We start from the raw sequence: 50299 nt of genomic DNA, 5'->3' as shown, positions 1-50299 counted from the left end.
CCAGCCCCGCCCCCGAGGCCCGTACCGCCACCCGGCAGTACGGGCCTCAGCCGCACCCCTCCCCGCACACCCGCCAGCGGACACTCACGTCCTGCCCGGCGCCGTGCCCAGTCCACGCCGCGCGCGGTCCTTTCCTGAGCTGGTTCCCGCCGTCCGTGCCGTTCCCGCCGCCCCGTCGCCCCGCTGCGTGCCGTGCGTGTTGTCGGTGTCCGGTCTGCTCTGGTCCGGCGGGTTTCCGGGGGTGACGGCTGCTACCCGGCTGGTGTTGCGCGGCTTACCGGCCGCGACTTCATGGTGTGCCCACCGGATCGGGCCACACCGGCCCGACCAGCCCGAACACCGGGTACAGCCGAAGGAGTTACCTGTCATGGCGCACATTGTTGATGCCGTCCTGCTCGCTGCTCTCGTATTCACCGCGTTGACTTGGGCGCTGGACCTGGGGAGCCGTATGACCCAGCTGATGACCGCGTCGGTCGTGGTCCTTGCGCTGAACGTCGCGGCCATCTGGCAGGAAAAGCCCTGGTACGTCGTCGCCTTCTACGGCGGCCTGATGGGCTTCGTCTTCCCGGCACTGCGCCGGGAGAGCATGCGCCGCAAGGCGGCCAAGCGCACGGTCTCGAAGTCGGCGACCTGACCCCTGGCACCCCCATACCAGCAACCACCGTGCGGTCTGCCCCGGAACACCCCCGGGGCAGACCGCACGTGCGTTTCCTCCGGCCTAAGGACCCTCGTCAGGGACGTCGGGGTTTGCCCTAACCGGTGACAGCCCCCAGGGGGGGTGCGGGTTGCAGGTCTAGGCCGCGTGCCGAACACGCTGCCCGCCAGCGGCCGGACATCTCCGCGCCGGACGCACCCCACCCCTCGGAGGGCAGCAGCCATGACCGCATCCGACACCACCACAACCGCCGAGCACGGCGGCCCGGCCGCCGGACACCCCGGCCCGGCAGAAGGGACACCCGTGCGGAACACGTGGGCCCCAAGCGCAGGGCACCGACGGCCCGTGCTGGCCGTCGCCGGCGGCACCGCCTCGGGCAAGTCGAGTCTCGCGCGGGCGTTGGCACGCCGCCGCCCCGAGGCCGTGGCACTCATCCACCTGGACGACTTCTACGTGCCCGCCAACGACCCGCAGCGCGGGATGCGCACCGTGAGCGCCACGGGTGCCGACATCCTGGATTGGAACCACCCCGGGTCCATCGACGAGACCGCCGCGGCCGCCGCGGTCGATGCGGCCGCCACCAGCGGCGACCACCGGCTGGTCGTGGTGGAGGGCCTGTTCGCTCTTGCCCTGCCCAAGATCGTCAGCCATGCCACCTGGCAGGTCTACGTCGACGCCCCCGACGACATCCGCCTGGCCCGCAAGCTGGTGCGCAAGATCGAGGTACAGCACCAGGACCCGCTGATCTCCCTGCGCAACTACCTGCTCAGCGGCCGCGAGCGCCACGCAGAACACGTCGCCCCCTCCCGGCACCGGGCCGGGCTCGTACTGGACGGGACGAAGCCGACAGCGGACCTGCTGGCCGCAGTTGACGACCTGATCGGTGCACATCTCACTCGCACTGACCGGCACGGCAACAACTCTGAGCAGACCCACGCCCCCACCAACTGACCGCCGCTCCGCGCCCGGCCGGTACCCCGTCGTACGCGCACCCGCCCCGCGCCTCCGCCGCGCCGGTCGAGGCGCCTGTTCGATATCACATCCGGGTTGCCGTTCTTGCCGGCCGCGCCCCGATGGTGAACCCGCCCGGCCACCACAGCGACCGGCACCCACCCCACCCGCCTGCGGGCCACCGCCCCCGCCCAGTTCCCCGGAGCCTCCCCATGACCGTGACCACGCTCGACGACCTGCGCGCGACCGCCCTCAAGAGCCTTACCACCGCCGGGTTCACCGACGTCACCACCACCGCCGCCCGCAACACGTTCGTCATCGCCACCGTCCCCGCCGCGCGCTCCACGTGGGCCGACTTCGCGCTCGCCTCCCACACGGCACTGCGCCTGACCGACCGGGCAGGCCGCGCCCGGTACGCGCTCTTCCCTGCCCCCGACGACAGCAAGCCCTACAGCCGCACCGTGTACTTCCGCGCCACCGGCCCCGGCCTCGCCGAGCAGCACGCCGGACAGGTCCTCCGCCGCACCGTCCGGATCGTCCCCGGCCACACCACCGAGGCGGACATCCCCAAGGCGCTCGCCACCGCTCTCTTCGACGACTCCCGGCGCGCGGGCGACATCACCGTCACCCGCCTCGCCTGACCCCCAACCCGGCCCCCTGCCTCTGCGAGAGGCAGGGGGCCGTTGTCCTGCCGCACACCCTGGCCCGGTCCCGCCCGCGCCCCCCGGCGCCCTGACCCCGCCGCACCGCGCGGGCGCCGACCGCGCCCGTGCCCGCGCCGACCGTGAGGCGGGCTGGGGCAGTTGGGGTCGGCCTGCCCGGCAGCCCCGCCCCACGCGGGCACAGCGAACCCCCGCCACGCCCGCCCGCGCCCGCCCGCGCCCGCCCCGCAGGGTTGCGGGTTGCCGCCCTTGCCCGGCCCCGGGCCATGGTCAGCACACCGGCCGGCCCGGGGAGCGGTGATCACCAACCCGCCCGCCGGGCCGCCATCAGCCAGCCGACCCGGCTGCACGCACCGCGCGTACGAAGAGCCCTCGCTGACCGAGGCGTCCGCGCACACAGCCAATTCCACGTCCTTTGAGGAGACCCGTCATGGGCTACGACATGTACATCCACGATCCGATGACCGCCAAGGAAGAGGCCGCCTACCAGACGGCACGTGCGGCGTTTGACGAAGCGGTGCGCGAGCGTGACGAACTCCCGCATGGTCTGGCCGAGTACCAGGCGGCCAGACAGCGCCTGGACGCTGCGAAGGCGCGGATGAAGCAGGAAGACCAGCCCGCCGCCCTGACCAAGATCATGATCGAGGCGGGCGAGGTGATGCGACACCTGGCGGTGTCGCACCCCGGATATCGGGCCGCTCAGCAGAAGGTCGACGAGGCGTACGAGGCGATGCAGACGGCTCACACCTCGTACTTCCGTCTCAACATCCACGGCATGGGCGCGTACCGGACCGTCATGGACGAGCTGGGCATGCTCGTCACCGGATACCAGAAGCCCCGCTTCCCTGATCTGCCGGACGGCGTGACATGGGAAGACGTCGACGCCGCCGAAGAGGAGACGAACCCCGAGGTGGCTGACGTACTCCCGATCAAGACGGCGGCTGCCACCTACGTCATGGAGCTCAATGCTCACCTCACCTGGTATCTGGAACCCGCGTCCGGGATCGCCGTGCACAAGCTCGGATCGAACGACGGGTGGCTCGTCACCCCGCAGGAGATCGAAGCGGCGCTCGCGGCCTACCGGACCCACGGCGCAGACCGGGTGAAGACCCTCCTCGCCGCCGAACTCGGTGACGAGGACGACTGCACCAGCTACTGGATCGAGTGGATCGCCTACCTGGAGCGCGCCAAGGCTCGTGGCGGCTTCAAGGTCTGCTGACCCCTCCGGCCCCGGCCTGTATCCGCACCGTCGCGAGCCCCGTCTTGCCCGGCTCCCGTCCTCTCGCGGGGATGGAAGCCGCCTGATCGCCGGACGCTCCGCCAGCTGACACACGCAGCACGCCGCCGACATGACCCGCCCCCTCACACGGGGGCGGGTCATGTCACGTCCGCCCCCACATCCCGCCGCCCCGCGCCTCCGCTGCCCCTCCGCCGCGCTGGTCGGGGCGCCCGCCCGGTATCCCGTCAGGGTTGCCGGTGTTGCCGGCTGCGCCCTGACAGTGTCACCACCCCGCCGCACAGCCCGCCCTCGGAGCCCCGCGGCCCCCACCTCTGGAAGGCAGCCCGGCATGTTCCTGCACCTGACGACCCTCCTCGACCTCGACCAGAACCCGATAGGCACCGTCGACGCCCAGTTCGTCGGCGGCGCCTTCACCAGCACGTTCATGATCGTGGCCACCGAACCCGACCGCACCGGTAGCCAGGTCGCCCTCCACCCCTACGGCCCGTTCACCACCCCCGACGACGCCCGCGCCTGGGCCGCCGCCCACCTCGCCCCGTACATGACGTACACGATCGCCCCCCTCACCGCCCCCCACACCAACGCCGAAGGCAACGCCGAACGCCGCACACCGATCCGCCACTCCACCACCGCCCGCCCCGCCCGCGCGAACACCATCGCCCGCTACTTCAAGCCGTTCGACCTGACCCGCCTGCGCCACACCACCCCGACCGACACCCCCCGCCACGGCTACACCGCCCGCGAAACCGAGCACCCCGAGCTCGGCCCGGTCGTCGAACTCACCGCCCTGGGCCCCGACGACTACCAGCGCGACCGCGACCACAGCCTCATGCAGACCGTCCTGCGCCACAACCACCCCCGCTACGAGGTCACCGACCAGGGCACCCACCTCCTGGTACGCCGCCTCTGCGACGCCGAACTCCACGCACGTGCCGACCAGGCCGCCGCCCGCGTCGCCCCGCACATCACCGCCCTCACCAACAGCACCCCGCCCCCGGCCCCCGGCGAGACCGCCGCCGACGCCGCGCACACCCTGTTCGACGCGATCCTGCGGGATGCGCGGGAAGTGGCATCCGACGACCCCGACGACTCCGACCTCATATACGAGATCCAGGACATGGCCCCGCACGACGCCCTCGCCGCCCTCAAGAAGGCGTTCCTGCCCTCGGACATGATCGAGCCCATCGCAGAAGTGCTTACCCTCCTGGCCCCGCACACCTACACCCCCCAGGCGGGCTGAACGCGCCGCCCGCCCTCGGCCAGCCCGCCGGCCCGGCCCGTGCGGGTTGCGGCTGTAAGGGCGCTCCCGGTCATGGTCAGCGCATCGGCCCCTGGGGGAGCGGTGACCACCAACCCGCCCCCCGGCCCGGTCCGCTTCCCGTCTTGCTCACCCCGTCTGGAGACGCCCATGCCCACGAGCACCCCTGCCCCCGCGCTCCCCGAGTGCGTGACCGTCATCATCTGCGCCGAGTGCGGCACCCACCCCTTCACCGCCGCTGCGGACCACACGTTCCGCTGCCCGTGCGGCAGCTGGATCACCGCCCGGGACATCGACCTGGACGGTGCGACCGTGTGGGCCGTGACCCGGACCGGACACCTGGCCTACCTGCCCGACCCCGCCGACGCATGGGAGCGGTACGTGGAGGCGCGCACCGTCATGGACGACCCGGGCCAGTGGGAACCCGGCCTGGACGACGCGCACCGCGCATTCCGCGAAGCGCTCGCCGAACTGGAGGCCGCGCAGCTCCTCGCAGCGCAGCTCCCCGACGGCGCAGACGTGCAGATCGGGCGCGTCTACCTCGCCTGTGTCCTCAACGCGGACGGCACGCTCAGCGGCTCGAACGCATCGGCCCTGGGGTGGCCGTGCGAGGCGTGCTCGCCCCGGGCGACCGACCCGTATTACCAGCAGCGCTACCCCTGCCGGAACCCGCGCGGCCACGCCTGGACGCAGGTCCGCGACTGGGAGCGCAACGTCAACACCCATCGCAACGACCGCTACGTCGTCCGCTCGCCGCTCGCCCCGGACCTCCCCACCGCCCGCCGCCTGGCCGCCGAGAAGTGCGCCGCCCGCGCCGCCGTTCTCACCGCGTAACCCCTCCCACCCGCCGGGGCGCGGCACCCTCGCCGCGCCCCGCTCGCGCCCGTCGCTTCCTGATGCGCCGACTCCCCGACGCCGAGCCCGCGCCATCAGGAGTTGCAGGTATTGGCGTACGCCCGGCCACAGTCAGCCCACCGGCCCCGGGGGAGCGGTGACCACCCTCCCGCCCCCTCTTCCGACCGGCCGCCCACCCCCGACCAAGGACGCCCACGGCCCGGCACGAAGCCCAGCCCCCGCGCAGGTCACACGCCACCCGAGGAAGCCAATGGCCATCACGCTTACCAAGACCACCGCCGGACGCACCCACCTCCACACGGCCATCGCCTACGACGCCCCCGGCAACAAGTTCATCAGCATCCAGCATGTCTGGAACGGCATCGAGACGGTCCACAGCACCGAGATCCTCTACGCCGGGGACGGCATGGTCCTCGCCGGTGACGCCGAAACCCAGCTCGCACCGATCATCCAGACCCTGGACACCGCCCTGCGGCACGGGACGGCCGTGCTGGAGGTCATCACCGACCACGTCGCGGCCTCACACCCCCTGACCATCCAGCGGTACTACAGCTACGCCGGCCGCCACCTCACCGACTCAGCGTTCAACCAGGCAATGTTCGGCCACGCCCCGGCACTGCTCGCCGCCACCGAGCGCACCCGGCAGGCCAGCTACACCACCTCCCTCCAACACGTGCAGAACGTGATCGACGAGCGCCGGGCGGAAGACGAGCGCTCCGCCGCCCGCATCGCCCAGGAGATGAAGACCCGCGCCTTCTGGATCCGCCGCCACCGTGAGCACCTCGCCATGGCCCGCGGCTCCCGCCGCGCAGGCGAACACAACTGGCACGCCTACGCCCTCAACGCCGCCGCGTTCGACCGCACCCAGGCCGCCGCCATCCCCACCTAGACACCGGCCCCACCCCGACCCCGCCCCTCACGGCCGAACCACTCCGGCCAGGACTGCCGACCCGCCCCCGCCGTCGACGTTCAGCACGCCGGTACTCCAGCCCCGAGCCCACGGGGGCGCCAGACCGCCGCCCGCCGCAGCTCCGACCGCGGCAGTCGGCGGCCTGGCCCGTCCGCAGCACGGTCCCGGCGGTACGCGACTAGGCCCCCGCGCGGCAACGTACCTCAGCGCACCCCGCCCAAATGAGAGGGAACCCGAGCATGCCGAACCCCGAGCTCGCAGCCCGTATCCGGACCGCGATCCTCACCCACCCCCACCACTACGACCCCACTGCCTGGCTTCGCGGGACCACCCTCCTACACCCCAACACCCCGCCCCACGAAGCCGACTCCCCGTGCAGGACGACCCTGGACGCCGCCGGATACGCCGCCCACTTCACCGGCCACACTCTCGAAGTCGCCGACGATCCCGCCGACTCCCACGGCAGCCGCGCCACCCGGACCCTCGCCCACACACCCGGCAGCCAGCCCCTGCCCGTCTGGATCGTCGCCCAGCGGGAACTGGACCTGACCGGCAATGACGCCGGACGGCTCTTCGCCTCCTGCACCAGGGCAAGCACAGTGCTCGCCGCGCTCGCCCAACTCGCGGGCGGCGCGCCCCGCATCGACTGGGACGCCATCCCGTAGTAACTACCCCCGCCGCCCAGTCACCCGCCGCTTCCTCCGCGCCCGCGCCGACCAGGCCGCCCCTCTCGTCGCCCCCCACTTCACCGGTCGGTCTCCCCGCCACCTGCCCCCCGGCGCTGCCCCCTGGCGGGACGGGTGCGCTGACAACTGTTCACCTGCTCCCGTCCACCGGACCTCCAGCCAACGACCTTGCGCCGCTAGCCCGCTGCGCCCTCAAGCTGACATCAGCCCGCCGCCAGTCACCACCCGCAACGGCCCGGCAGCCCCCAGCCCGAATCTTCACCCTGCGCCCCGCATCTGCGGGACGCACCGCCCAACAACGTACGGAGAGAATTCATGAACCTGTTCGGCAAGAACACCACCGCACCCACCACCCAGCTTCCGGCCCCCACTGGCCGGGGCCCGGCAATCAGCCTCGACAAGATCCCCGGCAGCCTCGTCAACCTCACCAAGGCCGCCGCCGTGTCCCTGGAAAAGGCTGGACTGACCGGGCAGCGCGCCGCCGTGTACCTGGTCCTCGACCACTCCGGAAGCATGAGCAACTTCTACGCCGACGGCAGTGTGCAGCGCCTCGCCGAGCAGGCTCTCGGACTGTCCGCGAACCTCGACGACGACGGCAACGTCCCCCTCATCTACTTCGCCTCCCAGGCCCACACCCCCATCACTACAGACCTCCACAACTACGCGGGAATCGTTGACCGCACTCACAGCAGGACCCCGTGGGGGACAACCGACTACGTCGCCGCGATGAATGCCGTCATCAGCGACTACCGCGCCAGCGGACAGGCCGGACCCGCGTTCGTCATCTTCCAGACCGACGGCGCACCCAACGACAGGCGAGCCACCGAGCGCGCTCTGAAGGACGCCTCCAAGCTCCCGATCTTCTGGGCGTTCGTCGGCTTCGGCGGGCGGGTCGAGTTCCTGGAGAAGCTCGACGGCCTCCGCCGCGGACGCAAGGTCGACAACGCATCGTTCTTCCACGCCGCGAACCCGCACACCGTCACCGACGATCAGCTCTACGACGGCCTCACCCACGAGTACGCGGGATGGCTCGCCGCAGCGACCGCTGCCGGAATCCTCACCTGACACCTCACTCTCCACCCCCGGCCCCGTCACCGCGTACTCCTGCGGAGGCGGGGCCATCCCCATGCCTCTCCCGCAACGGCCCCGCACCCGGCCCACGTCCCCGGGTGCGGGGCCGTTCCCGTTCCCGTACCCCGGCCGCCCGCCGCCCGCCGCCCGTTCGGCTGGCCGGGGGACGGGGCCACCGCCGCACCGCCGGCCCGGCGGCCGACCGTGCCCGAACAGCCGCCTGGTTGCGGCCCTTGCCCCACACCCGGCCATGGTCAGCACACCGGCCCGGGGGAGCGGTGCCCCCTCCCGCCCCCTCGGGCCGCCTCAAGCCCCCGCCCACAAAGAGCCCGTGGCCGTGACCTACACCCAGAAGCGGCAGCGCATGCTGCGCCGCGCCGCCGAGACCCCGTACCCCGCGATACGGCAGCACATCGAGCGCAACCTCGCCGAGCTCAAGCCGCCCACCCCTCGCCGGGTCGTCACCGAGTGGTCCGAATCCTGCGCGTGCGGCGGCAACTTCCTCGGCCACGAGGAAGAACCGTGCCTCCCGGACTGCACCGGCTACTACCCCGTGCGCGAGTGGATCGTCCTTGGCCACTCCGGAGGCGGTCCCCAGGCAGCCGGCCAGCCCGGCGACAGCTACGGCCCCACCCTCGCGGGCCCCTGCTACGACTGACTCCCTCTCCCACAACGGCCCCGTACCCGGACCCCACAGCCCGGGTACGGGGCCGCACCCATACCCCCTCGCCGTCCGTCCGTCGGTCCGCCACGGCTTGCCCGGCTAACCGGCCGCCACCGCACCGTCACCCCATCAACCAGCCCCACCCCGATGGGAGTACCACCCCCATGACGACCGCCGTGACTCGCCCTCTCACCGTCACCGCCCGCATCGACACCGTCGATGCCGCCCCCGTCGACACCGCCCCCGCCCCGGCCGCGTACACCGCCACCGTCTACATGAACACCGCGCCCCACAACTTCGACGGCTACCAGCTGGGCCACCCGCTCGCCGAGGCCACCCGCCGAGACGGCAGCCCCCTGCGCCTGGTCTTCCACGCCAGCGACCGCATCCGCACCCACGAGGGCGCCGCCGACGCCGCCTACACCGTCGGCAATCACCAGGGGCCCGACGACAACGGCCAGACCTGGCCCAACGACATCCGGTCCGTCTCCACCGGCGACGTCATCAAGGTCACCGGCCCCGACCACTGGATCGTCCACCTCAGCGTCGACCCGACCGGCTTCTCCGCCGTCCCGGAGCCCACCGCCCTGGTCAACCTCGCCGGAACCCGCGCCGCTCCTCGCCGCCGCTGACCCTCCCGCGCCACGGCCCCGTCCTGCACCCCGCCGCCGGGCGGGGCCACCCCGCGCACACGGCGGCGACACCTCACGCCGAGACGCCCAACTCGCCGTGACCCGCCCCTCGTGTCCGCCCGGCGCTCCCGCCCCCGCTCCGCCGCCCACGAATCCCGCAGCACCCGAACGGATAGGCCAACACCACATGCTCACCCTGAGGTTTGCCCTCAACGAGGTCCTCGACGTCGCCACCCATTCGATGCTCGCCCCACGCCACACGCTGCGCGCCACCTACGACCAGTGCCAGAACGAGGAAGACGTCCACGCCGCCCTGTGGTGGCTACGCGACAGGAGCGGCACGTACCTGACCGGGAACTCCACCCACCCAGGCGCACCCCGCGATGTGTTCGCCCAGGGGTACGGGCCCGGCGGTGACGACGCATCCGGCATTCTCGGCGCCGACGACCGCGTGATCGACGCATTCCCGCTGCACGACCCGAACACCAGGCAGTGCCTGCACTCCGATCTGATCCGCGCCCATCGCGACGGCCACAACACCCTGACGATCACCCTGGGCGACGACGCCACAGACCTGCACACCCTCCGCGCCGACGTTCCCATCGCCCCGCACGGGCTCACCACATACACGCAACGGATCGTCGACCTGGCCGCATCCAAGGAGCTACGCCTGACCTGGAAGACAGGCAAGGCCGTCCATCTGCTCCGCCTGGCCGCCCGCGGCCCGCACGGCGTGAACGGCCACGTCATCATCGGGGCCCGCTCCGGCAAGGTGCTGCGCGCCACGCTCACCTACCCGTCGGACCCCCTCACCACGAAGACGGCCAAGGGCACCAACGACGTCCGCGACCTCCTCACCAACCTGGCGCCGTCCCCCTGCCCGCCCCGCTGCACCGCTCCCAGCATCGACGCCTGCCTCAACCGCGCCCCCCACAAGTAACCCGCCCGCCCCAGAAGCGGCCCCGTGCCGGACACCTGTCCCCGGCCCGGGGCCGCCCGCATACCCCACCCCACAGTGCCGTGCCTTGCCCGGCTAACCCCCCGGCATCCCACCGTCACCCCTGCCGCGCCCGCCCCAGCACCACGCCACAGGCGGCCCCGCACACCTCCATCCAGCTCGACCGACAGGGACCCCGACATGAACCAGCACACCCCGACCACCGAAGCAGACCCGCAGCCCGGCACCCCCGAGTACTTCGACGCCCTGCTCCGCGAAGTCCTCGGCGACGCCTACCGGCCCACCGCCAAACAGGACTGCACCCTCACCTTCCCCCTCGACCAGGTCCTCTCCGCCGCCGAGCACGCCATCGCAGCACCCAAGCACGCCCTCGGCCCCGGCGACACCGACGCACACCCCCGCCTGTGGTGGATCAAGGGCGACGGCACCTTCCTCATGAGCAACGGCATCGACAACACCCCCAACGCCCGCGATGAGAAAGGCCACTGGCGCCACATCGCCTTCGCCGACACCTGGGGACCGGGCTCCGACCCCTCCACCGTCCTCGGCGGCGACGACCTCCACGAAACCCTCGACCTCACCACCACCCCCGGCGACGGCCCGGCCCTGATCGACATGCTGCGCACCGCCACCGCCGACAACGCCACCCACTTCCTGCTCCACATCGCCTACGACGACGAGGGCATGCAGCTCACCATGACCACCAAGTAACCCCCGCACCACCCTGCGGCCCCGCGCCGGACACCCGTCCGGCGCGGGGCCGCCCCCGTGTTTCCCGCCTGAGGCACCCGCCACCCCAACCCGTATCCCGCCTCCCGGCACCCATACCCCACCCGCGCCCCACACGCCCCCCAGGCCGCCTAGCGTCCGAACGAACCAGCAGGCCAGGCCACAACCAGAAGGGGGGAGCGCCGTGAAGCACGAGACCACCATCAACGAACTCGCCCAATACGCCGGACTCTTCAGCGCCGTCGACCACATCACGGTCCCCGAGACCAACCCGGACACCGACAACACCGAGGAGGTCACCCTCCCCCCGCCGCTCATCCGCCGCTCCCAGCGCCGCGACACCATCGTGTGGGTCCTCACCCCGCCCGGCATCCACGAACGCATCTTCGTCGCCGACCAGGCCACCGTCATCGTCTACCTCAAGGACATCGACCCCGGCCGCTTCACCGGCCACGTCCCCCAACAGCAGGCCCCCGCGCCCGGCACCTGGCAACAGCAGCAGCCCGCCGCGCCCACCGCCTATCCCACCCAGCAGCAGACCCCGGCGGCCCCCCAGCCGGCCGCGCCCCAGCGGCCAGCCGCCCCCTGGTCGAACCAGCCCAGCTGAACCCCGACCCCCGGCCCCGGCCACCGCCCCCGCGGTAGCCGGGGCCGCTCCATACCCGCACCCCGCCTCACCGCGACGACTCCGGCCACCCCGGCCGTGCCCCGCCCACACCTCCCGGCGCCCCCGAGGGCCCGGCCGGCGGAGTGGTCGGAAGAACATCCTGGGCAGGAGCGACCGGAGGAACCGCAGGAGCAGCCGGAGCAGTCACCGCAGGAGCGGCGGCCGCAGCCGCACCCTCGCCGCGCGACACCGCGCCCGCCTGCCCCGGCGCCCGCACACCATCAAGCTGCTGCTCCCCGCCCGGCCCGCCCGCCTTCGCCTTCTCCGGCACCCTCGCCCTCTCCGAGGCGTCCGCCTTCACCTTCCCCAGTGCCGTCTCCGAGCCCTCCCCGGCCGAGTCCTCACGCCCCAGCCGCCGCAGCTCCTTGATCCGCTCTGCCCCCACACCCAGCCGGTGCCCGCACCCGGCCACCGTCTCCCCGGCCTTGCCCATCGCCAGCACGACCCGCGCCGCCGCCACCTTCGCCGCGTCGATCCGCACCTGGCCGCGCTCACGCACCCGAGCCACCTCCTCCTCCACCTCGGAGGCCGCCACAGCCTCGTCCTCCACTGCCAACTCGAAGTCCGCCACCAGGTCATCGAACGCCGCCTCCTGGCGCAGCCGCTCGGCCTCCGCTTCCTCCGCCACCCGCCGCCGCTCGGCCATCCGCTCCGCAGCACGCTCCAACGCCGCCTTCCGGCGTGCCAGCAGCTCGCTGTTCTTCCCCTTGCCCTTGGTCCGGCTTGACGCCACCGCAGCCACCTCCCGGCCGACCGGCCCACCCCCGTGGCGGGCCGCGTCACGCCAGTCTCAGCCGCCCGCACACCTGCCAACCCGCTGGAGCCGTTCACGTCCCAGGCCGTAGCACACCCGTCGCTGCGCCCGGTCCTGCTCACGGGACGACGTCCGAACCCGGCGGGGGAGAGGGCTCCGGCCGGGGGCGGTCCTGGTGAGGGGGCTGCCTGAACCGGGGTGCCGGTGGGTGCCGGTGGTGTGTGGGTGCCACGGGTGCCGGGCCGGTGGTGAGGGCCGATGACGGTGAGGGTGTGTGGCCGCCGGCCGGTGGCAGGTCGGTCGCAGTACACCTCTGGCACTTTTGACGCGCCACCGTGCTCAAGGGCCGATTTCCCTTGGGGCGGGACGCGTTCGAAGGTTGTTTTTCGAGCCCTGGGAGGTTCGGAGCTCCGCACCGGTCATGGCCCGCACCGACCTGTAACGCGGTGATCTTCTGGCGTCGTGGGGATGACAGCGAACGCGTTCACCGCGGGGCGGGAGCGCTATTACCGGCGCAACATCGCCCTCGGCGACGGTGCTCAGGGCACCGAGCTGACGGTGTCCTCCAGCGTGCCCGGGGTGCCGCCCGGCGTGTGGCACGGGCAGGCCGCCCGCGCTCTGGGGCTGTCCGGCATCGTGAGCGACACGCAGATGCGGGCCCTGTTCGGACTCGGCATGCACCCCGACGCCGAGGTGATCGCGGCCCGCGAACTGAGCGAAGGAGCCTCCCTCAAGCGGGCCATGAAGGCGGCCAAGCTCGGGCCGGCCGTACCGCGCCTTGCTGAACTCTCCCCGCTCGACAAGGAGATCGAGGAGGCCCTCGCGCGTGTCAGTGAGCAGCTGTGCCGCCCGCTGACGAAGTCTGAGACGAAGAACCTGCGGATGCAGTGTGCGGCGCGTGCCTTCGAGGCCGAGTACCACCGGGCCCCGTCCGACGGCGCCGAGCTCGGCCGGTACCTGGCCGCGCGAACCGGCCCGCAACGCCGTGCACTGACCGGCTACGACCTCACCTTCTCCTCCGAGGAGCTGTCGCTGCTGTTCGCGCTCGGCGGCCCCGAGGTGCGGCGGATCGTCCTTGAGGTCCTGGCCCAAGCACGCTCCGAGGCCATGTCCTGGCTGGAGAACCATGCGCTCGCGGTCCGTACCGGCCCGGGCGGCGTGGCCCAGCAGCGGGCCGAGCCCGGCCTGCTCGCGACCGTCTACCTCCACTACGAATCCCGTGCGGGCGATCCGATGGTGCACGAGCACGCGGTCATATCCCCGCGTGTGAAAGGGCCGGACGGCCGATGGCGCAACCTGGACTCCCGCCTCCTGCTGCGCGATGTCGTGGTCGCCAGCGAGCTGTTCAACCAGCGCTCCCTCGAGCTCGTCTGCTCCCGCCTGGGCCTGGCCGCCGAAGAGGTCGAGGTCACCCCCGGCCAGCGGCCGGTGATGCAAATCGTCGGCATCGACCGGCGTCTGCGCGCCGCGTTCGCGCAGCGCTCCCACGCAGTGCGCACCATGGCGGACACCCTGTTCGACGACTACCGGCGCCGCCACGGCCGCCAGCCGGGGCGGCCCGCACGTACCCGGCTGCAGTGGCAGGCGACCGTGAAGACCCGCCCGCCCAAGCGTCAGGCCCGCTCCCTGAACGAGCTGCTCGGCGACTGGCGGCGCCGGGCGATCGCGGCCACCGACCGCGCCACCGTGGACAATCTGCTGGCTACCGCGCAGGCCGCCGCCCAAGCCCGGCCCGCCCCAGCCGCATTCGACCTCGCCGCCGCGGCCGAGGAAGTCCTGGCAGCGGTCTGCGAGCGCCGTACGACCTTCCGACGCCGCCACGTCCTGGCCGAGGCGCGCCGCTACTTGATGCGGACCCTGGCCGGGGCCACCGCTGAACCTCAGGCAGCCGAGCAGATCACCGACCGGGTACTCGCCCACGTCGACTGTCTGGACATCACCCCGCCCGAGATCAACCCGCCGCACCCGGAGCTGCAGCGCGCAGACGGCACATCCCTCTACCGGCCGATCGGGTCGCAGACCTACACCACCCACTCCCTTCTGGCGGCCGAGAACCGGCTCCTGGCCGCCGCGCGCCGAAGCGTGATCCCGCCGGTCGGGCGCGGCACCTTCGCCCGTATCGCCGCCTTGAACCGCGGCCCGATGGACGCCGGACAGCGCGCGCTGGCCTCCTCCTTCGTCCTGTCGGAGAAGCTGCTGCTGGCCGGCCTTGGACCGGCGGGGGCCGGAAAGACGACGGCGATGCGTCTGGTGGCGAAGGCCGTGGACGCGGCCGGCGGCCGGCTGATCCCGCTCGCCCCGTCCTCCCGCGCGGCGAAAGTCCTCGGCGGCGACCTCGATGCGCGCGCCCACACCCTGCACTCCTGGCTGCACCAGCGCGGCCGGGCGACCGACGGAAAGACGGTCGGCAAGGACTTCCAGCTACGACCTGGCGACGTCGTCCTGGTCGACGAGGCGGGCATGGCCGGCACCCTCCTGCTCGATCGGATCCTCGCGGATGCGGCTGCCGCCGGCGCGGTAGTGCGCCTGCTCGGCGACCCGCACCAGCTCGCCGCCGTCGAGGCCGGGGGAGCCCTGCGGCTCATCTCCCGGGCGGGCGCCGCCGTCGAACTCGACCAGCTGCACCGCTTCCGGGTGGCCGGGGAGGCCGACGCCTCCCTTGTCCTTCGCGACGGTGAAGACCACCGGGCCGCCTTCGACTGGTACCGGGACAAGGGCCGGATCGTCGCAGGAAACTACGAAGCGATGTGCGACATGGTCTTCGCCGCCTGGGCCAAGGACCTGGGCAAGGGGCTCACCTCGCTGATGACGGCCGCCGACACGGCGACCGTGACCGAGCTCAACCTGCGCGCCCAGGCCTGGCACATCGAGGCCGGGACCGTCGACACCACCCGGTCCGCCGCCCTGCGGGCCGGGCAGCACGCGCACCTCGGCGACGTCATCGTCACCCGCCTCAACCGGCGGCGCATGACCGTGCGCGGCGGGCGCGACTTCGTGAAGAACGGCGACACCTGGGCCATCCAGCAGATCCTGCCCAGCGGGGACGTGGTGGTCCGCCACACCCAGCACGGCGGCCGCATCCGCCTGCCCGCGAACTACATGGCCGCCCAGTGCGAGCTCGGCTACGCCTCCACCATCCACCGCTCCCAGGGCATGACGGTCGACACCTCGCACGCGCTGGCCTCCGCCCGCTCCAACCGCGAAGGCGTCTACGTCCAGCTGACCCGCGGGGCGCGCACCAACCGCCTCTACGTCGCGATCGAGGACGGCGACCGCCTGGACGACGTCCTCGCCTCGATAGCAGCCAGACGCCGCGCCCAGCTGTCGGCGACCGAGTCGATCGCCGCGTTGCAGCAAGAAGTCGCCGCACCCGGGCAGTTGTCCGCCGAATTCGCCGACGTCGCCGAGCGCGCCACCACCGCCCGGCTGACCGGCCTTCTCGCACATACCCTCGGCACCGACCGGGCGGCCTGGTTCATGGCCGCCGACGCCTACCCGGCCCTGATCCGCGCGCTCCACGACGCCGAACGGGCCGGATTCGACCTGCCCCGTCTGCTGTCCGCCACCGTGCCCAGGCGCGGCTTCGCCGATGCGGACGACCCCTCCGCAGTGCTCACCTGGCGGCTGCGCGAGCGCCTGAAGGACGCCGCCGAAGCCCAGCAGGAGGACCGACCCCGTCCCCTGGCCGGGCTCACGCTGACCCAACTGCATACCCTGACCCGGCTCGCCGCCTCCCACCGCGCCACCGCCCGCGAGGCGCTCAAGGCCGCCGACGCCGCCTTCACCCACCTGCCCACCGACGTCACCACCCGCGCCGGCCACACCCACCCCCCCTGGGACCAGCGCCCCATGGGAGAACTGTCCCGCCGCGAACTCGCCGCCCAACTGGCCCTTGTACGCACCCAGATCCGCCGCGCCCAGAGAATCAGGACCCCGCTCTCCGACACGGCCCGGCACGTCATCGCCACCCTCACCCGCGAGTCCCAGCTGCGCCGCGCCCTGAACTGGCGCGACGCCGCCCGCGAGGACTTCCAGCGCGAGCGGGCCACCAGCAGCGCCGCCCCCGGCGCCACCTCACTGGCCGCGATCCGGCGGACCCTGTCGACCCGGCGTACCGCCACGGCCGATCGCCAGCGCTCCGCGCGTGCCGCGCTGGCCCGCGCCGACGCCGTCTCCGACAAGATCTACGCCGAGCTGCGGTGGCGCGAACGCCTGCCCGACCACGCCCCACACCGCCCCAACTACCGTGGTGAAATACCCGACTGGGTCGCCGACTCCCATGCCCTGGTCCACGCCGACACCCCCGAGCACTGGGTCACACACCTCGCCGAGCGCCACCGCATCCTGGCCCGCTCCCTGGCCGACCGCGGCCACACCCTGGCCGGATCCCCGCCCGCCTGGGCCCGCCTTCTTGGCCCGCCGCCACCCGCCAGCGCCCCCCGCAGGCGCCACGCGTGGGCCACAACCGCCGCACTGGTGGAACTGTGGCGCACCCGCCACGCCATCACCGGCACCCCCGGACTGGGCCCGCGCCCCGCCGACTCGCAGGACGCCGCGGCCTGGGACGACCTGGACGCCCGGGTGCGCGCCCTGTCCGGACGCCGCCGCCCAGTGCACCTCCCGCCACCCGACGCCCCCGCCTCGGTCATGATCGAAGCAACCCTCAGCCACCTCGACACGCCGCCGCCCACCGGGCCCCTGCCCGACCACCCGGCCCTGCGCGACCCCTTCGGCGTCGCCCCCCTCTCCTACGGAGCGCTCGATGCACGCCTCGCGCGGCGTGCCCTGGCCGCCGTCCTCGCCGGCGAGCCCCTGCCCGAATCCTGGATGGAGGAAATCACAGCCCCCGGCGACGACGACGAGGACGAGCAGCGCGCCTACACCAAGCTCCTCACCGGCATCGGCGACTACCGGCGCCGCCACCACCGCGCAGGCCCCGACGTCCTGGGCCCGCGCCCCGCGGGCCTCGACGGCGAGGAATGGGACCACCTCACCGACGCGATCGACCTGTACACCCATGCCCGCGTCGAGCGCCGCCTGGAGCAGATGCGGGCCCGCACCGCCGCCGACCGCGCGGCCCTCCTGCCGCCGAACTCGCCGCTGCGCCAGCAGCCCCCGCCCGACACACATGGCCCCGGCCACCGGCCCCCGACCCGCTGAACACCACACCGCGCGGCCTCAACGCCGCCCGGACACGCACTGCACCGACACCCCCGCACCTGAAGTTCAGCCCATGGCGCGGGCTCCCCCTCGGCTGAAGGCAGATGAACATGACACCCACAAACGGCCCCGGATGTATCCAACTGGCGGGCCGCACCGTACAACTGGCCTGGCTGCGCGAACACTCCACCCAGGCAGCTCCGCTGTTCGCCCGTGCCCGGGCCGAGGTCGGCCACGCCCGGTGCCTGTGCCGCCGTCCCGCCCTGCGCCTGGTGATCCGCTGTACCCGGGCGGGCCGCTACCACGTCGCGGGCTGGCCTGGCGAAGGCGAACAACACGACCCCACCTGCCCCTTCCATAAACTCGGGCCCGGCCTGTCCGGCCGCGACCGCTACAGCACACAAGCCATCCGGGAGACCGACCACGGCGTGTCCATCCGCCTGGCTACACCCCTCACCAGCACCCTGGCCCAGCCTGCAACCCACGACGCCGCGCCGGAGGAGACCGGCGACGACGCCGGTTCGCGGCGCTCCGTCGGCCTGCTCGGACTGCTGCACTGGCTCTGGGAACAGGCCCGACTCAACGTCTCGCACCCACAGACAGGGCGCCTCACCTGGCGCACGTGCCACGCCCGGCTGCGCCAACAACTGCGTGAGACCACCATCAACGGCCACGGCATGGACGAGGCGCTCTACGTCGTACCGCCCTTCACCCACGCGGCGGCCGACGCCAACACCGCAGCCCTGGACGCCTTCCGCGCACGCCTGGGGCGTCACGGCACGACCGAACGGCGCGCCCTGATCCTCGGACAGATCAAAGAGGTGGCACCCACCCCACACGGCGTCGCCTACCGCCTCGCCCACCAGCGCACCCCGCTCTACGCCCGCTCGGCTCTGCACGCGAGGGCCATCCGCTCCTACCGACATGCCTTCGGCAAGACAGCCGCCGGGCACGGCGCCACACGGGTCGCCCTGTTCGTCGTAGAGCGGAGCCCCAAGGGACACCTCATCGCCGTCGACCTGGCCGCGATGCTCACCACCGCCGCCTACATTCCCGCCGATTCCTCCTACGAGGTGGTCATGGCCGACGCCCTCGCCGCCTGCCGCCGCGCCTTCATCAAGCCCCTGCGCTACGACACCGCCGACGCTGTCCTGCCCGACTTCGTCCTCACTGACATGACACCCGCGGCATACGTCGAGGTCTACGGCATCCACGGCCGGGAAGCCTACGACCGGCGCAAGACAGAGAAGCGGGAGTTCTACCAGCGTCAAGGCGGGCAGCTCATCGAGTGGGACGTCGCCCAGCCGCTCCCCGCACTCACGCGTTCCGGCCAGCACGGCTCCCGACCGAACGCCTGACGGAGGGCACAGCACCGGTGGGCGCGGAGGCCCACTCAAGACGTCAGCCTGTCCACCAACGGCGCGTCGAGACGGACCAGCAACTGACGCACGCTCATCCAGCACGGGTGAAGAGGAGTCGTCGTCCTCCCACTGGGACATCGCCGACCGCACGACATGCGCGGTGACCTCGGCCAGCGTGGAGCCCTGCTCGCAGAGCCTGCTCGTCGTGCCGAGTACCCCTGCCGCGTCACCTGGCCACCCTGCATCAGCAGCCGGACGGCATCCAACCAGGCCATCTCCGGGTTCGTTGCCAGTGAGACACTGCATCACAGGGTGCGCCCACAGTCCGCCATTCGCCCGGGTACCCGCGGGGCTGCACCTGGTCCCCGGACCGAGGCGGCCGTCTGATGGGACACCGGTGAAGGTGCCCGACTCAGCGCCTGGGACCCCGCACAGCCCCAGGCCGAAATCTGCTGCCCAACGCCCCAGCGGGTAGCACATAGTGGAGCAACCTCACCGATCAACCAGAAACGGACGGCCGTGACGACCGCCTACAGCAGCGAATCATCCACCGAGCGCATCCCCGGACGGGCCTGGACGGTCCGGATCATCGGCCACAGCGGCCGCGTCGCCTCGGTCACCTGCAGCACCGCAGCGTGCCGGATGCCGCCCCGCTCCGCGGACCTCACCGCACTGCGAAGGTTCGCCGCAGCGCACGCCGCCGCGCATGCGAAGGTCGCCACCGTCAATCCCCACGCCTACTGCCACTGCGGCGCCCAGCGATGCGGCGCCCATCCCGGCGCGAGGACGTCCTGCGCAGGCACGGTGGTGATGATCCTGCGACACGACCCGATCGTGAGCCGGGTGTGGAGCCTCGAAGAGGTCTGCGAGATGTGCGCGCCGCTCATCCCGAACGCCACCGTCCTGGCCCGCGCCGCGCGGCCGAACCACGCAACCAAGCCGCCCACGACACCCAGAACGCCCACCGGACAGGTGCCGTCCCCCGCCCGGCCCAGCATCGCGGGCGGCTTCTCCGCAGCGCCCGCCGAGGGCGCCCCGGCCCCCGTACGGAGCTCCCGTCGCGCACCGCAACGGCCCCGCCGCCGGCGCTCTGGGCAGTGACGCTGACCGCGCTGGAGCCGCTCCCATAAACCAGCTCCCGCCCCGACTACGCGGACACGTCCCTGGGCCTCGTCCACACGTGGATGCGATGTTCCGCACGGTCGGCCGGATCCCTGTCCGGCGCGGCAAGGGCCTGGGCCACCATCTCCCGCTCAGCCCTCCGCCCGGCAACGGGGAGTCCCAGGAGAACACCGGCTGCCTGCTTGATCAGAATTCCGGCATCGTCCAGCAGGGTGTGCGCCCGCCCGTAGTCCCGCAGCTCGATCCTGCCGAAGGCTCCCGTCGCGTCGGGAAGTTCGGTGACCATCTTCAAGACCAGGTCTTCGATAAGCCCGTACGCACGCTCGGGATCTTGCTCGGCGAGCTCCCGCAGGGCCGCGCTCAGCTGCTCGACAGCGGCCGGATCCTGTACGGGGTGGTGCAAAAGGACAGTCACATCTGCGTTCAACGAGCAACAGCCGGGCAGGCAACGGCCGGTCAGTGAGCCGGGGCCGGCAGGTGCTCAGCGGCGGATCGGCACGGCCCGTCCTTCGGGAGCGGCAGGTGGCAGGTGCCCCAGCCGGTCCGCTCCTGGCACAGGCGGAGCTCGGCATCGCCGTGTTCGCGCAGGGCCGTGGCCAGCTTGCTCGCGCTGGCCACGACGGTTTGCCAGGTCGTCTCGCTGCGGGTGCGAGGCCACTGTGCCTGCCGGGCCTGGGCGAATGCCTGCTGTCGGGGGACGAGTTCGGGGTGCCGCATGGCCCAGCGGAGCGTCGCCTGGTCGAGCAGAGAGAGGATGCCGGTGTTCTCGGGCGACCCGTGTCGCACACTGTCCAGGGCGTTGGCCAACTCGGCAGCGGTGCAGTCCTCGAACATGCCATCTCCCCTGGCTGAAGCATCCCGTGCAACTGCAACTACTCAAGCACACCCCGAAACCTCTCTCCTCTCGTGTACCGGACCCGCCTCTCCGGAAACGGCTGTGGCACCTGCACAAGCAACTCCTTCGCCGGATCCCCGCGACACGGCGCCGAGCCGTTCCGCGTCGGCCCCTTTCACCATGCCCGTCCCGTCTCGCGGGACGCTGCTGCTGATGCTTGGCTGCCGCCTCCCGCCTGACGAAACCCTCCAGGCGAGCAGGCCAGCAGGCATCCTCGGTCCGGGCAAGCTGCCGCCAGCCGCCGTCCACGGACTGCGCGGCGCCACCGCCGAGCAGAAGGTCCCCTCGATGAGCGAGCAGCACACTCCCCTCCCCGACGATTTCCGTACCTGGCTGACCGAGCGGGGAGAGGACGCATACGCCCTGGCATGGGTGACCGAGGGGAGCGAGCCGACCGGTTGGACAGAGGCCGAGACACCCCGGGTGGGGGAGACCGGGATCGCCCGCCTGGGTGCCGACCTCACGCGCATCGCGCGGCAGGAGGTCACCCACGGCCGGCAGGAGACACTGCGCCGCTGGCTCCGCCTGGACGACGGAGTACGGCACCTGGCCATCATCACCGCCGATCCCGGCGGCCTGAGCGAGCACACCCCCGGCGAACTGGCCGCCCAGCTGATGCACGACCCGTCCCACGATGAGGCCCGGCTCACCGACCTTCTGGCCAGCTGGTTCTACCGGCGCAACGCCGAAGCGCCGCAGGGTCTCGAACTCGGGTGGATCGCCGCGGCCGCCGCCTGGACCTGTCACATGCGCGCCCTGGCCAGCTATCCTCCGCCCTCCGTACTCGCCCAGGCCCTGGAGCGCGACGGCGAACAGGACCAGGCCACCGCGGACTTGGTGGTCAGTACCGGGCTGAAGATCGTCGACCTCCTCGACCGGCTGGAGCGCGTCTACCGCCCCCGCACCGAGTTGATCGAGGACTGGCGCGTCGTGGAATCCCTGTCCGCCGACGTCCCCGCGCTCGCGGAGATGGCCGACTGGCTGCTCGACCAGATCTCCCTGCGGGATGCGCCCGCCCAGCAATTGCGGGCTGTCCTCGAGCCGGACATCACCGACTACCTGCGCGACCGGCGATCCGACGGCGCCCTGCTGGGTGTCGCCGTCCCCGCCCTCGACGCACCGCGCACCGCGCACCTGGCGCAGGCCCGCGAGACCGTCCGTGCCTACACCGCGGCCGCGCACGCGGGGCGCCTGCAGGAGGCGCGGCAGCTTCAGGACGCCTTTCCGGTCCCGGCCCGCCCCCTGGCCACCAGCGGCCCGGCCGCCGCCTGGCGGCAGAGCTCGGCCACCGCGCAGGACGCCGTCGAGGATCTGAGCGCGCAGCGCGCCGCGACCACGGCCGAGGACAGCACTGACTACTTCGCCGACCCGGAACTGCTGCACGCCGAGACCTCCTACCTGGCCGCACGCGAGGGTCAACTGCACCTCATGCACGACGCGCTCGGCCGCCTGTCCTTCCCCGCCGCGGCCCCTCGCGACCTGCCCGAGGCACTCGTCCCGGTCGCGGCCGCGCAGACCCAGCGCCGCGTCATCGAAGCCTTCGGCACCCTGGAGCGAGCGGCTCAGGTGCTGGAAGGCCAGCTCCACTACCAGCTCCAGCAGCCGGTGCCCGCCCGCCGCCGGGCCACCACCGGTACCGAGACCGACCTGCTGACCCGCACCCGCGACGCACTAGAGCACACCGCGGCCGCCGTTGTTCCCCTCGACGAGGAGCACATCCGCGCCCGCCTGCAGGAGGCCATGGCGCGCCCCGCCTCCCCGGACGCTTCCGACCCGGCAGAGCCCGCCGCCCACGACGAGGCCCACACCCAGGCCCTGGCCGCCAGCTCCACCACCCCTGGAATGAACCGGTGAACTGGGCTCTGAGTACCGTGATCTCCGTGCTGCTGCGCGCGGCCAGACCGCTCACCCGGCGCGGTCTGCCCCACCTCGCCATGGCAGCCATGGCCATGCTCGTGTGCGGCGGCGCCCTCGTTGCCGGGCACGGACTCCTCTACATAGCACTGTGCTCGGCGGCCGGGGGGTGGCCGCTGGCAACTGTTCTGGTCGGGCTGCTGGGAGCCGTGGTCCGTCTGGCCGCGGCCGTAGGCCTGGTGGCGGTGGTCTTGCTTATGCCGCTGGTCATCGCGGCCGACTGCCTGAGCCGGCGACCGGGCGCCGAACGTGACGAGCACTCCACGACGATCCCGTAGAGGCACGGGGGCGGTGGTTGGCCGGATCAGGGCATCAGTGTCCGGTCGCCCAAGCGGTTCGACACCGTGGACTTCCCCAAGGACGGCGACGGTTGCCGCTGGGATGCCACCCGCACGACCCCGTCACCCGTGTCAGCCTCCAGGGCATCGGCCACATCAAGGTCCACCAGCAACGGCCGGTCGTTGGCAAGGTCAAGACGATCTCGGTGAAGCGCGAGGGCCGCCGCTGGTACGTCATCCTCACCGCTGAGTTGGACGCCCCCGCGCCGCTGCCCGCGACCGGCCGCGTGGCCGGCATCGACCTGGGCATAGCCAACTTCCTCGCCGACTCCAGCGGCGACTTCGTGCCCAACCCCCGTCACGGGGCAAAGACGCCGCAATGCTGGATTCATGCATTCATGATGGGAAGGAGTCACGCTCGGGATGTCCGCTCGAGGACGGGACCCGATCGGTCACCACTGCGGCTGCCTGCCCTGGTGCTGTGCATGGTTGAGCAGGTGTTCCGCGTGGGTCTGAGCGGCCGTCGTCCCGTGTGTGCTGTCGGACTCCTGCAGTGTCCGGGTAATGCTTTGCCGGGATTGGGATTCAGCATCGATGCGCTTAGCCAGGGCAAGCAGCCGATCCAGTGGCACCTCAGGCTCCTCCTGATGCGCCTGTACGGCAGGCCGGGGAGGTTCGGTGCGCTGGGTAGATACCGGCGAAGTCGGGGCGGCGATCAAGGCCAGCCGGCGTCCGGGACGCCACACGCGTGTGTGCGGGCGTGGCTCGAGCCGGTGGCTATGGAAGACCCGCGCGATCTGTCGGCCGTCCAGGCCCCGTTCCTCAAGGAGCAGTTCGGCCAAGGCGTGCAGGGCCGCCTGTGCCCGGGGATGCGTCAGAAGCTCGCGGGCATCCCCGAGCGCTTGGGTTCGGTCCACGACGAATCCCTGGTCAGCGAATCCGTCCACGATGGCCTGGTCACCTGAGCCCGACAGCTTCTCCACGCAGCGGCGCAATTCTGGATGGATGTAACCGCGGCTGGTCAACCAGTCGGCCTGCGCGATGGCCGGGCCGAGTTTCTCGACGGTGTAGTACTGGGCATCGGCAGGTCCATCCACCCACGCCCCGCCGCCTTCGAGTTGGGCCCGGTCCTGGGCGAGAGCGAGGTGCTGGACGGACAGGCCGAGCATCCACGCCAATGTCGCGTGCGCGCTTTCGTGAATCGCTGCCGAGTGCCACCACACGTCATCGGGTAAGTAGGCCGTGCACCACACCCCGTCCGTCTCGCCTGAGGACAGAAGGTTGCCGGGATCCGGGTGGCTGGAGAGGAAGTCCGCGTGGACGGCTACGTGGAAGTCGTCGTTGTCGATGGGGGAGGTGTCCAACTGCCCGGCTACACGCTCAGGAGACGCGTTCACCGGTACCGGCAGACGCCGTGCCAGGGGCCACACCGGCTTCCGCCAAAGGCCAACAAATGGTGGGTGGGACTCTCAACGGCGGCACGCGGCAAACCGTCCGCCGACGCCTGGCAGGACTCCGTAAAGAACTCCCAAGACTCGCTGCTTGCCGGAGCAGGTTTGGGCATCGGGCCCCTCATCTGCTCACACCGGCCAGGCGGGCCCGGAACAGCGCGGTGATGGTCACCGCGTCGGTGATCTGACCGGTCAGGGCCATCTGCTCCGCCTCAGCGAAGGCGACGGTGCGCACCCTGCGGATGTCGGGGCCGTGCGCGAGGTCGTCCACCGCGTCAATGCGCGCGGTGTACAGCAGCACTGCCTCGGCCAGGATCGCCGGGTCGAGGTGGACCTGGCCCAGGCCGATCATTTCCGAGGCACTCGTGCCGAGTTGGTCCTTCAGCTGCCCAGCCGCGTTGTCCGCGTCGGCCACGCCCTTGGCTCCTGCGCTCCTGAGGATCTCCCACTGCCAGGTGCGGGCCGCGTGCCGGAACCGGTTGACGAGTACGACGTCGCCGTCGAGTAGCGGGAGCACGGCCACCGGCGGCTCCGGCCGTGCGGTGAGCAGCCGCAGGCGTCGTGCGTGCTGACCGTCGGGCAGGACCACCGGGTCCTCGAGCACCACCCGCTCCTCGTCGCGGTGCAGGACCTGGCCCTCGGTCATCGGCCAGCACCTGATGCCGATCGTGCCGTCGCCGGGCGGGCTGAGGAACCACGTGGGGCGTGTGTCGCGCAGGTGCGCGTACGCGGACTCGGGGGTGTGGTCCATCAGATCACCGACTTCGGCGGGCAGGGTGAGCAGGGAGTGGGACAGCGGCACGGCGGGGGTCATGCGACAGCCCCCAGGCGGGCGGCGGACAGGTCGGTGGCGAGCTCGTCGACGGTGGTGTGCGTCATGGGCCCGGTGGTGCTGATCCGCGCCAGGTCCCCGAAGCACTCAAGGCGCCACTTGTCAGCCACCCAGTTCGGGGGCCGGTCGAAGGTGATGGTCAGGGAGTCGGGGAAACGTTCCGGCGATGCTCCTGCGGCCTCGAACTGCTCGACCGCGTAGGCGGCGGCGTCCTGGCACCGGGCGATCATGGCGGCCACACCGGCCCGTCCCAGGGAACGCAGCCGCGTCCACAGCAGCAGCGCACTCAGCCCGCTGCGGGAGCCGACCACCAGGCGGTCGGGCATTCGGATCCCCAGGGCCCCAGAAGACGGGTCCTGCTCGCGGCGTACCAGTGAGATGCCCGCCGGGGCGGGCAGGCCCAGAAGCCGGTGCCCGGACAGGGTGATGGAGTGCGCCCCATGCGCGAGCGACCACGGCGGCACCTGGTTGCTGTGCGCGGCCATCAGCCCGCCCGCGCTCGCATCGACATGGACACGGACCGGTCCGGACACGGCGGCCGCAGCGCGCAGCTCGGCCACGTTGTCGATGGCACCGCGCAAGGGGGTGCCACAGGTGGCCACCACCAGAGCCCCCGCCCCGCGCCGCATCCGTGTCTGAAGGAGCAGATCGTCGGGATCCATCGTGTCGTCGGGCAGCGCGTTCACGCGCACCGTGTTCATCCCCAGCAGCTCGCAGGCCCGCACGACATCGAAGTGGGCCTGCTCGCTGACGTACACCGACGGCTCCGGCAAACCGCGGCGGGCCATGACCAGACCGTGCAGAAGCGCCTCGCGCGGTGAGGCCGTCACGAAACCGTGGGCTTCCTGGGGTGAGGCTCCGGCGAGCGCGGCGAAGTAGGTGAGCACCGCCTTCTCGTACTCCCCGGTGCCGGTGTCGAACACGGTGGGGGAGTACGGGCCGCGCCTCTGATCGACGAACATGCCCAGCAGCGGGGCGAGTTCTGCCATCACCTGGCCAAGGTGGCCCGGAAAGCTCAGGAACGGCCGCTCGTCACGGTCCAGGGCGCGGTACAGCCGATGCAGCTTGCGGGTGTCGGCCGCGGGCGGAGACGGCTGGAAGCCGATGGCCAGGCCCTCATCGGGCAGGTTCGGGGCGGTGCGGGGGCTCACGTCATCGGCTCCATACGGGTCGCTCAAGCAACAGGTGCCACCCCATCTACGCCCGCCCGCGGCCGCCTCGGGCGCCCCGGCCGCCGGGCACGCCGTGGGGCGGGAGGATGCAGCGAACAACCCGGCTGCGCCTCCCGCCTCACGGACTGGACGGCCCGGGCGCTGCCGCCACGCCGGGCACCGGCGCCTCCCGGCCGATTCCGCCTGCGGGGAGAGCGGGGCAAGTCGCGGAGCCAGCAGGTGGGACCGCGGCCGCCGACAGGCCCCATCATCGCCGCCGGGCCCCAAGGATCGGTGACGTCCGGACACGAGGGTGCGCACCCCTGCCGGGGCCGGGCGGACCCGCTGGCAAGTCCCGGGCCGCCCGGCCCGATTTCCTCCCACATCAAGGAGTCCTGCGTGATAGTTCGCCAGCGCGTCAAACGTGCCGTCGTGGCCGGCACCCTGGGTCTGGCCGTTGCCACGGGAGGCATCGCCACCGCCTCGACGGCGCAGGCCGCCGACACCGGAACCGACACGATCTCCTGCTCGGCCGTCAAGGTGCACGCGTCCTACTCCACGGGCTCGACGACGGTCGGCGTCGCCTACAAGGGCGACAAGATCACCTACAAGCAGTGGGTGTACCAGCGTTCAGCGAAGACGTGGTGGGTGAACGGCACGGTCACCCGTAAGTCGGACCACAAGAAGATCCGCGGATACGTCGTCTACCAGTGCGCGAACCCGTACAACACCTGGCCCGCGCCCACCCCGCCGATCCCTAAGTAGCGCCAAGAGCGCCGTGGTTGTCCCGGCCGGGATACCTCGAAGCGGCCGGCTGCGCCTCCTTGCGCAGCCGGCCGCACGGCTGTTCCCGCCCTGCGGGCCAGCACCTCAGCTCGCCGTCGCAGGCCGCGGGAGCCGGGCGGCCAAGTCGGTCACCGACTGCTCCCGGGCGCGCAGCATCGACCCTGCCACGCCACTTCCGCGCCACGTTCCTCGAAAGGCTCCTCAATGATCCGCCGCATCGCGACCCGCGCCGCCGTTGTCCCCGCCGTCATGGCGGTGGCAGCCGCAGCCGCCCTGACCGTCACCACCGCACCGTCCGCCTACGCCGTCGGCGAGAACAGCCAGTGCACGCACAACTGGTCCAACTTTGGTGCCACCGTGAGCAAGAACGCCTGGAACTACCGCTCCGGTCCCTCCACGGGCTACAAGAGCCTGGGGTACCTGTACCGCGGCGACAAGCTCACCGTGATGTGCAGCAAGGGCAGCTGGGACTATGCCAAGATCACCAGCTCGAAGTCCGGGATCCGCAAGGGCACCCAGGGGTGGGTGCGCAGCGACGGCCTGGTCAACCTGGCCGGCTGATCCGGACACACGCGCCCGTGCACCAAACACAGTTGCGCCGACGGCACCGGTACCTGCCTGCCGGACACCGAAGGAAGATCCTCTACGCAACGGTGGGCGTCGCCTGACGGACCGCCCCGGCCGGTTGCCGCATCACCGGGCGGGAGAAGCCGATACCGGCGCCCGCCAGCGTGGAAGCGCCATTGAGAGCGCCTCCACGGCCTGCTGGGCTACTCGGCGCAGCGGCCGATGCCCCCCCCTTCGCCGCTCGCGCCGCCCGTGGACCGCCGCCTGCCCCCTGGGCCGCGGTGCATGGGCGGCGACCCCTTTCTCTCCCACTCCAACACCCCTTGCAGAGGCAGGCAGGCGATGGCCCAGGCGCAGGTCCGCGACGTCCCCCGCACCACCCCGGCGCCGGGCCCCGCGCCGCAGCCGTCACCTCTGGCCGCGCCGGCCGGCGACCCGGCGCCCCCGCGCACCCCTCCGACCTTCCGCGACGTGCTGCGCCACCGATATTGCAGCCGCCTGCTGGTCTCCTCGGTGACCGGCCGCCTGTCGCTGGGCATGGTGCCCGTGGCCCTGATCCTGGCAGCGCAGGCGGACGGCCACTCCCTGGCGACCGCCAGTCTCCTGGCCGCGCTCTACGGCATCGCCCCGGCCCTGGGACTGCCGCTGCTGGGACGGCTGGCCGACCTGCGAGGCCTGCCCCTGCCCTGCCACACGGGAGCCGCCCTGGTCGCCGCCGCGCTGGGCACCCTTGCCCTGACAGGCACCTCCCACCTGCCGCTCACCGCCATATGCGTCGCCCTGGCCGGAGCCGGATGCCCGCCACTGGAGGGCGGTCTCCGATCGCTGTGGCACGCCGTACTGCCCGATGACGCGCACGTTCGCACCGCCTACACCCTGGACTCCTCCACCCAGCAGATCGTCTACGTCACCGGCCCCGCCCTGTCCATCGCGATAGCCACCTGGCTCTCCCCGGCCGCAGCCCTCGCCCTGGCGGCCGCCGTCACCCTGGCCGGCTCCCTCGCCTTCGCCACAGCCCGCCCCGCCCGCACATGGCGGGCCGCGCCCCGACGCCCCGACCGGCGCGGCGTGCTGCGCCCGCCCGCCATGCGCCCCCTGCTGATCTCCCTGGTCTTCCTCGGCGCCACAATCGGTGCCCTCGACGTCGCCGGGATCGCCGTAGCCGAACGGCAGGACGCCTCCTGGTTCGCGGGCGCGCTGCCCGCGGCGTTCTCCGCGGCGGGGCTGCTCGGCGGTGTCCTGTACGCCCGCTTCCAGCCCGCCACCGCCCCGAGGTCTCGTCATCTGATGCTGCTGGGCGCCGCTTTCACGGCGGGATGGCTCCCCCTGCTCGCCCCGCTCCCGGCCCCCGCGATCCTTGTGCTGGCGATGCTGCCGGGTGCCTTGTTCGTGCCCCTGCTGACCGTGGCCAGCCTGACCCTCACCTCAGTCGCCCCGCCGGGCACATCGACCGAGACGGTCGGCTGGATGTCCAGCGCGATCCGCCTCGGCCTGGCCGGCGGCACCGCCCTGGCCGGCCCCCTCGACGGTCACTTCGCCGTCCCGCTGATGGCCGCCGCCCTGTGCGCGCTCCTGCTCTCGGCTCGCCCGGCGCCCGCCCCGGCAGCTACAGCCGTGTGAGCCGAAGCAGCCCACCGGCGCCCGCTCCCGCCTCCCGGCACGCCGACCACGATCGCCGAGCCAGACCCCGGCACGCCCCGGCTGCACGCGGCGATGAAGTCCCCTCGGGCCTGCAGGCTCCCAGTCACCGGCATGGCCACAAGGGCCCGCCGCGCCTCGTTGACCTGGAGGAAGCATCCGCATGCCCGCGTTCAAGCGCACCGCCCTCACCCTGCTCGCCGCCGTTGCCGTTGCCGGCACCACGCTCGCCACCGCCACCACGGCCTCGGCGGCAACGAGCTACCACTGCAAGACCAGCAGCAGCCCCACGTTCGACGACCCGTCGTACAACGGCCCCGACTCCGACAACTGGTCGTTCGACGTCAAGCTCTGCGCCAAGCGGTCCGGCGGCTACATCTACACCACGGCCACGGTCTACTGGGACGGCCCCTACTCCTCCGGCACGAACAACCACTTCACCTTCAACAAGGCGCGCTTCCACCTCCAGACCAAGAAGAGCACCAGCGGCACCGACCCTGTCGTGAAGTACGCCAACTACACCGGCCTTGAGAACGCGCTCGAAAACAGCAGCGCCACGGGCAACGGCTCGTACAAGACGGGAACGATCAAGACCAAGGCCACCAGCGCCAGCTACCTCGCCGACGGCTACATCCAGCTGGACTGGTCGGGCGACGGCAAGGACTACAAGGCCCCCATTCTCTTCAGCGCCTCCCCGGCCGTGTAGATGCTGCCAAGAGGGCCCAGGGCCGCTGATTTGCGAGATCCCGCGTCCCTCCCGGAGGGCGCGCTCCGGATGCCGTAGCGGCGTCCACCTGGATTTCCGCTCCCTGAATCACGGGCGAGCGCCCGCATCCGCCTCCGGTCGCGGGTCCGGCCCGGGGAAGTGCCTCGGGCCGGACAACCGACCCTGACCTGTTGCCGCACACCCCGGAGCCACCGTGACCCACACACCTCTCACCGAGGGCACCCGTCCCGCCGGACAGACACAGGATCCTCGTCACGACGAGCCTCCAGTATCCGAGTCCCTCGCGGCGACGACCGCCCCGCCCGCAGGTGCTGTGAAGCGCTGGCCTATGGAGGTCTGGCTCCTGCTGGGCGGCACGCTCGTCGTACGGGGAGCGGGCTTCGCCTACCCGTTCCTCTCCTACCGCCTGTCCTCGCTCGGTTTCTCGGCCTCGCTCGTCGCGTGGGTGCTGGCCGCTTTCGGGGGCGGCTGGCTCACCGGACAGGTGCTGTTCGGCTGGCTCGCCGACCGGCTCGGGCGCCGCACCACTCTGGTGTGCACCATGCTGGCCGCCGCTGTCATCCTGCCGGTGCTGGGGGAGGTCCGCTCGCCCCTCGCCCTGCTGACCACGTCGTTCCTCGCCGGGGTGGTGTACGACGCCTCCAGGCCGATTGTCTCCGCGCTGATTGCGGACCTCGTCCCCAGCGAGGGGGGCCGCGCAGTTGTCAACGGATGGCGGCACTTTGCTGTCAATGTCGGGGCGGCCCTGACTGGTTCGCTGGGCGGCCTGCTCGCCGGCCAGGCAGGTCTGCCCCTGCTGTTCTGGATCAATGCGGTCGCCTGTGCGGTGTTCGGCATCGCGGCTTGGCGGTTCCTGCGCCCGGGCCATACTCCCGGGACCGTCGAACGCGGCGGCTACCGTCAGGCACTGAAGGACGGACGGCTGTGGCTGGTGTCCCTGGCCAGCTGGTGTGCCCTCACCTGCGCGAGCGGGATGTTCACCGCGCTGCCGATGCTCATGACGGCTCACCACCTGGACGCCACTGCGTACGGCTGGACACAGGCCGCCAACGCGGCCGCAGTTCTCTTCTTGTCGCCGCTGGTGACTCCCTGGCTCGGCCGACGCGCCTCCTCGGGCCGTCCCATGACCGGGGTGGTGGCCGCGAGTTCCCTCTTCCTCGGCGCGGGCATGGGAGCAGCGGGTCTCGCCACCAGCACCCTCGGGTTCAGCCTGTGCGTGGCGGCGGCGGTCCCCGGGGAGATCCTGCTGTTCGTCGGCGCGACCGACATCGTCAACCGCATCGCACCCCCGCACGCGCGGGGCCGTTACGCGGGGCTGTGGGGAACCACCCTGGCCCTGTCGGTCATCACCGCCCCGGTCCTGACCGCCTGGGCCCTCAACACTGGCGGCGACGTCCTCGTCGCGGTGACGACGTTCCTCGCCGGCGCTCTCGGCGCCGCCCTGTGCCTGCCGCTCCACGCCGCACTGCGAAGCCACGCGCCCGACGCGCCCGCCCCTCTGTCGCACCCCGTTTCCTGACCCGCTCGTCCTGGAGATTCCCGTCATGACCACCGCCCCCGCCCGCCCCACCGGGCAGTCCTCCTGGCACTCCACCATCAACACCCTGCCCGGTGAGGAACCGGCCGCCACTCCCTACCACTCCCGTGCCTGGGCGCACGCCTGGCAGAGCATCAGTTCCGAGCCGGTGCTCGCCAGCCGGCACCTCGCTCTGTACGACGGCTCACGCCGCTACCGCCTGTCGTACCAGCTCATCGAATCCAGCCCCATGTGGACGGCGGTGGAGGGCGACGCGGGACTGCCTGAACCGGTCTGGCAGGAGCCCGTGCTGTATGCCCCGAGCATCTACGGCGAGTACGGAGGCCTGCCCGGCGCGTCCCCTCTGGTCCTGGCCGAGGCCGTCGACCGAGGCATGGAACTTGCCCGGGAGTGGGGCGCACCCGCGCTCGTGGTGCCCAACCTGCCGCCTGCAGACCTGGAGCAGTGGACAGCGATACGTCCGCCCGACGCGCAGGTCTGCCTCTACTGGGCACACCGGGCCCCCGTCGCCTCCTCGCTGGAGAAGTTCGTCGCCAACTTCAGCAGCAGCAAGTGCCGTTCGGACTTCCGGCGCCAGCACCGCCGCGGCACGGAGGCAGGCCTGCGACTGCGGATCGCGCCCGGCACGGCCATGCGCGACGCGCTGCCTGATTTCGTCGCCCAGGCCTGTGCCACGTCCCAGCAGCACGGTCCGGCCCTGTACGGCCTCGACATGCTCACCCCGCTCATGCACGCACCCGGAGCGGTCGCGCTGCTGGCCGAGCACGACGACGGCCTGGCCGGCGGACTCCTGTGCTTCCGGCACAACGGCGTGCTGTATCTCTGGGCGGCCGCCATCGACCAAGACCGGAAGGCCGTTCTGCACACCTACGGCTGGCTGATGGCCGAGAGCATCGCGTATGCCGTTGCCACCGGCACCCAGGTCCTCGACGCGGGCCGCGGCAACTACGAATACAAGTCCCGCCTCGGGTTCGGCACGATCCCGCTCACCTCCGCCATCTATCTCACGCAGCCGGACCCCGCCGCCGCCGGCCGACTGCAGGCGATGCACACCGGCCTCCAGGAGCACGCGATGCGGGCCTGGGGCCATTGAAGACTCTGTGCCCCCAGCATCGGTGGCCTGCACTGTGAGGGCAGTCCTTCGGTACGCGTTCGGTCCTGGCGATGGTGCGAGGCGCGCTGTTACACCCCGCGGGCCGTGCTGTCGATCGTCTCGGCAGAGCTGAGCGCCGCCAGTACCTGCTGCTCACCCTCCGCCGCGTCGACCAGCCCGGCGGCGACCGCCTCGGCCAACCATGCTGCGTGGCCGAGCGCGGCCGCCACGGCGTGCCAGATATCGCCTCGCGCTGTCGAGCAGTCGCCGTACGCGTCCTGCAGCCACTGATGGGCGGCCCGCAGCGCGGCAGCGGCATCCCCGCCGTGCCTCTCCAGGTCCTGGGTGGTCAGCGGCCCGATCCACATGTCGACGTGCGACTGCACCACCTGCGTGTAGGCCCGGTGATCGGCCATCGTCCCGCACTGCCCGCCCGGCTCCCGCCTCGTGCGCCGGCCGGGCCAGTGCCCGGCAATCCACCGGTGGCGCTCGCACACCTCCACCCGGTACTCCAGGGCACGTCCCTTCTTCCGGCAGCGCGACTCGACCACGTGCGTGGCGGGCGCGGAGCAAGCGGTGAGCTGGCGCAGTACAGGCATCCGGGTCTTCCCTTCGTTGCTGTGTCGTCAACTGAGCCTGGCCGAAAGGGAGCCTGCTGTCGGCTCCACCGGAGCACACCGGACGTGACAGCCGTCACCCTTCGGCCGCCCGGTAGGCAGTCCGCCGGACGGACCGGGACCACGACGTAGGAGGAGATTCGTCCCGCACTCTCGACCGCCGCATGAACTCGTATCCCACCCAAAGGAATTAGTGGAGTTCATCCCTTTTATCCCTGGCGGTGCCGGGCTGCTCCTGCTGAGATCACCTCTGTCCAACCGACGCTTCACCGCCTTCTCCGAGGAGCTTTCGATGAACCAGCGCCCGCTCAAGTCCCGTCCGCTCGCCGCCTTCCGCCCGCTCGTCTCCGCCCGGCCTGACGAGGACCTCGCCACCCGCCCGCTCGCGGCGCGCCCGTACTAATACGGCGCACTCCCACCCAAGCGCCCGCCCGGGCCTCCTTATCCATTCATCCCGGGCGGGCGCTGCCGTATCCGGGCCCGCCCATCCTGACCAAGGAGACCAACCCCGTCATGCAGGCACCTCTCGTCCGCGCCTCGGCGCGCCTGGCCGCCATCACTATCGCCGCCGCGGCGGCCGGCACCCTCGCCTGGGCACCCGCCCACGCGGCGGCCCCGGGCTCGGCGGACAACCACGACAAATTCGGACCGGGATATGCGATCCCCGACAGCGACGGCCACGCCGCCAGCTCCCACATCGGCGCGTACGGACCACCCGGCATGACGGTGTACGGCAACTACGAGACGTTCTGCGCCGATCCGTCTCGCAAGGGCCCCGACGCGGCGGACGGCTACACCGGCCCGACCACCGTCGAGCACTGGACCTCCTCGGTCACCGGCCGTCCCGTCCCCGACACCCATCTCGCCTACGCCTCCTACGTCGTGGGCAAGTACGGCCAGACCCGCAACGCGCCCCAGGCCGCCGCGGTCGATGCCGCCGTATACGAATGGCTGGCCGGCGGCACCTACGGCATCGACGGCGCCCGCGGCAAGCAGCGCCTGGCCTATCCCGGGGTCTCCCCGTCCGCCCGGACCCTTGCGCTCGGCTACCTGAGCGAGGCGAAGAAGTACGCGGGCCCCTACCGGCTGACCCTCACCCCGAAGGTGACCGAGACACCGGCCGGGAAGAAGGTGACGGTCACCGTCTCGGCTACCGCCCAGCTCTCGGGCGCCAAGGTGCCCGGGGTGAAGATCGCGCTCGCCGAGTCCGGCAAGGAGGGCGAGCGCGGCCAGGTCACCACCGGCCAGGACGGCACCGCCAACTGGGACTTCACCGCCGACACCAAGGGCACCACCACCGTCCACGCCACCGCCGCGGGCCTGCCCGGCACCCAGCTGAAGATCCTCACGCCTCGCGACAGCAAGGCGCAGCGGATGCTGCTGGCCGGGGACACCACCACCGCGAGTGCGGACGCCGCCATCAAGGTCACCGCAGCCCCCGGGGGCGTGACCATCCACAAGAAGGACCCGGGCGGCGACCGTCTGGTCGGCGCCGCCTTCCAGCTCACCGACCCCGACGACGGCCGAGTCGTCGCCGAGGAAAAACCGGCGCCGACGGCACCCTCGCCTTCGACGACCTTGCACCGGGCACCTACCGGCTGCGCGAGACCGACACCGGCAGCCGCCTGCACGAACGCGTGCCGGACCAGAACATCACCATCACCGAAGGCAAGACTGCGGCCGCCAACCCGATCACCATCGTCGACCCGTTCAAGCAGGGCGACCTGCTGCTGAAGAAGACCGACAAGGCCACCGGGAAGCCCCTGCCCGGCGCGGTCATCACGATCAACGCCGACACCCTCGACGCCTCGGGCAAGCACACCAGGGGCAAGGAGCTCGCCCGGCTGACCACCGGCAAGGACGGCACAGCCAAACTCAAGCTCGACGTGACGCTCAAGAACGGCACCTCGTACTGGGCGAGCGAAACCACCGCCCCCGCCGGATACCAGGCCGACGCCGCGCCCCAGCGCTTCACCGCTACCCCGGGTGCCCAGGTCACCATCACCCTCGCCGACTCCAAGACCCCCGCCCCCACCAGCCCGCCCACCACCGCACCGCCCTCACCCGCCACCCACCAGCCGCCCGCGCCCACCGCGCAGCTCGCCCACACCGGCGCGGGCAGCACCACCTGGCTCATCGGCGCGGTCGGCGTCCTGGTAGCGGCCGGAGGCGGCGCGGTCTGGGCCGGATCCCGCCGCCGGCGCCACACGAACACATCTGACAGCCAGTGACCGCCGGGCCGGACGGGCGGGCCCCGCGCACCCCCGTCCGGCCCGGACTGACTCCGCCCGCCTTGCGCAGGGTGAGGCCCGGCCCGGCACGAGACTGCGCTGCCGGTCATCCGCAGTCCGCAGAAGCCGTGAGCTCCTGCCCGGCGTCCAGGGCCAGAGCGCATTCCGCATCCCGGCGCCGCCGCCGGGCCAGAGCGTGCACACCACCGCACACCACCGACACCACCAGGGCGGTACTCATCACAATGGCCGCTGAGGCGGACAGCTTCTGCGCCTGCTCCACGAGCTCCTCGGGACGCGCAGCGGCGGGACCGAGCCGGATCTGCGTTACTCACGCTGCCAGGCCACCGGTCGCCCAGCAGGCACCCGCCCACGACCCAGACGATCCACACGGTGCGCGGGGCCCACATCCGCGACTCCACGGGCAGCCCCCTCGGCCTCCCACCGCTTCGCCCACGGCACGTCCGGCCCCCGCTGCCACACCGCCCAGGCCCGGGTTCCCACCACTGCCATCACCGCGGCACAGACGGCCAGCCACACCAACGCCCCACCCCAGAACCTCCTTGAGCCGCCGCCCGCCGGATGCGGGCTGGGTCTGATCCTTCAACGCCCCACCAGCACGCCGCCAGCGGCGTCCCGCAGGGCGGGCACCGGGGTGCGGGCCAGCCCCCGCCTGGGGTGCACTCGGGAAGGGGCAACGGCCCGCCGGGCGGGCCGGGCATCTCATTGCACTGTCGGGCCGAGGCGTGGTTGGCTCGGTGCCCCGTACTCCCCGGAGAGACCGTGACCCGACCCACCCCCGCAATGCCCCCGTGGACCGCGCTCACCGTCGGTGCGGTGGCCTGCGTACTCGCCGCCGCTCTCCTGGGCGCCCGCGCCGTGCTGAGTGTCCTGGCCGCCGGGCTGAGCCTGGGAGCCGTCGCCGCCTACGGGACGGCCAGAGTGCGGGCCGGTCTGCCGTGCGCGGCCATCGCCTGGCTGGGAGCCGGGGGTGTCGCGGGCATCCTGAGCTGGGGCCTGGGGGAGGACTACCCGTTCGGCTACGCGCTGGCGGCCCTTCAACTCCTCGTCGGCGGCATACTGCTGCCCGGGCACCTGCGGCGCACGGCCCGACGGGCCGCCGCGAGTGCCCGGGCGGGCCGCAGCGGACGCTAGACCTCCGCCGGAACCTTCTCGGCCGCCGCCTCGGGAGCCTGCTCGCCCTCGCCGCCCGCGGTGACGTCCGCATCGGCGTGCGCGATGTACATCGCGTTCCCTTGCTGGCGCGACTTCTCTGCACGGTTCTTCTTGACGAGGCCCTCCAGGTTGTTGCGCACCGTCTGAATGGTCGTTGCCCGCTTGGGGTGTTCCTGCGCGAGCTGATCGGTGACCTCACGGGCCATGCACGGCTGGCCGGGGGTCTTGAGGAGGATGTCCAGAATGAGCTGCCACAGCGGCGGCCCCGACTTCTCCTCGCCCGCTGCCTTATCCGCCGGCGCCTCCGTGGTGGCGGCCTCCGGCGCCGGAGCCTGATCGGCCACCGACTTCTTCGCGGCGGCCTTCTTCGCCGTCGTCGCCTCCTTGGCCGCCACCTTCTTCGCCGGGGTCTTCTTGGCCGCCACCTTCTTCGCCGGGGTCTTCTTGGCTGCCGACTTCTTCGCGGGTTGCTTGGCCACCTTCACCGACTGGTCCTGCCGCGGCTGGGGAACGGTCGTGGGTGCATCGGTGACAGCAGCGGCCGGTGCGGAGATCTCCGGCTGCTCGGCCTTGGCCGCCGGCGGCTCCTCGGCTACCGCAGCGGCGGCCTCGGACTCGTTCAGGGCGGCCGTCCCGGGCAAACTCCCCTGCGCTTGGCCCAACCAGCTTTCCTCCACCTTGAGTTGTTCAAGGCGCTCCTGGAGACCAGTGATCTGCGTGGTGATGTCGCCCTGCTCCTTGCGGTTGGCCGCGAGGTCATTGGCGTATTGCTGGGCGTACTTGTTCTGGATGGGGGTCTTCTCGGGCTCGTCGGCCACGGCAACGCTCCTTGTACCTGGTTGTTGCTGCCGGATGCTACTCACCGAACCGGTCCGATGGTTGCTCTCTCGTTGATCACCACCCTTGCGGGCACCGTGGAGACCGCTCTCGGCGCGGCCTCCACGACCGCCTGTGAGACGGCGGCGGTAGCGTAGAAGGGGGCGACAGCGAAGGCATCCGGTGACCGATCGATGAGATTCCGTAGTGGTGTCGCGCCCCGAAGGGCGCGAAGGAGACGGCGCTCGCCGAGCCGGAGGCGAACTGTGCTGACTCTCGCTTCGCTGCGCTGGGGTTTCTCACGAGACGTCCGTCAGCCGTCTCACCATGTGCCGAGGAAGGGCCGCGTAGAGCCTGTAGCTGGGGACACCGGAGCAAGAACTTCTCGAGCACGGAAGTGCGAGTCAGCACTACCTCGGCGGGCATCCAGGTGGTCGGCTGCCTTGGCAGCCCAGTGAGTGCAGCGCGGCCTCCCACTCCTGGTCCGACAAGGTGCGCGGGACGTGCGCGGAGGCCACCTGGCCGTGCCCTGACGTCGCCGCGTGTCGCGATCCCGGACGTCCCGTGCCGCGCGACCCGGTGAACAGCCGAAGGGCCTTACCGGCCCGCCCTGCGGAACGAAGAATCCACGTCGCAGCACCCACCACCTCGCGGCGGTGACAGTGGTGTTGACGTTCAGCGGATGGCGGAGAGGCATGGCCATGGGCACAGACAGACGGGGCAGTACGCGGCGATGCGGCGAGCGGGCCGTATGAATGCCCAGCCGTCGATCTCGCGCCGGTCGCGGGCCTTCGCTCAGGAAAAGGCCCAGGTCCTGGCGATCGACGGGATGACAGGGCAACTGCGCTACCTGCCGGACAAGCACGGCGATGAGGAGATGGAACCGGGCGTGACCTGGCGAGAACACCTGGCCAAGGGCATGCTGCTGTGCCCGATACCCGGCTGCGGCCGGTTCGGCAAGGTCGTCGCTGGTGGTGACCGGCGCCATCACTTCGCCCACCCCAAGGGGGGAGGCAGCCACGAACACGGAACCGGCCCGGAGACGCTGTGGCACCTGAGCGCGAAGGACGTCCTGTACCGATGGGTCCAATCCCACCCGCACTTCGCGGACTGGACCCTGCACATCGATGACGCCCCCATCACCCTGCCGGACGGCTGGCGGCGCCCCGACGTGTTGGCCGTATCCCCGGACGGCACGGCCAAGGTGGCCTTCGAGGTCCAGTACTCCGAACTCAAGGGCACCGACTGGATGGCCCGCCACTCCTTCTACCGCGAGGCCGGAGTGATCGACATCTGGCTGTTCGCACACCACGGCCCCCACTGGAAACCCGCAAATGCCCGACAGCGCCGGCGCCGGGAACTCGCCTGGAGCGATCCCGGCTGGGTGGCCACCGTCCAGCTCGGCGGGCTGCGCCAGAAGATGCTGCGTGAGGGAGTGGTCCCGCTGTGGCTCGATCCGACTACTCAGACGGTCGGGACCCCGACGGCCCGCTTCCACCCCGCGCCCGCCCGGCCCGGCGAACACCGCCTGGAATCCACCGCCTACGACCTTCCGCCGAACAAGAGCTTCCCGGCCTGCCACATTGCCGCCGATGCGCTGGAACAGTGCCATGTGAACCTGGATACCCGTGAACTGATCACCCCGTCCCGGCTTGTGCATCATGACGAAACTCAGCGGCTACTGGGCGACGAGCAGGCCAGGAAACACGAGGCGGCGGCCCGGGCCGCCGCCGAGCACGCTGAGTTCGAGAAGCGGGAGGAGGCTGCGCGCAAGAAGAACGAGCAGGAACAGGCTGCCGCCGAGGCCCGGCAGAAGATGCCGCTGACTGAGCAGTACCCGTTTCTGTTTGAGCAGTCCAATCCACCGTTGCCCGCCAAGGTGCCGTGGTGGCAGCGCTGGTGGCGCAGGGCATGACCAGGCCACCGCTCACCTCCTGCCGCGACGGGCCGCTGCGTCCCGCGCCGCAGTGGCCGTGACCTGCGCAATAGGCTCGGTGCTGTCGCCGAACCGCGACGGGGGAGGGAAGCCATGATCAGTGCGAGGGCCTACTGGCACGAGGATGCGGCCTGCCGCAGCGCTGACCCGGACGAGCTGTTCGCGGACAGCACCCGGCAGAACCGGGCCAAGGCGGTCTGTACGGGCTGCCCGGTACGGACCGAGTGCCTGGCGGAAGCGCTCGACAACCGCGTCGAGTTCGGCGTGTGGGGCGGCATGACCGAGCGCGAGCGCCGGGCTCTGCTGCGCCGCAGACCCAACGTCGCCTCCTGGCGGCAGGCCCTGGAGAGCGCCCGTCGCGAGCAGGAACAGCCGCGCACGAGCTGACCGGTCGCTCGGCGGCGCAGATGGTCGACCCCTGCGGCTCGCCGGCCGTGTAGAGCGCCGCTCAACCAGGCGGCGGACTGAGCGAATGCCCAGGTCACACGCACAGGGGTGCGATACGTAAAAAGTAGCTTTCCGTGATGTATGGTCAGCCACGCTATACGAGAAGTATAGCGACAGGACGTTTTGAGGCCATCAGCCCGGGAGGGGTCATGCCCGAGGACACGCATCCGGCTAAGGGTGCGCCCCACGAGCCACCCACAGTCGAGGAACTCGAGGACTGGGTCCGCGACAACATCAAGGCAGTTCTTGCAGTGACGGATGAGACCTTCACTGACATCGGCACGGTCCTGGACCTGTCGGTCGCTGTGGTCGGTCGTCGCCAGCGCGGGGTCACCCCATGGTCGGTGGCCGAGCTCGGGCGACTGGCCAGGCACTGGCGCATCGAGGCATCTCTGATGTTCTCCCGGCGGACCGCTGACGTTCTCGCCGCATTGCCCCCCAAGCGGATCGTGCAGCTGCGCGCTCCCAAGGGCCTGACCGCGACCACCAGGACCAAGACCCCGGTCGCGGCATGACATGGAAGCGGCCCGGGACCGTAGTCCCGGGCCACCAGAAGGTCTCGCGCTCTCCCTCGCTAAAGGCCGCGCGGGGCCTTCCCGAACTAGCCGTGATGCTGTGCTCCGCCTGCATCACCCCGGCCCAGGTTCCCCCGGGCGCGTCCTCCACTGTACTGGGGAGGCGTCGCCTGCGGAATGTCGGCGTACGGGGCGAGAGGGTGGAGCAGCACGCAACACGGCGGAAAAAGGACACTGTGCTGGCCAGAACCGAATCCCCCCACCCCGGGGGCCCCGGCCGCGCCTCCCCCCGCCACATCGCCCGCTGGTGCGCCGAGCAGGGCTGGTACGTCCACCCGCTCGCCCCGGGCCTGAAGATCCCGCCGGCGAGCTGCCTGTCCTGTCGCGAGACCATCGCCAAGCGACCCAACCCTCGCTACATCCAGCACGAGATCGAGGAGTGCCGGTGCATCGAAGCGGGCCGCCACTGCCACGGTGTGCGGGCCGCCACCACGGACCTGGCCCTGATCGACCAGTGGTGGGGTGAGAACCCTGAGTACGGGATCGGCGTCGCCGCCGGGCCCTCCAACCTGCTGATCCTCGATCTCGACATGCACCAGTCGACGCCGCCGGAGGCGGAGAAGATCTTGCCGGGCCTTTCCCTGCCCGACGACCTCGACCCTGCCACGATCTGCTCCGGGCTCGCCGTACTCGACCTGCTGTGCTCACTGCGCCGGGCTCCGCGGCTGACCGAGTCGCCCGAGACGTTCAGCGTCCGTACCCCCTCCGGCGGCCTCCACTTGTGGTACGCCGTTGAGGACGGCAGCCAGTGGCGCATGGACAGCCGCGGGCATCTGGGCTGGCAGGTCGACATCCGAGCCGACCGCTCCTACGCGGTCGCCCCCGGCACCTGTACCCGCGACGGCCTCTATGTGCCCGAGGGACCCTGCCGCAAGCCTGCGCCGCTGCCGCGCTGGCTCGCCAACGACCTCGCGCGGGCCGGGCTCAAGCACCGTGCCCCCCTGCGCCGGCCGCTCGCCCCCTGAACCTCCCGGACTTCGCGGCCGGACGCGGTTACGTCGCCGCCGCCGTACGAAAGGAACTCGAAGCCGTCGCCGCATGCCGCAGCGGCCGCAACGACCAGCTCAACCAGAGCGCGTTCAGCCTCGGACAACTGGTCGGGGCCGGACTGGTGAACCGCGACGACGTGCACCAGGCCCTCACCGAGGCGGCCCAGGCCGCCGGCGTGGACCCGAGCGAGACCAAAGCCCAGTCCACGATCCGCCGGGCTCTCGAGGCCGGCTCCCGGGTGCCGCGACGGATCGGGGCCCCGACGTGAGCGAGATGACCACCCAGCGCACCGTGCCTGCCCCCAGCCCCGAACGCGAGGGACACCAGCGCTCCGAGCCCGCCGCCTACCCCAGTGCCGCCCAGACCGCGGCCTCGCTGACCGCGCACCTGCCGCAGAGAGAGGAACGCGAATCCGACACCGGCCGCCCCCGGCAGGCCGACATCCTGCGGACGATCGGCGAGACCGGATTCCGCTTCGTCCGCAGCGATCAGACCATCTACGCCGTACAGATCGACGGCGGCCCCATCGCCCGGCCCATCCGCTCCAAGGGCGGGGGCGGAGGCACCGGATCCCTGCGCCAGTGCCTGATCCGCGAGTACGTCCAGAGCACCGGACGCACCCCCGCCCAAGGCAGCATCGCTGACGCGATCGCCGCGCTGGAGGCGATGGCGATGGACAGCGAGACCCAGGACGTACACCTGCGGGTCGCAGCCGACCAGGTCGACCGGTGGACGACCTGGCTCGACCTGGGCCGCAGTGACGGACTCTCGGTGTGCATCGAACGCGGCAGCTGGGCAGTGCTCATTCCCCAGCACGGCGAGGGCCCGCTGTGGCGGCGCAGCCGTCTGGTACACGAGCTGCCCGTACCCGAACGGTCTTCCGCCGGCTGGCAGCACGGAGTCGAACTGCTGCGCCGAATCCTGCCGGTGAGCACTGACTCCTACCCGATGGTCGTCGCCTGGTGCCTGGCAGCGCTGCGCCCGGACATGCCGCGCCCGCTCGCCGGGATCCTGGGCGAGCAGGGCACGGGCAAGAGCACCCTGTGCCGGATGATGGTGCGCCTGGTCGACGGCACCAAGGCCCACTTGCGGTCCGTGCCCAAGAGCGAGGACGACCTCGCGGTGACCACAGCGGCCGGGTGGTGTCTGGCGCTGGACAACCTCTCGGGCATGCCGGGCTGGCTCAGCGACTTCCTCTCGCGCACGGTCACCGGAGACGCCCTGACCAAGCGAGAACTGTACTCCGACGATGACGTGGTGATCCTGATCTACCAGCGTCCGGTGCTGCTGACCAGCATCGAAATCGGCGTCCTGCAGGGCGACTTGGCCGAGCGGATGCTTCCCATCCAGCTCGAACCCATCACCGGGAAGAACCGGCGCACCGAGCGCCGTCTGTGGGAGGCGTACAACGAATCCCACCCCGAGATCCTCGGAGGGCTGCTCGACCTGGCCGCCCTGGTGTGGGCCAAGATCCCGGAGGCTGCCGACAAGCTCGCTGAGCGCCCGCGCATGGCCGACTGGGCCGAGATGCTCTGGGCACTGGACGAGGTCACCGGCTGGCACACCCTGGACACCTACACCGGTGCACAGGAGGACCTCGTCGACGACGTCATCGAAGGCGACCCGGTGGCCACCTCCGTCCTGCGCTGGGCCACCAGCCAGCTCTCGCCCTGGACATGGGAAGGCCAGGCGGCCCAACTCCTCACCGAGCTTAAGGTGCCGCCCAACACCGACAAGGAGAAAGACTGGCCCAGGACCCCGGCCGTCCTGTCCGCCCGCCTGCAACGCGCAGCCCCCGCGCTGCGCCGCCGCGGGGTCGACGTCCGCAAGTTGCCGCGTACCAAGAGCGGCCGTCCCCTGCAGATCTCCACCGGGCCGGGCACGATGAACGGCTGACTCGTGCTGGGGTCCCGCGCCGTGGTGCGCGGGACCCCAGCACGGCCGCGGCCTGTGTCCTGCGCCGCGGCGCCGCGGCCAGGCAGGGTGAGGCATGCCGCCAGGTATGTCCTGCTGCGAGTGGGCATGCTGCCGACGTGACGAAGCGACAGCAGCCTGACCGCGTGTGTGTGCTGCCCGGTGAAACCGCATCTTCGAGGTAGCCGACTACCTCGAAGATGCGGTCGGCCTGCTCTGCCGAGCCGCCGAGGTTGCCGAGAGGTGAGGCGGATCGGTACGTCCTGCCCCACCTCACCTACCGCATCACGGAGCGCGCACTCGGCCGTATCAAGCACGAGACGCCGAGGAGGGCACCGCCGAGGTCGTAGAGCTGGTCGAAGGGTTCGGCCAGTGCTTCTCGCCTTCCCGCACCGTCACGGTCTTCGCCACCGACTTCGAGCGCGTGCTGACGGTCCTCACCCTCGACATCCCGGCCGGACGGGACATCGCCACGGCCTTCGCCCTGGAGCACATGCCGGGCTTCGACTTCGACGCCTCCTACAAGCAGCTGCTCGCGGTATGGCAGGCCGCCGGCGTCATGCCCTGAGGGCACGCAGGGAAGGCCGGGCCCGGGGCGTGAACCCTCCTCTCCCGGTCATTCGCACCGGCGCCGGGGGCGGTCGGTGGTGACGCACTCCGGGTGCGGTGACGCACCGGGTGACGCACTCGGTGACGCACTTACGCCGCCTCGAATCTCCTCTGACCTGTGCTTTCCTCCACCCATCCGCGAGTGGTGACGTGGGTGACGCACTTTTCACCTATCTCTCTGTGGGAGAAAAAAGAGACGAAAGGGGTGTAGAGAGATACCGGGAAAGTGCGTCACCCGCGTCACCGATCCTCGCTGCGGCAACAAAACGGCAGCTCAGGTGGGGTGCGGTGGGATCAGGGTGCGTCACCGAGTGCGTCACCTGCTCGTCACCCCGGCCACCGAGTGCGTCACCACCCCGGCGCAGCGGTGGAAGGGCCGTCGGCCGAGCCCGCCTCGACCCCGGCCAGCAAACGCCGGAGCGGTCTGGCCCCGGCCCTCCGCGAACTCCACACCTCAACTCCCCCTCTCCTGATGCCTTTTCTACCCCAGCTCGCCGAGCTGAAAGCGTGTGTGCCACGGCTCGGCGCTCCCTGAGATCGCGCCCGCACCCGCCGCTCACCTGCGGATGTCCTGGGCGGTCATGTCATCGCGCAGGCGAAGGTAGCGGACCGGATGGCGGTAGCGGCCTGCGTCCACGGCGGTGTCGGCAACGATCTCGGCAACGAACTCGGGCACGACGGGCTGGAAGACCAGCGGGTCGGAGGTGTGCCATCCGGCGGAGAACCGCCTGCCGTGCCAGGGATGATTCCGCCCGGCAGGACGCAGGACGCCGCCCAGCTCGGAGGAGGCGGCACGGTGCAGCGGTGAGGTGCGGCCGATCATGCGCAGACGGCCCCCGGCGTCGAACCGGCCCAGCAACAGGCTCGTGGGGAAGCGGAGGGTACCGGTCACGGCGCCGATGACCGCCTCGGTCGTTGTGCGGGCCCGCAGCTTGTCCCAGCCGCGCACGCCAGGCCGGTACCGGGACGCCGGATCCTTGATCATGATCCCTTCGACCCCGACCGCCCCCCAGGCCGAATCCAGCCAGGTACGGGCGACCTCGGCGTCGGTGGTCTGCGGGCACAACGTCCACGGTGCAGACAGTCTGTGGATGGCGAACAGCTCCTCCAGCGCCGCCCGGCGCCGGTGCAAGGGCTCCTGAAGCAAAACGGCCCCCTCGATCTCCAGGAGATCGAACACCACCAGATGTGCCGGCTGCTGCGCGGCCGCCCGCTCCGCCGAGGCTCCCCGGCGGCGGGAGCGCTGCTGAAGCGCCGCGAAGTCCAGCCGCCCGTCACCGCTCACGACGAGCTCGGCGTCCAGGACCGCTTCGACACCGAGCCCCGCCGCTGCCCGGGCCAGCTCCGGGAACGCCCCCGCCAAGGCGGCGCCCCGCCTGGACTGCAGGAACGGCATCGGCCGGGCGAAGACGACGACCCGGAATCCGTCGGTCTTCTGCTCGAACACGGCCTGGCGCCCGCCCGTGGGCAGCGCGCTCACGGATCGGGCCAGCATCGGCTCCAGAGGAGGGGACAAGCGCACCCCTCCACCCCTACGCCATCAGGGCCCGGGCCGCCTGGCGGGACGCCCGGCCGGAAATCGCAACGCTGCCTCCCGCCGGGCGGAACGGCCCGCACCAGCTGCCCCCCGGCCCCTCCGCCGTGCCGACACTGACTGCGACCAGGTCCGCCACGCGGATCGAGGAGAGGGGGAGCGCCGTGGAGGATATCGAGGCCGAGGACATCGCGGCCATGCGTGAGGAGGGCGACCTGCCGGCCTTCATGCGCCTACGGATCCGCCCGGCCCGCACTCCCGTCCAGGTCGTGGCGCTGTGGCAACGCTTCCCCGCGCCCGCCGGTCACATGATCGGCGCCTGGCCCTCCGCCACACCGCTGGACGGTGCACGTCGGCGGGCCCGGGGCGAAGCGGCTCTCTGCGACTGCCCCCGCTGCCGGGCACTCGGAGCCCCCTGCGAGGCCGACCCCTGCCGCTGCCCGCTGTGCGGCGCTCCCCGAGGAGCGGCCGCGTAGCGAGGCGAAAAGGCGGCCCGCGCCGGGCCTACTCCAGCCCGGCGTACGCGATGCTCAAGATCGTGATCGTCCGGGTCTGGTCGCCGATCAGCAGCACCACGGCGAGGTCGCCCGCGGCCCACAACCGCATCACACCGTCATCGACATCCCCGTACGGGAATGTGGCCGCCCGGGGGTCGCTGACCGAGTCGAGAAGGAACTGCGCGACCTTCGCCCGCGCCTTGTCCGGAAGATCCCGGTACACCCCGTGAAGGGTGGAGTCCATGTAGAGCCGGTACATGAATCAGGCGGCCTGGCTCTCCGTGATCAGACCGGTGACGTCGCTGTACTCGGGGGGCAGATCCCCGCCGTGCTCGTGCTGGTAGAGGTGCAGCTCAAGGCCGCGCTCGACACCAGCCTCAAGGCTCTCGATGACCTTGACCCATCGCTCGCCAAGCTCCGGGAGCTCACCGATCGGGGTCAGGTTGAACTGCTTCCAGAACTCCTGGCGCATGTCCGCTACGGGCAGGGCATGGGCGATGGAGTCCGGGGTCCACCCGTCGCTACCCAACATCACAACCGCCTCTACGTCGTCTCCTCCCCTCAGGGTAGCGGTCCGCCGCCGTCGGGCGGGAGACAACCGGCATGACGCCCCGGATCCACGCAGGCAGCACCGCTCGCTGCCTGCGCGCCCTGTGCCGGGACCCGGGCCCGAAAGCAAATCCCGCCAGGCGGGAGCGCCGGGCAGGACACCGACGCACGTGACGGGACAGGCCCCGTCCGCGCTGCCATCCATGCCGGCGCACCTGCTTGGCTCGCACAAGACCACGCCGGCGGCCCGAGCCCCGGGCGGTCCCGCCGCCAAGGAGGACTGGATGAACCGCCCGCGCCCCGGCCCCCGGACAACGTCCGACACCAGCTGGACAGCGCCAGTCCCGGGGAACAGCGGCGGTCTGCACGGCCGCCGCGGTTTCCACCACGACCACTGATCACGCGAAGGGGAGGGGCACACATGGAGCCCAGCGTGCTGAATCACCCGCGGATCGCGGAGATCGTCGACACCCTCGTCTCCGCCGGGGGAGGGCGCGTCACCTACGACACCGGCGGCGGCGGACGGGAAATGCTTATCGCCGCCGGGGCTCAGCTGGCGGCCGAGACCCGCGCCCCGCTGACGATTGTGGAGGCCCGGGTCCTGCACTCCGAAACCCGGGCCTTCGTGCGCGAGCTGCAGCCCGACATCCGCTGCGCGGTCATCTCCGCTGCCGAGGCGGCCCTCCAGCCGGCCGGCAGCATCAACGGCGTCCTGGCCGTACACGCCGACGTCCTGCGCGACGTGGACGTCCGCCAGCCGCTGCTCGCGATGGCGCACAGCGCCGACAACCTCATCGTGGCGCGCCACGACTACAGCGACACCACGCTCGATGCCCTCGCCACTCCCGGGCTCGTTGTCAGGCTTCGCGACCTGACGCCTCCCGCTCACCGCCCGGACCCGGTCGCGGTGCGCTGGGCGCCCCCCGACATGGAGGAGCGAAAGCTGAATTTCGAGCTCATCGCGCTGTCCGAGCACGACGTGGCGAGCTTCGAGGGGTGGACGTGGACTGAGGCGATGCAGAACGTGGACCCTGACGAGGTCAGGAGCCGCCTCGCGCAGATGCGGGAGAAGCACGTGGGGCTTAGAGAGCTGATGCGCCAGCAGCCCCCGGACTCCTGCCCCGCCCCCCGCCTCCGGGATGCCCGCGAGCACGGGCCGGAGCAGTCCGCCGCACACCAACAGCAGGACACGCAGCGCCCGGGCCTCACCTGACAACTCCAGTAGGGGACCGTTTCCCGCGGTGGCCGCGCCCTCTGGACCCTCGTACGGCGACGGACACGGCACGGATTCACCGTCCGCCACTCCCGATGACAACGCGGAAAGGTGCCCACATGAACGAGGCCTTCAACGCTGAGGCCGCACAGCTCGTCGACTCGCTGGTGGCCTCCGGCGGGGGCCTCGTCTCCTACGAACTCGGAGCCCCTGGCCGGGAGATCGCCCTCGCGGCAGGTGTGCAACTGGCATCAGAGAGCGGCAGATCGCTGACGGTGGTCGACTTCCGCCACATGCTTCCCCAGATCCGCGTCACCGTCGCCGAGCTGGCCCCGGACCTGCCCTGCACCCTCCTTCCGCTCGGAGAGGCGATCGAACACCCGGAGCGTTTCACCGGCGGCATCCTGGTCCTCCACAGCGGCCTCCTGAACGACGCCGACACCCGCAAGGCCCTCCTCGCACTGGCCGGGACAGCCGACAGCGTTATCGTGGCCGCCCTCGCCGACGTCGACCAATCCGTGCTCAACTCTCTTCCCGGCCCCCGCTTCGTGGCGAGCGCCCCCGAGCTGATGCAGCGGCCTGGCCGCGTCGATCGCACGCCGGGCATCGACCTGCACTTCGAGGCTGTTGCGAACGTGGATCCGCTCGCCGGGCTGAAGGAGCGCAAGGAGCGATTGATCAGGCAGATCAGGCAGGGAGCACCGGGCGGGAGGGGCCAGTACCTGGAGGAGGTCCCCGAGACGGTCAGCTTCGAGGAGTTCGAGGAGCTCGCCGAGGCGATGCAGAACGCGGTCCTCGGCCAACACAGGCAGAACACCGGGGGGGCCGAGGAACAGCAGCGGCAACGGGCCGCAGAGCGGGCAAGCGCCGCCCTGCCTTCCAGCCTCCAGGAGCAGGACGGGGCCGTGCCCAGGCATGACGCCCTTGACGCCGGTCTGCCCGAACCAGGCTTCATGGGCCGCGGGGACGAGCACCGAATCGACGCCGGGGCCTGGGAAGGCGACATCGCCGCCTCCAAGGAGCGGTTCGTCGACCAGCTCAGCCAGGGACCGCAGGGCGACGGGTCCGAACTCGCAGAACTGCTGAGCAACGTGGACCCCGATGAACTGCAAGAGCGGATCGCGCAGTTGGCCCAGCAGCAGAGGCAGCGCGCTGAGGATCACCCTGCCCCCGGCTTCCCGCAGGAGACCACCCGCCAGCACACCCAGGAGCAGTCCGCCGCACACCACCACCACCACCAGCAGCAGCGCCAGAGCCCCGGTCTCACATAGAAGCCCGGCCGTCCCCCACCGCGGCTGGGCCGCCGCCCGCGCGCGGGCCATAGAGTGCAGCCCAGATGCGGTGCACGGCGAACAAGCGGTGCACGGCGAACAAAGGGGGGGGCAGGGTGGATACGGCCCGGTGGATGCCGTGGCGGCGCCCCCTCACGACGGCTGCCCGCACGATCGCCTCCTGGGACCCGGCCGTCCGCCTGCAGTCTCGCGCGCACCTGCTGTGGCTCGCCCAGCAGCTCACCGAAGCCCGCACCACAGCCCACAGCGCCCGGGGCCGCCCGCACTCGCTGCTGGCTGTTCTCGACCTCACCCTTGCGCCCCAGCTGTACGCCGACCACATGCCTGCCGGTGCACAGCAGCTCACCGACGCCCTGCGCGCCGCCCGCCGCACCGCCGGGCACCTGGCCGCCGCAACGCCCCGCGCTGCCCGGCGCACGCTCACCCACCTGACCGACGACCTCATACAGGCAGAGGTACTCCTCGAGCACGCCTGCAACGACGTGCGGGGCGCCGACCTGAGAACAGCGGACCTCACATACCTCTACCTCGGCGGACTGCGCTGGAATTCCGCCACCCAGTGGCCCGCACCGTGGCGCGACCAGATCCGTGCCGACTCCGATCCCGTGGACGGCGGCCACCAGGTCCGGGACGGCTGAACCACCCCGCACAGCGTCAGGCGCGGCCCTCGACTACTCCGTCCCGGCACCGGGCAGGACG

The 50299-nt window shown here is 71.6% G+C and carries 50 protein-coding genes and 2 pseudogenes (1 of these 52 running past the window's edge); 40 read left to right on the top strand and 12 right to left on the bottom strand.

All coding sequences use genetic code 11. The annotated features are described in order from the left end of the window. Positions 1-367 precede the first annotated feature (367 nt). The 14 genes from OG413_RS45525 (at position 368) to OG413_RS45460 (ending at position 11878) form a co-directional block, all read left to right on the top strand. Positions 368-634 (top strand): hypothetical protein, encoded by a 267-nt coding sequence (locus tag OG413_RS45525; protein ID WP_266814444.1) that lies wholly within the window; start codon positions 368-370, stop codon positions 632-634. Between the two features lie 366 nt (positions 635-1000). Further along, the gene (locus tag OG413_RS45520; protein ID WP_266814442.1) at positions 1001-1606 is read left to right on the top strand and encodes a uridine kinase; all 606 of its coding nucleotides are present in this window, start codon (positions 1001-1003) and stop codon (positions 1604-1606) included. A gap of 212 nt (positions 1607-1818) precedes the next feature. Then, the gene (locus tag OG413_RS45515; protein WP_266814440.1) at positions 1819-2247 is read left to right on the top strand and encodes a hypothetical protein; all 429 of its coding nucleotides are present in this window, start codon (positions 1819-1821) and stop codon (positions 2245-2247) included. Between the two features lie 451 nt (positions 2248-2698). Continuing rightward, on the top strand, positions 2699-3487 hold the full coding sequence (locus tag OG413_RS45510; protein ID WP_266814438.1) for a hypothetical protein: 789 nt from the start codon (positions 2699-2701) through the stop codon (positions 3485-3487). Between the two features lie 349 nt (positions 3488-3836). Beyond that, positions 3837-4748, top strand: a complete 912-nt coding sequence (locus OG413_RS45505; RefSeq protein WP_266814436.1) for a hypothetical protein — start codon at positions 3837-3839, stop codon at positions 4746-4748. Between the two features lie 168 nt (positions 4749-4916). Further along, complete coding sequence (locus tag OG413_RS45500) at positions 4917-5600, top strand: hypothetical protein (protein ID WP_266814435.1); 684 nt, start codon at positions 4917-4919, stop codon at positions 5598-5600. A 271-nt stretch (positions 5601-5871) separates the two neighbouring features. Beyond that, entirely contained in the window at positions 5872-6510 is a 639-nt protein-coding gene (locus OG413_RS45495) for a hypothetical protein (protein ID WP_266814434.1), read from the top strand. Positions 6511-6770: 260 nt separating this feature from the next. Beyond that, positions 6771-7196, top strand: a complete 426-nt coding sequence (locus OG413_RS45490; RefSeq protein WP_266814432.1) for a hypothetical protein — start codon at positions 6771-6773, stop codon at positions 7194-7196. Between the two features lie 336 nt (positions 7197-7532). Further along, positions 7533-8282: a VWA domain-containing protein gene (locus OG413_RS45485; protein WP_266814430.1), complete on the top strand. Its 750-nt coding sequence runs from the start codon at positions 7533-7535 to the stop codon at positions 8280-8282. Between the two features lie 343 nt (positions 8283-8625). Then, entirely contained in the window at positions 8626-8946 is a 321-nt protein-coding gene (locus tag OG413_RS45480; RefSeq protein ID WP_266814428.1) for a hypothetical protein, read from the top strand. 170 nt (positions 8947-9116) lie between these two features. Next, complete coding sequence (locus OG413_RS45475; protein ID WP_266814426.1) at positions 9117-9584, top strand: hypothetical protein; 468 nt, start codon at positions 9117-9119, stop codon at positions 9582-9584. Between the two features lie 187 nt (positions 9585-9771). Further along, on the top strand, positions 9772-10524 hold the full coding sequence (locus OG413_RS45470) for a hypothetical protein (protein ID WP_266814424.1): 753 nt from the start codon (positions 9772-9774) through the stop codon (positions 10522-10524). Between the two features lie 198 nt (positions 10525-10722). Then, positions 10723-11253: a hypothetical protein gene (locus OG413_RS45465; RefSeq protein ID WP_266814422.1), complete on the top strand. Its 531-nt coding sequence runs from the start codon at positions 10723-10725 to the stop codon at positions 11251-11253. Between the two features lie 202 nt (positions 11254-11455). Further along, a complete protein-coding gene (locus OG413_RS45460) occupies positions 11456-11878 on the top strand; it encodes a hypothetical protein (protein WP_266814420.1) in 423 nt (140 codons plus the stop codon). A gap of 67 nt (positions 11879-11945) precedes the next feature. On the opposite strand, the gene OG413_RS45455 is transcribed toward OG413_RS45460, so the two are convergent. Next, on the bottom strand, positions 11946-12671 hold the full coding sequence (locus tag OG413_RS45455) for a hypothetical protein (protein ID WP_266814418.1): 726 nt from the start codon (positions 12669-12671) through the stop codon (positions 11946-11948). Positions 12672-13160: 489 nt separating this feature from the next. On the opposite strand from OG413_RS45455, the gene mobF reads away from it, so the two are divergent. The 3 genes from mobF (at position 13161) to OG413_RS45440 (ending at position 20314) form a co-directional block, all read left to right on the top strand. Next, on the top strand, positions 13161-17852 hold the full coding sequence (gene mobF, locus OG413_RS45450; RefSeq protein WP_266814416.1) for a MobF family relaxase: 4692 nt from the start codon (positions 13161-13163) through the stop codon (positions 17850-17852). A 110-nt stretch (positions 17853-17962) separates the two neighbouring features. Further along, positions 17963-19210 carry a DUF1173 family protein gene (locus tag OG413_RS45445; protein ID WP_266814414.1) on the top strand — a complete coding sequence of 416 codons (1248 nt, stop codon included), beginning with the start codon at positions 17963-17965 and terminating at the stop codon, positions 19208-19210. Between the two features lie 522 nt (positions 19211-19732). Beyond that, positions 19733-20314, top strand: coding sequence for a hypothetical protein (locus tag OG413_RS45440; RefSeq protein WP_266814412.1), 582 nt, complete (start codon positions 19733-19735; stop codon positions 20312-20314). A gap of 46 nt (positions 20315-20360) precedes the next feature. Here OG413_RS45440 and OG413_RS45435 read toward each other — a convergent pair whose 3' ends face one another. Both OG413_RS45435 and OG413_RS45430 read right to left on the bottom strand, forming a co-directional pair. Beyond that, positions 20361-20750: a hypothetical protein gene (locus OG413_RS45435; RefSeq protein ID WP_266814410.1), complete on the bottom strand. Its 390-nt coding sequence runs from the start codon at positions 20748-20750 to the stop codon at positions 20361-20363. Between the two features lie 41 nt (positions 20751-20791). Next, entirely contained in the window at positions 20792-21169 is a 378-nt protein-coding gene (locus OG413_RS45430; RefSeq protein ID WP_266814408.1) for a hypothetical protein, read from the bottom strand. 181 nt (positions 21170-21350) lie between these two features. Between OG413_RS45430 and OG413_RS45425 the strand changes: the two genes are divergently transcribed. The 3 genes and pseudogenes from OG413_RS45425 to OG413_RS45415 form a co-directional block, all read left to right on the top strand. After that, positions 21351-23084, top strand: coding sequence for a hypothetical protein (locus OG413_RS45425; protein ID WP_266814406.1), 1734 nt, complete (start codon positions 21351-21353; stop codon positions 23082-23084). Then, on the top strand, positions 23081-23422 hold the full coding sequence (locus OG413_RS45420; RefSeq protein ID WP_266814404.1) for a hypothetical protein: 342 nt from the start codon (positions 23081-23083) through the stop codon (positions 23420-23422). The genes OG413_RS45425 and OG413_RS45420 overlap by 4 nt, the downstream gene beginning before the upstream one ends. Positions 23423-23479: 57 nt before the next feature. After that, positions 23480-23793 (top strand): annotated as a pseudogene (locus OG413_RS45415) (RNA-guided endonuclease TnpB family protein); the annotation flags it as partial. A 1201-nt stretch (positions 23794-24994) separates the two neighbouring features. Here the strand turns inward: OG413_RS45415 and OG413_RS45410 are convergent. Both OG413_RS45410 and OG413_RS45405 read right to left on the bottom strand, forming a co-directional pair. Further along, complete coding sequence (locus tag OG413_RS45410; RefSeq protein ID WP_266814402.1) at positions 24995-25687, bottom strand: NUDIX hydrolase; 693 nt, start codon at positions 25685-25687, stop codon at positions 24995-24997. After that, positions 25684-26856, bottom strand: coding sequence for a pyridoxal-dependent decarboxylase (locus tag OG413_RS45405; RefSeq protein ID WP_266814400.1), 1173 nt, complete (start codon positions 26854-26856; stop codon positions 25684-25686). The genes OG413_RS45410 and OG413_RS45405 overlap by 4 nt, the downstream gene beginning before the upstream one ends. Positions 26857-27255: 399 nt before the next feature. On the opposite strand from OG413_RS45405, the gene OG413_RS45400 reads away from it, so the two are divergent. The 6 genes from OG413_RS45400 (at position 27256) to OG413_RS45375 (ending at position 33204) form a co-directional block, all read left to right on the top strand. Beyond that, positions 27256-27621, top strand: coding sequence for a hypothetical protein (locus OG413_RS45400; protein ID WP_266814398.1), 366 nt, complete (start codon positions 27256-27258; stop codon positions 27619-27621). Positions 27622-27846: 225 nt separating this feature from the next. Continuing rightward, entirely contained in the window at positions 27847-28203 is a 357-nt protein-coding gene (locus OG413_RS45395; protein ID WP_266814396.1) for an SH3 domain-containing protein, read from the top strand. 348 nt (positions 28204-28551) lie between these two features. Further along, the gene (locus tag OG413_RS45390) at positions 28552-29829 is read left to right on the top strand and encodes an MFS transporter (RefSeq protein ID WP_266814394.1); all 1278 of its coding nucleotides are present in this window, start codon (positions 28552-28554) and stop codon (positions 29827-29829) included. 181 nt (positions 29830-30010) lie between these two features. Then, entirely contained in the window at positions 30011-30553 is a 543-nt protein-coding gene (locus OG413_RS45385) for a hypothetical protein (protein WP_266814392.1), read from the top strand. A gap of 214 nt (positions 30554-30767) precedes the next feature. After that, positions 30768-32093, top strand: coding sequence for an MFS transporter (locus tag OG413_RS45380; RefSeq protein WP_266814391.1), 1326 nt, complete (start codon positions 30768-30770; stop codon positions 32091-32093). A gap of 25 nt (positions 32094-32118) precedes the next feature. Further along, positions 32119-33204: a GNAT family N-acetyltransferase gene (locus tag OG413_RS45375; RefSeq protein WP_266814390.1), complete on the top strand. Its 1086-nt coding sequence runs from the start codon at positions 32119-32121 to the stop codon at positions 33202-33204. A gap of 89 nt (positions 33205-33293) precedes the next feature. Here OG413_RS45375 and OG413_RS45370 read toward each other — a convergent pair whose 3' ends face one another. Then, a complete protein-coding gene (locus tag OG413_RS45370; RefSeq protein WP_266814389.1) occupies positions 33294-33803 on the bottom strand; it encodes a hypothetical protein in 510 nt (169 codons plus the stop codon). A gap of 965 nt (positions 33804-34768) precedes the next feature. On the opposite strand from OG413_RS45370, the pseudogene OG413_RS45365 reads away from it, so the two are divergent. Beyond that, positions 34769-35428 (top strand): annotated as a pseudogene (locus tag OG413_RS45365) (prealbumin-like fold domain-containing protein); the annotation flags it as partial. A 30-nt stretch (positions 35429-35458) separates the two neighbouring features. After that, positions 35459-36052 (top strand): prealbumin-like fold domain-containing protein, encoded by a 594-nt coding sequence (locus tag OG413_RS45360; protein WP_266814994.1) that lies wholly within the window; start codon positions 35459-35461, stop codon positions 36050-36052. Positions 36053-36158: 106 nt separating this feature from the next. Here OG413_RS45360 and OG413_RS45355 read toward each other — a convergent pair whose 3' ends face one another. After that, the gene (locus tag OG413_RS45355; RefSeq protein WP_266814387.1) at positions 36159-36335 is read right to left on the bottom strand and encodes a hypothetical protein; all 177 of its coding nucleotides are present in this window, start codon (positions 36333-36335) and stop codon (positions 36159-36161) included. A 500-nt stretch (positions 36336-36835) separates the two neighbouring features. On the opposite strand from OG413_RS45355, the gene OG413_RS45350 reads away from it, so the two are divergent. Continuing rightward, a complete protein-coding gene (locus OG413_RS45350; protein ID WP_266814385.1) occupies positions 36836-37207 on the top strand; it encodes a hypothetical protein in 372 nt (123 codons plus the stop codon). Here the strand turns inward: OG413_RS45350 and OG413_RS45345 are convergent. Continuing rightward, a complete protein-coding gene (locus tag OG413_RS45345; RefSeq protein WP_266814384.1) occupies positions 37204-38046 on the bottom strand; it encodes a hypothetical protein in 843 nt (280 codons plus the stop codon). The two genes, OG413_RS45350 and OG413_RS45345, sit on opposite strands and share 4 nt — an antisense overlap. 749 nt (positions 38047-38795) lie before the next feature. On the opposite strand from OG413_RS45345, the gene OG413_RS45340 reads away from it, so the two are divergent. The 7 genes from OG413_RS45340 (at position 38796) to OG413_RS45310 (ending at position 44474) form a co-directional block, all read left to right on the top strand. Further along, positions 38796-39959, top strand: a complete 1164-nt coding sequence (locus OG413_RS45340) for a competence protein CoiA family protein (protein ID WP_266814382.1) — start codon at positions 38796-38798, stop codon at positions 39957-39959. A 114-nt stretch (positions 39960-40073) separates the two neighbouring features. After that, the gene (locus tag OG413_RS45335; RefSeq protein WP_266814380.1) at positions 40074-40367 is read left to right on the top strand and encodes a WhiB family transcriptional regulator; all 294 of its coding nucleotides are present in this window, start codon (positions 40074-40076) and stop codon (positions 40365-40367) included. Positions 40368-40576: 209 nt separating this feature from the next. After that, positions 40577-40942 (top strand): helix-turn-helix domain-containing protein, encoded by a 366-nt coding sequence (locus OG413_RS45330; protein WP_266814962.1) that lies wholly within the window; start codon positions 40577-40579, stop codon positions 40940-40942. Positions 40943-41178: 236 nt separating this feature from the next. Continuing rightward, positions 41179-41967, top strand: coding sequence for a bifunctional DNA primase/polymerase (locus OG413_RS45325; RefSeq protein ID WP_266814377.1), 789 nt, complete (start codon positions 41179-41181; stop codon positions 41965-41967). Positions 41968-42113: 146 nt separating this feature from the next. After that, complete coding sequence (locus tag OG413_RS45320) at positions 42114-42260, top strand: hypothetical protein (protein WP_266814375.1); 147 nt, start codon at positions 42114-42116, stop codon at positions 42258-42260. Between the two features lie 5 nt (positions 42261-42265). Further along, positions 42266-43888, top strand: a complete 1623-nt coding sequence (locus OG413_RS45315; RefSeq protein WP_266814976.1) for a hypothetical protein — start codon at positions 42266-42268, stop codon at positions 43886-43888. Between the two features lie 442 nt (positions 43889-44330). Further along, on the top strand, positions 44331-44474 hold the full coding sequence (locus OG413_RS45310) for a hypothetical protein (RefSeq protein WP_266814373.1): 144 nt from the start codon (positions 44331-44333) through the stop codon (positions 44472-44474). A gap of 597 nt (positions 44475-45071) precedes the next feature. Here the strand turns inward: OG413_RS45310 and OG413_RS45305 are convergent. Beyond that, complete coding sequence (locus OG413_RS45305; RefSeq protein WP_266814372.1) at positions 45072-46037, bottom strand: ATP-dependent DNA ligase; 966 nt, start codon at positions 46035-46037, stop codon at positions 45072-45074. 176 nt (positions 46038-46213) lie between these two features. On the opposite strand from OG413_RS45305, the gene OG413_RS45300 reads away from it, so the two are divergent. Continuing rightward, entirely contained in the window at positions 46214-46525 is a 312-nt protein-coding gene (locus OG413_RS45300; protein ID WP_266814370.1) for a hypothetical protein, read from the top strand. A 28-nt stretch (positions 46526-46553) separates the two neighbouring features. Here OG413_RS45300 and OG413_RS45295 read toward each other — a convergent pair whose 3' ends face one another. Both OG413_RS45295 and OG413_RS45290 read right to left on the bottom strand, forming a co-directional pair. Then, complete coding sequence (locus OG413_RS45295) at positions 46554-46790, bottom strand: hypothetical protein (RefSeq protein WP_266814368.1); 237 nt, start codon at positions 46788-46790, stop codon at positions 46554-46556. An 18-nt stretch (positions 46791-46808) separates the two neighbouring features. Further along, complete coding sequence (locus tag OG413_RS45290) at positions 46809-47078, bottom strand: hypothetical protein (protein WP_266814366.1); 270 nt, start codon at positions 47076-47078, stop codon at positions 46809-46811. 450 nt (positions 47079-47528) lie between these two features. Here OG413_RS45290 and OG413_RS45285 point away from each other — a divergent pair, with 450 nt between their 5' ends. The 3 genes from OG413_RS45285 to OG413_RS45275 all read left to right on the top strand — a co-directional run bounded on the left by OG413_RS45285 (position 47529) and on the right by OG413_RS45275 (position 50238). Continuing rightward, complete coding sequence (locus tag OG413_RS45285) at positions 47529-48308, top strand: hypothetical protein (RefSeq protein ID WP_266814966.1); 780 nt, start codon at positions 47529-47531, stop codon at positions 48306-48308. Between the two features lie 119 nt (positions 48309-48427). Next, complete coding sequence (locus OG413_RS45280; RefSeq protein ID WP_266814361.1) at positions 48428-49579, top strand: hypothetical protein; 1152 nt, start codon at positions 48428-48430, stop codon at positions 49577-49579. Between the two features lie 116 nt (positions 49580-49695). Beyond that, positions 49696-50238 (top strand): hypothetical protein, encoded by a 543-nt coding sequence (locus OG413_RS45275; protein WP_266814359.1) that lies wholly within the window; start codon positions 49696-49698, stop codon positions 50236-50238. Positions 50239-50271: 33 nt separating this feature from the next. Here OG413_RS45275 and OG413_RS45270 read toward each other — a convergent pair whose 3' ends face one another. Continuing rightward, a protein-coding gene (locus OG413_RS45270; RefSeq protein WP_266814357.1) for a hypothetical protein crosses the window boundary here: on the bottom strand, positions 50272-50299 show its end. Its footprint extends 1784 nt past the window's final position; 28 of the gene's 1812 nt are visible here — the last part of the coding sequence; its start codon lies off the right edge, out of view; its stop codon occupies positions 50272-50274.

The organism is Streptomyces sp. NBC_01433 (genome assembly GCF_026340105.1).
GTDB lineage: Bacteria > Actinomycetota > Actinomycetes > Streptomycetales > Streptomycetaceae > Streptomyces.
Note: the sequence above shows the minus strand (reverse complement) of the source record. Positions and strands in the feature narration are given on the sequence as shown.

What these genes read in the sequence shown, in the direction of transcription:
- OG413_RS45525 (WP_266814444.1), top strand. Translation starts at nt 368, where the DNA reads ATGGCGCACATTGTTGATGCCGTCCTGCTCGCTGCTCTCGTATTCACC.
- OG413_RS45515 (WP_266814440.1), top strand. Translation starts at nt 1,819, where the DNA reads ATGACCGTGACCACGCTCGACGACCTGCGCGCGACCGCCCTCAAGAGC.
- OG413_RS45510 (WP_266814438.1), top strand. Translation starts at nt 2,699, where the DNA reads ATGGGCTACGACATGTACATCCACGATCCGATGACCGCCAAGGAAGAG.
- OG413_RS45505 (WP_266814436.1), top strand. Translation starts at nt 3,837, where the DNA reads ATGTTCCTGCACCTGACGACCCTCCTCGACCTCGACCAGAACCCGATA.
- OG413_RS45500 (WP_266814435.1), top strand. Translation starts at nt 4,917, where the DNA reads ATGCCCACGAGCACCCCTGCCCCCGCGCTCCCCGAGTGCGTGACCGTC.
- OG413_RS45495 (WP_266814434.1), top strand. Translation starts at nt 5,872, where the DNA reads ATGGCCATCACGCTTACCAAGACCACCGCCGGACGCACCCACCTCCAC.
- OG413_RS45490 (WP_266814432.1), top strand. Translation starts at nt 6,771, where the DNA reads ATGCCGAACCCCGAGCTCGCAGCCCGTATCCGGACCGCGATCCTCACC.
- OG413_RS45485 (WP_266814430.1), top strand. Translation starts at nt 7,533, where the DNA reads ATGAACCTGTTCGGCAAGAACACCACCGCACCCACCACCCAGCTTCCG.
- OG413_RS45475 (WP_266814426.1), top strand. Translation starts at nt 9,117, where the DNA reads ATGACGACCGCCGTGACTCGCCCTCTCACCGTCACCGCCCGCATCGAC.
- OG413_RS45470 (WP_266814424.1), top strand. Translation starts at nt 9,772, where the DNA reads ATGCTCACCCTGAGGTTTGCCCTCAACGAGGTCCTCGACGTCGCCACC.
- OG413_RS45465 (WP_266814422.1), top strand. Translation starts at nt 10,723, where the DNA reads ATGAACCAGCACACCCCGACCACCGAAGCAGACCCGCAGCCCGGCACC.
- mobF (WP_266814416.1), top strand. Translation starts at nt 13,161, where the DNA reads ATGACAGCGAACGCGTTCACCGCGGGGCGGGAGCGCTATTACCGGCGC.
- OG413_RS45445 (WP_266814414.1), top strand. Translation starts at nt 17,963, where the DNA reads ATGACACCCACAAACGGCCCCGGATGTATCCAACTGGCGGGCCGCACC.
- OG413_RS45430 (WP_266814408.1), bottom strand. Translation starts at nt 21,169, where the DNA reads ATGTTCGAGGACTGCACCGCTGCCGAGTTGGCCAACGCCCTGGACAGT.
- OG413_RS45425 (WP_266814406.1), top strand. Translation starts at nt 21,351, where the DNA reads ATGCCCGTCCCGTCTCGCGGGACGCTGCTGCTGATGCTTGGCTGCCGC.
- OG413_RS45410 (WP_266814402.1), bottom strand. Translation starts at nt 25,687, where the DNA reads ATGACCCCCGCCGTGCCGCTGTCCCACTCCCTGCTCACCCTGCCCGCC.
- OG413_RS45395 (WP_266814396.1), top strand. Translation starts at nt 27,847, where the DNA reads ATGATCCGCCGCATCGCGACCCGCGCCGCCGTTGTCCCCGCCGTCATG.
- OG413_RS45390 (WP_266814394.1), top strand. Translation starts at nt 28,552, where the DNA reads ATGGCCCAGGCGCAGGTCCGCGACGTCCCCCGCACCACCCCGGCGCCG.
- OG413_RS45385 (WP_266814392.1), top strand. Translation starts at nt 30,011, where the DNA reads ATGCCCGCGTTCAAGCGCACCGCCCTCACCCTGCTCGCCGCCGTTGCC.
- OG413_RS45375 (WP_266814390.1), top strand. Translation starts at nt 32,119, where the DNA reads ATGACCACCGCCCCCGCCCGCCCCACCGGGCAGTCCTCCTGGCACTCC.
- OG413_RS45370 (WP_266814389.1), bottom strand. Translation starts at nt 33,803, where the DNA reads ATGCCTGTACTGCGCCAGCTCACCGCTTGCTCCGCGCCCGCCACGCAC.
- OG413_RS45340 (WP_266814382.1), top strand. Translation starts at nt 38,796, where the DNA reads ATGAATGCCCAGCCGTCGATCTCGCGCCGGTCGCGGGCCTTCGCTCAG.
- OG413_RS45335 (WP_266814380.1), top strand. Translation starts at nt 40,074, where the DNA reads ATGATCAGTGCGAGGGCCTACTGGCACGAGGATGCGGCCTGCCGCAGC.
- OG413_RS45330 (WP_266814962.1), top strand. Translation starts at nt 40,577, where the DNA reads ATGCCCGAGGACACGCATCCGGCTAAGGGTGCGCCCCACGAGCCACCC.
- OG413_RS45315 (WP_266814976.1), top strand. Translation starts at nt 42,266, where the DNA reads ATGACCACCCAGCGCACCGTGCCTGCCCCCAGCCCCGAACGCGAGGGA.
- OG413_RS45295 (WP_266814368.1), bottom strand. Translation starts at nt 46,790, where the DNA reads ATGGACTCCACCCTTCACGGGGTGTACCGGGATCTTCCGGACAAGGCG.
- OG413_RS45290 (WP_266814366.1), bottom strand. Translation starts at nt 47,078, where the DNA reads ATGTTGGGTAGCGACGGGTGGACCCCGGACTCCATCGCCCATGCCCTG.
- OG413_RS45280 (WP_266814361.1), top strand. Translation starts at nt 48,428, where the DNA reads ATGAACGAGGCCTTCAACGCTGAGGCCGCACAGCTCGTCGACTCGCTG.